Origin of the sequence: Sedimenticola hydrogenitrophicus (assembly GCF_029017505.1) — a bacterium.
Classification (GTDB): Bacteria; Pseudomonadota; Gammaproteobacteria; order Chromatiales; family Chromatiaceae; genus Sedimenticola; species Sedimenticola hydrogenitrophicus_A.
Window position 1 is genome coordinate 1 of record NZ_JAQGEI010000037.1, and the last position, 57671, is coordinate 57671.

The window sequence follows — 57671 nt, forward strand, 5'->3', positions numbered from 1 at the left end:
AACTAGACAGGCGCACCGTCACCTGCAATGTGGCGGGTAAAAATCGGTGTGTTACGCGGCGCCCGGGCGTTATCGCGGACTGGAAGCGAAGTGCCTGTGCGCCGCTAACCCACCCTACAAAGCCAATCCTTAGGGATGCGGCAAACAAAGCAGATCCACCGATTGTTACCGAACGAGGCCATTATGGAATTTGAAAACATTATCCTGGAGCAGGTCGAACCGGGCATCTACAAGCTGACCGTGAACCGCCCGCGCAGCTTCAATGCCCTGAACAGCGCCACCCTGGACGAGATATACGCCGCCGGTGAACAGTTGGCCAACACCCCGGATGCCCGGGTGCTGCTGGTCACCGGTGCCGGTGACAAGGCCTTTGTGGCCGGTGCCGATATCTCGGAGATGAAGGAGAAGAGCGCCATCGAGGGGCAGCGCTTTTCGCAGAAAGGGATGCGTACCTTCCGCCGTCTGGAGACCCTGGACATCCCGGTCATCGCCGTGGTCAACGGCTACTGCCTGGGTGGCGGCTGCGAACTGGCCATGAGCTGTGACTGGATTCTCGCCTCGGAGCGGGCCCAGTTCGGCCAGCCGGAGGTGAACCTGGGCGTCACCCCCGGTTTCGGCGGCAGCCAGCGCCTGCCGCGGCTGATCGGCCGCGCCAGGGCGATGGAACTGCTGGTCAGCGGACGCCAGGTCAAGGCCGACGAGGCACTGGCCTGGGGCCTGGTCAACCATGTCCATGCCGCCGATGAGCTGCTGGACAAGGCGCTGGAGATGGCGCGCCTGATCAGCCAGAAGGGCCCCGTGGCGGTGCGCCTGGCCAAGCAGGCGGTGCAGCGCGGCCAGGATATCGACCTGGACAACGCCTGCCTGCTGGAGAGCGAGGTGTTCGGCCTCTGCTTCTCCACCGAGGACCAGAAGGAGGGCATGGGGGCCTTCCTGGAGAAGCGCGCGGCGGAGTTCAAGGGGCGCTGAGGCATTAACCGAAGGGGTCGGAGTCAAACCGGAGCAAGTACGATCGCCCTGCCCACCACTCCGTTTCAAATTGACTCCGACCCCAGCGCTCTGTGTTCCGCTCTCGTTCCCATGCTCTGAGACTGTGAAAGAATTGCCAAATGACGCAAAAAGGGGGGTACCCAAACCCTTCCCGAGATGGCGATCGCCTCTCTACGGGCTTCTCAGGCGGTCAATTTTTTTGCCGCGTTGATCAGCCTGAATACTTTCACTGTCTCGGAGCGAGGGAACGAGGAATTGACTCCGACCCCAGCGTTCTGCAACCCCCGCCCTTGCCACCTCCGGTCGACTCCTGTCTAATCTGACGTTCAACCTCCCACAATAAGAACGCCGTGCCTTTTTAACCATGCCTCGAACCACTTCACGCTGGAAACTGGTCTCCATACTGGGTGTTATCCTGGTGTCAGGATTCGTGGTAGTGAATCTCGCCAGCTATCTGGTATCCAGCAACTCCATCCGCTCGGCGTTGATCAACAATGAACTGCCGCTGACCAGCAACAATATCTACTCGGAGATCCAGACCAGCCTGTTGCGACCGATCTACATCTCCTCGCTGATGGCCAACGACACCTTCCTCAAGGACTGGGTGATAGAGGGTGAGGCCGACCTGGACAAGATCACCCGCTACCTGACCGAGATACAGCAAAAATACCAGGTTGCCTCCACCTTCCTGGTTTCGGCCAAGACCCGGCACTACTACCACGCCAAGGGTATCCTGAAGACCGTTTCCCCCAACGTGCCGAAGGACGGCTGGTTCTTCAGCATGGAGTCCCATCCGAGCAATTACCGCGTGGACGTGGATGCCAACGAAGCCAACCGCAATCACCTGACCATCTTCGTCAACCACAAACTGCATGACTTCGAGGGCAATTTTATCGGCGTGACCGGGCTGGGCCTGGACGTGGTGAACGTGGCCGAGATGATCAACCGGTATACCGAGAGCTATCAACGCGACATCTATTTTGTCGACCGCAAGGGGTTCATCAAAAGCCATCACGATGAGTCGATGATCGACACCGTCAATATCCTGAAGACGCCGGGTATCGCCTCCGTGGCGCAGGAACTGCTGGACGGAGAGGACGGTTTCCTGATCTACGAGCGGGCGAACGACACGATCCTGCTCTCCTACCGCTATATCCCGGAACTGGACTGGTTTCTGCTGGTGGAGCAGCCGGAGGACGTGGCCCTGGAACCGTTACGCCGTGCCCTCTACTTCAACCTGCTGTTCAGCGCGATCATCACCCTGGTGGTGCTGCTGATCAGCGGCTTCACCGTGCACCGTTTCCAGGGGCGCCTGGAGACCCTGGCCCGGACCGACAAGCTCACCGGCCTGTTCAACCGCCAGTACTTCGATGCCCTGTTTGCCCATGTGCTGAACAATGTCGGCCGCCACACCACTCGCCTCTCCCTGGCGCTGTTTGATGTGGATAACCTGAAAGCGGTCAATGATCGGGAGGGTCACCTGGCCGGTGATCAGTACCTGCAATCGGTGTCGCTGCTGGCCCGGGAACACATACGCAAAAATGATGTGATTGCCCGCTGGGGCGGCGATGAATTCGTCATCCTGCTGCAGGAGTGCGATGGCGAAAGCGCCATGCGCCTGATGAACAATATTCGCCAGATTGTCGAGTCCACCCTGAACCAGGAGGGGGATGAGATCCAGTTGTCGATCAGTGTCGGCGTGGCGGAATTCGAGGCCAACGACACCTGTGAAACCCTGCTCACCCGGGCCGATGCCCAGTTATATGAAGCCAAGCGCAAGGGCCGTAACCGGGTCGAGGGTTGACCGCGGCAGTTCGACCAGAGGATCGGTGTCAAATTGGTTCCTGCTTCCCCACCAGACTCCGCCAAGGTCGGATACCGTTTAAAAAGCCGCGAGGAGTGGTACAAGGATGTACCTATAACGGAGCCGAGGATGCAATGCACCGTTTACGGACCTAAGGATGGAATGCACACGAAGAAGCACCGTAACCCGTAGGTTGGGGTGAGCTTGCGAACCCCAACGGAGTTTCATGCATGTGCGCCCTGATGTTGGGGTTCGTTCCTCACCCCAACCTACGGCCTGGCCATCAAGTCCACCTGTGCATTCCAGCTTGGTAGGGTGGGCACGCTTTTTGTGCCCACGCGGAAGGTGCGGCACGGGGCAAAAAGGTGGGCACAGACTACGTGCCCTACGCGACTAAGCACCGAGATAGTTTCACGACCCCGATAACGCATTCACCATCACCCTGCCCAGTCTACACTCTCTATACTTCACGGCAGCACCGGAGAAAAAACAGAAAATCCGGCGGCGAAGATGATTCCGGGCGATTCACTTGTTGACCACCCGTGATTTTTTAATTAGTGTTCGCTACAGAGTTACGTTTACGTAAACGTAATTCTCTTTTCAGATTATTTTCGTTACCGCGAATATATTTACAATCAATCGCGGTGACCGGCGACCGGCCTGGCCATCCGCATGAGGGGGAGAGAGCTCCATGGCACTGAGAGACATACTGGTTCATATCGACAATACGCCCTACTGCGACAAGCGGGTCAAGATTGCCATCCAGCTTGCCAGGCAGAGCGAGGCGGGGCTGACCGCACTGTTCGCCCAGGTCGATCCCGCCCTGAAGGGTTTTGAGCCGAACATGGCCAAGCGCCACCAGGGCCACGAGGCGCTGAGTGAACAGCTCCAGGGCAAATACGCCAAGCTGGCCGAGAAGGCCGGTGTCGAGCTGACCTGGTTGACGGCAAAGCTGCCGAGCAACCTGGATCAGCTGCTCAATCAGGTGATCCAGCAGGCCCAGCAGGCCGACATGATCATCGTCGGCCAGTATGATGAAAAGGGCGCCCCAGGCACAGTACCGGGCGATATGCCGGAGCATCTGGTGCTGGAGACCGGGCGCCCGGTGCTGATCATCCCCTACGCCGGTGATTTCAAGACCGTGGGTAAGAAGGTGGTCGTGGCCTGGACCCCCGGACGTGAATCCGTGCGTGCGCTCAATGACGCTATCCCATTGATGCGGGAGGCAAAAAAGGTCAAGGTCGTGGCCATCAATCCAAACAAAAAAAACAAGCAACCGTCCAGCGTCTCGGTGGAACAGGCGGCCGCCCACCTGGCCCGCCACGGCATCAAGGTGGAGAGCGATCAGTTCACCACCCGGGGCGTGGATGAGGGCAATCTGATCCTCAACTGCCTCTCCGACGAGCGTGCCGACCTCCTGGTGATGGGCGCCTACGGTCATCACCGTTTTCGGGAGCTGATCCTGGGCGGCGTCACCCAGAAGATATTCGACCACATGACCACACCGGTACTGATGTCGCACTAAACTGATGCCTAGGCTTGGCAATGACAGCTGAAGGTTTGGCACCTGCCCGGCTCCCGTAGGGTGGGTTAGGCGCGCCCCGCACAGGGGGCGGCCGTTTGCATTGCACCGTATGCGCGCCGTAACCCACCCTACGATTACGGGCAATGCGGCCAGCTGCGGCGATAAAAAACAGCGGAACCGTATTGACCATTCAAACGTTTTTATTTAGGGTGGGATAACGTTTACGTTTACGTAAACGGAAAATAATTATAAATTGACGTCCACGTAAACTGTGTTAAATAAAAATAACGAATTACAGCAAGATCCGATGCCCATTTAACGCCCGAGTTGGGCGTTGCAGATAACGAATCTACCGGCGCGAGAGTCGCCGGACTATTGACCGTGAGAGGAGTTGAGGGAATGTTATTACCCCCAAACCAAGCGGAAGGGCAACAGAGCGTAGCGCTCGATACCTTTCCGAAGCTGCTGCTGAACCACGCCCGGGTTCGCGGCAACAAGGTGGCAATGCGTGAAAAGGATCTCGGCATCTGGCAGTCATGGAGCTGGTCGCAAGTGGCCGAGGAAGTCCGGGCGCTGGCCTGCGGACTGGCCGCCCTGGGTTTCCAGCCCGGCGATAAGCTGGCGATCGTGGGCGACAACCGCCCCCGCCTCTACTGGTCGATGGCGGCGGCCCAGTGCCTGGGCGGCATCCCGATTCCGCTGTATCAGGATGCGGTTGCCGAGGAGATGGTCTTCGTGCTGGACAACGCCGATGTCCGTTTCGCCGTGGTCGAGGACCAGGAGCAGGTGGACAAGCTGCTGGAGGCCCGGGAGCAGTCCCCGAAGATCGAGCATATCCTGTTTGACGACCCGCGCGGCCTGCGCCACTACGACTACCCCTTCCTCACCAGCATCGACAAGGCCCAGGAGATGGGACGCGCCTATGACCGGGAGCACCCCGGCTTCTTTGAGAAGATGGCCGGCTCCACCAGCGGCAGCGACATCTGCATCATGCTCTACACCTCCGGCACCACCGGCAATCCCAAGGGCGTGGTGCTGACCAACGACAATGTCATCATCACCGCGCGCAACGGCATCATCCGCGAGGGGTTGACCGAGAATGAAGAGGTGCTGGCCTATCTGCCGATGGCCTGGGTGGGTGACAACCTGTTCTCCTACGCCCAGTCCTACGTGGCCGGCTTCACCATCAACTGTCCCGAAAGCGGCGCCACGGTGATGACCGACCTGCGCGAGATCGGCCCCACCTACTATTTCGCCCCGCCGCGCGTCTACGAGAACATGCTGACCCAGGTGATGATCCGCATGGAGGACGCCAGCAAGATCAAACAGCGCCTGTTCCACTATTTCATGGAGCATGCGAAGGACACCGGCACCCGCATCCTGGACGGCAAGCCGGTCAGCTTCATGGACCGGCTGCTCTACAAGCTGGGCAACTTCTTCGTCTACGGCCCGTTGCGCGACGTGCTCGGGCTGGGCCGGATCAAGCTGGCCTACACCGCCGGCGAGGCGATCGGCCCGGAAATTTTCGACTTCTATCGCTCACTGGGCATCAACATCAAGCAGCTCTACGGCCAGACCGAGGGCATGGTGTTCATCTGCGTACAGCCGGATGGCGAGGTCTACGCCGATACGGTCGGCACCCCGGCCATCGATGTGGAGATCAGGATCGATGACAGCGGCGAGGTGCTCTACCGCAGCCCCGGGGTGTTCCACTCCTATTACAAGAATCCCGAGTCGACCGCCAAGACCAAGACCGAGGATGGCTGGGTCTACACCGGCGACGCCGGCTACTTCGCCGAGAACGGCCACCTGAAGATCATCGACCGCGCCAAGGATGTCGGCAAGCTCAACGACGGCACCCTGTTCGCGCCCAAGTATATCGAGAACAAACTGAAGTTCTTCTCCTTCATCAAGGAGGTGGTGGCCTTCGGCAATGCGCGTGACTACGCGGCGGTTTTCATCAATATCGACCTGGAGGCGGTGGGCAACTGGGCCGAGCGGCGCAACCTCGCCTACTCCGGTTATACCGACCTGGCCAATCAGGATGTGATCTACGACATGATCCAGGAGTGCGTGGAACAGGTGAACATGGATCTCTCCAAGGACCCGCTGCTGGCCAATTCCCAGATCAAACGTTTCCTCATCCTGCACAAGGAGCTGGACCCCGATGACGGCGAGCTGACCCGTACCCGCAAGGTACGCCGCAACTTCATCGCCGAGCGTTATGGCCCCCTGATGGACGCCCTCTACTCGGATGTTGACGTAAAGCATGTGGAGACCCAGGTGAAGTTCGAGGACGGGCGCAGCGGCATTCTGACCGCCGACGTCAAGGTCCGTAACACCAAAACCTTCACCCCAGTCAAAGCGGTCAGCTGAGGATCAGGAGTCTATTATGTATGAACGCAAGTTTGGGGAAGTGATCCTCGACCTCAAGGGCATCTCGCTCTCGTTCGGCGCCATGCGGGTACTGAACAATATCAGTTTCAATGTCCGCAAGGGCGAGATCCGCTCCATCATCGGGCCCAACGGCGCCGGCAAGAGCTCCATGCTCAATGTAATCAACGGCGTCTATCATCCGCAGGAGGGTGAAATCACCTTCCGGGGCGAGGTGCGCAAGGAGATGAAGGTACATGAGGCGGCGGGGTTCGGCATCGCCCGCACGTTCCAGAACATCGCCCTGTTCAAGGGCATGAGCACCCTGGACAACATCATGACCGGGCGCAACCTGAAGATGAAGTCCAACATGTTTTGGCAGGCCCTTTACTGGGGCAAGGCGCAAAAGGAAGAGATCGAACATCGCAAGAAGGTGGAAGAGATCATCGACTTCCTGGAGATTCAGGCGATCCGCAAGACCCCGGTCGGCCGCCTCCCCTACGGCATGCAGAAACGGGTGGAACTGGGGCGGGCGCTGGCGGCGGAACCGGAGATTCTGCTGCTGGACGAACCGATGGCCGGGATGAACGTGGAAGAGAAGGAGGACATGTCGCGTTTTGTTCTCGACATCAATGACGAGTTCGGCACCACCATCGTATTGATCGAACATGATATGGGCGTGGTGATGGATATCTCCGATCGCGTGGTGGTGCTCGACTATGGTCGCCAGCTTGCCGATGGCACACCCGATGTGGTGCGCAACAACCAGGACGTGATCGATGCCTATCTTGGCGTTCCACACTAACTCGGGAGAGAAATAATGCGCCTCGAACGTGATGTCTTCTACATCATCCTTGCTTCACTCCTGCTGATGGTGGCCATCCCCTGGACGGCCGGCTTGCTGTCGGAGGAGATTTTCTTTGAGTGGCCCTTCTTCTTTGAAGTTGCCATCGGCGGTCTGTTGTCCGGTGTCATGTATTCACTGGTTGCGCTGGGCTTCGTACTGATTTTCAAGGCCTCCGGCGTGTTCAACTTCGCCCAGGGCGCCATGGTGCTGTTCGCCGCCCTGACCCTGGTTGGCCTGAACGAGATGGGGCTACCGATGTGGCTGGCCATCATCGCCACCCTCATCGTGATGCTGGTACTGGCCATGGCCATCGAGCGGGTTGTGCTGCGTTCCCTGGTCAATCAGGAACACATCATCCTGTTCATGGCCACCATCGGTATCGCCTACTTCCTCGACGGCTTCGGCCAGACCATCTGGGGCTCCGAGGTGAAAAACCTGGACCTCGGCTTTTCCCAAGCCCCGGATTTCTACTTCGGCGGCCTGATTCTGATCAATGATTTCGATCTGATCGCCGCCGTCATCGCCGGCATACTGGTGATAGTGCTGGCCCTGTTCTTTCAGTACACCCGCATCGGCCGCGCCCTGCGTGCCGTCGCCGATGACCACCAGGCGGCCCTCAGCGTCGGCATCCCGCTGAAACATATCTGGGTCATCGTCTGGGCCGTGGCAGGCATTGTGGCGCTGGTCGCCGGCATCATGTGGGGCAGCAAACTGGGGGTGCAGTTCTCCCTCGCACTGATCGCCCTGAAGGCCCTGCCGGTGCTGATCCTGGGCGGATTCACCTCGATCCCGGGTGCCATTATCGGCGGCCTGCTGATCGGCGCGGGTGAGAAGCTGGCGGAGGTATTCATCGCGCCGATGATAGGCGGCGGCATCGAGGACTGGTTTGCCTACATGCTGGCGCTGGCCTTCCTGGTATTCCGTCCGCAAGGGCTGTTCGGCGAAAAGATCATCGAGAGGGTGTAACGCATGTTTTACCGTGAAGCTGGAGAATTCAAGGCATCCTACAAGGCGGATCAGGCGATCCTGCCCATCCGTCAGGATCGCTGGTTCATATGGGCCATATTGGCCGTCGCCTTCCTGGTAATCCCTGCCGTTTCGAGCGATTACTGGCTGGGCACCATCATGTTGCCGTTCCTGATCCTGGCGCTGGCCGCGATCGGCCTCAACGTACTGACCGGTTATGCCGGACAGCTTAGTCTGGGTACCGGCGGCTTCATGGCCACCGGCGCCTTTGCCGCCTACAAACTGGCTACCATGTTCCCGGGCATGCACATCCTGTTGGTGCTGCTGTTCTCCGGCACCATCACCGCCGGCGTCGGCATCCTGTTCGGCATCCCGTCGCTGCGCATCAAGGGCTTCTATCTGGCGGTGGCCACCCTGGCGTCCCAGTTCTTCCTGATCTGGATGTTCAACAAGTTCGGCTGGTTCACCAACTACAGCTCCTCCGGCGTGATCAGCGCGCCGCCCATGACCGCCATCGGCGACGTGCTGGTGACCGGGGCGCATGCCACTGTGACGGCCAAGTACCTGTTTGCCCTGAGCATCGTCACCCTGCTCGCCCTGATCACCAAGAATCTGGTGCGTTCCAACATCGGTCGCGAATGGATGGCGGTGCGCGACATGGATATCGCCGCGGAGATCATCGGCATCAAGATGCTGCCCACCAAGCTGAAGGCCTTCGCCTATAGTTCCTTCCTGTGCGGGATTGCCGGCGCACTCTGGGCCTTTGTCCATACCGGATCGGTGGAACCGCTGGCGTTCGATGTGAACCGCTCGTTCCAGATCCTGTTCATGATCATCATTGGTGGTCTCGGCTCCATCATGGGCGCCTTTCTGGGTTCGGCCTTTATCGTGCTGTTGCCGATCTTCCTCTCCAATGCACCCCACTGGTTCGGGCTCGATATCCCGGTGGATCTCATTTCACACATCGAAGCGATGGTATTCGGTGCGTTGATTATCTTTTTCCTGATTGTCGAGCCGCATGGTCTCGCCCGGCTCTGGCAGATTACCAAGGAAAAACTGCGGCTCTGGCCGTTCCCTTACTAGGCTTTAGACATGCAAGTTCAACAGTCCGGTCAGGATAACTTGTGATTGTTCAGATGGAGGAAACAACGAGTGAATATTAAAAAAGTTAAAACCGGTATTATCGCCGCCGCCGTAGGCATGGCCTGCCTGGTATCCACGCCGGCTGTCATGGCCGCGGAGAGCCAGTACATCGGCTCTCTGGTCTACCGCACCGGCCCCTACGCGCCGGGTGGTATCCCCTGGGCCGATGGCTTTGCCGATTACATCAACCTGCTCAACGAGCGTGATGGTGGTATCAACGGCGTCAAGCTCAATCTGGAAGAGTGCGACACCGCCTACAACACCGACAAGGGCGTGGAGTGTTATGAACGGCTGAAGGGCAACGGACCCACCGGGATGCCGGCGGTGATGCCCCTCTCCACCGGTATCACCTATGCCCTGCTGGACCGCGTGGTGGCCGACAAGATCCCGCTCATCACTTCCGGTTACGGCCGTGCTGACGGTTCCGATGGGACCATCTTCCCTTACGTCTTCGTACCGCCGGCAACCTACTGGGGTGGCGCCGATATCGCCATCAACTACATCTCCCAGCAGGAAGGCGGGTACGGCAACCTGAAGGGCAAGAAGATCGCCCTGGTCTACCATGACTCCGCCTATGGCAAGGAGCCGATCAAGACCCTCGAAGCGTTGGCTGCCCAGCACGGCTTTAACCTCACCCTGTTCCCGGTGCCGCACCCCGGACTGGAACAGAAATCGACCTGGCTGAAGATCGGTCGGCAGCTGCGTCCGGACTATGTCCTGATGTGGGGCTGGGGCGTGATGAACGCCACGGCTATCAAGGAGGCTGCGGCGGTCAACTTTCCGCGTGAGAAATTCATCGGTGTCTGGTGGTCAGGCAACGATGCCGACATGGTGCCGGCCGGCGACGCGGCGGTGGGTTACAAATCCCTGCAGTTCAACGGTGTAGGCGCAGACTTCGAAGTGCACAAGATGATCAAGCAGGTGCTCTACGCCAACGGCAAGGGTTCCGCCAAGTCCGAGGCGGGTATCGGCGAGGTGGCCTACAACCGGGGCGTACAGAGCGCGGTCATCCTGACCGAGGCCCTGCAGGGCGCCATGAACGAGTTTGGCAACAAACCGGTCACCGGTGAACAGGTACAGTGGGCCCTGGATCGTCTCGACATCGACGAGGCACGCCTGAAAGCGATCGGTGCCGAGGGTCTGTTCGACCCGATCAAGCTGAGCTGTGCCGACCATCTCGGCAAGGGACGCGCCAAGATGACCCAGTGGGATGGTAGCCAGTGGAAGTCGATCAGCGACTGGATCGAGCCCAACAACGAGATGCTTGGCGCCATGTACAAGGAATCCGCGGCGGCCTACGCCAAGGAGAAAGGCATCACCCCGCGTGCGTGTAACTGATCGCGGTTAGCGGTGGAGCGCATCCACCGCACGAGGTCCCCGCGGCCGTCACGGCTGCGGGGACATCTCCCCACACACAGAGATTGAACAGGCACAGCATGACTGACAACGCACATGCCTTTTTAGAGGTCAACAACATCGAGGTGATCTACGATCACGTCATCCTGGTGCTGAAGGGGGTCTCCCTGGAGGTGCCGAAAGGCGGCATCGTCGCCCTGCTCGGTGCCAACGGTGCGGGCAAGTCCACCACCCTCAAGGCGATCTCCAACCTGCTTGGCGCGGAACGCGGAGATGTCACCAAGGGCAACATCCTCTACAAGGGTGAGGCGGTCGAGAGCCTGAATCCATCGGACCTGGTAAAACGCGGCGTCATTCAGGTGATGGAGGGGCGTCACTGCTTCGAACACCTGACCATCGAAGAGAATCTGCTCACCGGCGCCTATACCCGCCGCGACGGGCGCAAGGCGATCGCCCAGAGCCTGGAACTGATCTACGACTATTTTCCCCGACTGCGCGAACGCCGCAGCAGTCAGGCCGGTTACACCTCCGGCGGCGAGCAACAGATGTGCGCCATCGGCCGCGCCATGCTGGCGCAACCGGAGATGATTCTGCTGGACGAACCCTCCATGGGGCTGGCGCCCCAGCTGGTGGAAGAGATCTTCGAGATCGTCAAGAAACTGAATCAGAACGAAGGGGTCAGCTTCCTGCTGGCCGAACAGAATACCAATGTCGCCCTGCGCTATTCCGACTATGGCTACATCATGGAAAACGGGCGCGTGGTCATGGAAGGCAACGCCAAAGAGCTCGGCGAGAATGAGGATGTCAAGGAGTTCTATCTGGGCCTCTCCACCGAGGGTCGCAAGAGCTTCCGCGACGTCAAGAACTACCGCCGCCGCAAGCGCTGGCTGGCATAGCGATATCAGCGTGGCGGCGCGTGATCGCCACGGATTCCATCGGAGACAATTGTAGGGTTCGCGCAAGAATAATTCCGTAGTACCGAGGGCGTTCCTGGACCCCGCTGGCAAGGCACGCTTTGCAGGCAATGGCTGTTCCCTTGGCAAAAAGCGTAACGCCGCCAGCGGGGTCCAGGGGCGATCGAATACAGGAACTTATTCTTGCGCGAGCCCTTAGCGGTATGTGGCATGGATACCCGCCACAGCGCCCAAGGCATCCCGAGGCAAATGCAACGGTCGTTTGCCCTGATCGGTAAATCACACCAGGCAGGCAGTACCATGACAAACTATTACGATGAACTGGAAACCCGGGATCCCCGGACACGGCAGCAGGCACTGATCAAGTCGGTCGCCGCGCAGGTCGGCCATGCCAAGGCCGAGGCCCCGGCCTATGGCCGGATCCTGGCCGAATTTGATCCAACCGAGATTACCTCCGCGGAAGCGGTGGCCCGGTTGCCGCTTACCCGCAAGTCATCGCTGATTGAGCTGCAGCAGGACGCAAGGCCTTTTGGCGGCATGGCGGCGATCAAGTCACCCAACCTGGCCTATCTGTTCGCCTCTCCGGGTCCGATTTACGAACCGGGCTCGAAACGGCACGACGCCTGGCGTTTTGCGCGGGCCCTGTTTGCCGCCGGTTTCCGCACCGGCGAGTTGGTGCATAACTGTTTCTCCTACCATTTCGTTCCGGCTGGCGCCATGCTCGACAGTGGCGCCCACGCCCTGGGTTGCACGGTAATCCCCGCCGGGGTCGGCCAGACCGAGCTGCAGGTGCAGACCATTGCCGACCTGCGGCCGGACGGCTACGTGGGTACCCCCTCGTTTCTCAAGATCATCCTGGAAAAAGCGGATGAGATGGGAGTGGACGTCAGCAGCCTGAAGAAGGCGCTGGTCTCGGGCGAGGCGCTGCCGGCGCCGCTACGCGAGGGCTTCAACAAGCGGGGCATCCAGGTCCTGCAGTGCTACGCTACCGCCGATCTCGGCGTCATCGCCTATGAGACCGAGTCCATGGAGGGGCTGGTGATCGATGAGGGGGTCTATGTGGAGATCGTCCGCCCCGGCACCGGTGAACCGGTGGCCGATGGCGATGTGGGCGAGGTGGTGGTCACCAGCCTCAACCCGGACTATCCACTGATCCGCTTCGCCACCGGCGATCTCTCGGCCATCCTGCCCGGAATCAGCCCCTGTGGCCGCACCAACCGGCGCATCAAGGGCTGGCTGGGGCGCGCAGACCAGACCGCCAAGGTGCGGGGCATGTTCATCCATCCGGAGCAGGTGGATCGGGTGATCAAGCGCCACCCGCAGATCCGCAAGGCGTGCCTGCTGGTCGACTGGGTCAATGAGAGCGACCAGATCACCCTGCAGTACGAAGCGGAGAGCCCATCACCGGAACTCGACCAGGCGATCGCCGAGAGCATCCGGGATATTTGCAAAGTCCGCGGCGAAACCCGCTGCATGCCCCTCAACACCCTGCCGAACGACGGCAAGGTGATAGACGACATCCGGAAATACGACTGAGCGGAATGGTTCTCGCGGAGACATCCAGTAATATTTGTAGCCTGGATGGAGCCCACTCCCTGGACGCTTAACAAGCGCACAGTCCCCGACGGGCGAAATCCGGGACGGCGTTGTGCCGAACCCCCCCGGATTCCGCCGCCATGATCGCATGCGGTTTAGCCTGTTGGGGAATAGCGGCTTCATCCAGGCTACGCTGCTGGAATGGTTCTCGCGGGACAGCGACGGGATGCCATGGCTCCCCATGGGGATTGATGCGGTTCGTGCCTCGCCGGAATCCTGCGCTGAATCCAGGGTTGATGAACGCATTGCACTGCAATAAAAGTACAGGCTGACTATTTTTCTGGCAAAATGGCGCAATGAAAAACCAAAGCTTTCTCGCCGGCTATCGGGTGCTGGATCTGTCCCAGTATATCCCCGGCCCGTTCGCCACCAGGATGCTCTCCGACCTGGGTGCCGACGTGATCAAGGTGGAACCGCCACGCGGCGATCCGATGCGCAACTTCATGCTCTCGGACAACGCCACCCCTTCGGCGCTCTATCGACATCTGAATCGCGGCAAGCGGGTGGTCCGGCTGGATCTGAAATCGGATCAGGGCAAGGCCGAACTGAGCCGGTTACTGAAACAGGCCGATGTATTGCTGGAGTCGTTCCGTCCCGGGGTAATGGAGCGTCTCGGTTTTGACCGCAACCGGCTGGAACTGCTCAATCCGCAGCTGATCCATTGCGCCCTCTCCGGGTTCGGACAGAACGGTCCCTACCGCGACCACGCCGGGCACGATCTGACTTACTGCGCGGCCAGCGGTGCGCTGAGCGCCACCGGCACCCTCGACCAGCCGATGATCATCTTCCCGCCGCTGGCGGACCATGCCGGGGCCATGCAGGCGGTGACGGCGATCCAGTCGGCCCTGTTGGGGCGGGCAAAGAGCGGCAAGGGGGCGTTTATCGACATCAGCCTGTTCGATTCGGCCATGGCCTGGCAGTACCTGGGATTGAGCGAAGCGGAAGAGAAGGCCGGCACGCAACGGGAACGGCTGCTGCTGAACGGCGGTGCCGCCTGTTACAACATCTACCGGACAGCGGACAACCAGTTCCTCGCCCTGGCGCCGTTGGAGGCCAAGTTCTGGCGCGCCTTCTGCGAGGCGGTGGATCGTTCGGCCTGGATCCCCCGGCAGTTGGAGACCATGCCCCAGACCGCGCTGATCGGCGAACTGAGCGAGCTGTTCCTCTCCCAGCCGCTGGAACACTGGCAACATCTGCTGGGTGACGTCGACTGCTGCTTTGAGACCATTCCCACCCTGGATCAGGCAAAGAACCACCCGCAGGTGGAGGCCCGGGGGCTGCTGAACGATTGGGAACCGGCCTATCCGGCCTGGATCAACGGCGCCCCCTGCCGCCTGCCCCATCGGCTGCTGGAGATCGGGGATGGGGAGAGTGTGGAGTGGTTGCCTGACGCGCCATGACGGAACCCCAACGGGCCTGAAATTCGTTATTGAACCGCGAAAGACACGAAAAACACGAAAGTTACCTATAGCCGATGCCCCAGCTTGCGCAGATGCTGTCGCACATTCTGCTCGGCCAAGGGTATCAGTTTCCGGTTGATGCCATGGTAGAGAGTCTTGACGATCCGATCCAGGTCATCTCCCTGCTCCACCAGCGCCTGGATCTGCGCCTCCCGCTCCCGGCGATGCTGCAGGGTCTTCTCCAGCAGATGGGTACCGCCGATCGGGATGCCGTGGGATGAGACGATCGCCCGGGGCTGCAGATCGATTATCCGCTGCAGGGTATCGAAGTAGTCCTGCATATTGCCTTCCGGTTCGGGGATCACCACCGTGGCCAGCGGTTGCACCAGGTCCGCCACGAAGAACCAGGACATGTCCACCGGGGCCAGCCCGATCATGCCGTCATCGTGTCCGGGCAGTTCATAACAGTGCACGTCGCGCCCCAGCCAGCGGGTCAGCCGGGTCCCCTCCTCCACGGGCACGAACTCGATGCCGTCCAGGTAGTCGGCACCGTTATGCTGCAGCAGGTACTCGCGGGTTTTGACCGAGCTAAGCATCGGCAGCCCCAACCGCCGGGCAATCTCCGGGGAGCGTTCATGATGATCCCGGTGGTGGTGGGTGATCAGGATGCCATCCACCGGATAGCGCTCCAGGGTATTGAACAGCAGTCCCAGCACCTCGTCCGAGGCCGGGGCCGGGTCCACCAGATAGCGCGGCGCCCCGCCGTCACCGACGATCAGGGCATAGGTATACTCGGCCGGCGGCAGGGTGTTGGAGCGGGTGGGGATATACCCGAGCCCGCGAATCATCTCCAGATAGGCGAGCTCGCGCTGTTCATCGTAGTCGAGGCTGAACGGCTCGATCACGCTGGTGGTGATGTCCTCGGCCAGCGCCCGGGCGGTGCGCATGATCGGCACCACCATCATCCCCTGGCCGGACTCGTAGCGCTCCAGGAACGCCTCCCGGTGCAGCCAGTCCGACCAGGCGATCTCGTCGCTGGCCGGGGTAAACGTCGGCTTGGAGCGGAGCACAATCTTGTAGTAGTGGGCGTGGAAGCGTACCGGCTCGAAAGTTGGAGTGGCGGCGACCCCAATCAACTCGATCCGCTCCACTTGATCCTGTTCGAGAGCCTGTTCCAAGTCGAAAGCCAATTCCTCGTCCAGTTCCCGTATCAGGGCGCGGATCCGTTCCGGTCGAAACCCGGCAAGGTGCGGGTGACTGTAACTGAAACCGGCATCCTCCTCGTCCACCTTGCCGCCGGGAAAGGCGTAATAGCCGGGAAAGGCGCGCAGATAGTCCTGGCGTCTGATTACAAACACCTCATCCCCATGTACAAGTACGGCAGTTACGGCATCACGCATGACAACATCCCAATCCAGGTTTGTTGCAGATGATACCATAGGCACCTGCCGGCGGGCTCAATCACCCACTAACCCGATGGTTTATGCAAGTACTTGTAGGGTGGATAAGCTTGCGCATCCACCGCCCCCGGGCCGATATCGCGGCGAGGCGCCGCTCCTACAGGTCGATTTTTACCATGACCGGGGTAATAACAAACCAACCGATAGTTTCTGTGGACCCAGGACGGTCGGGCAGCGTTGTCGGCCGCGAATGAACGGGAATACTCTCCTGCCCGAATGCCCCCTCCCCTGGCGTGGCATGGTCTCCTACCGCCCCGGGCTCTTCGGCAGCCAGCCACCGGCGGCCTGGATCGGGCGTTGGCTGTCCGGTTCGCTGACCCAGGCCACCAGGGCATGGCGGGTGGCCCCGGTCGGCCGGATCTCCGGCAGTTGCGCCTGCCAGTTGAGTTCCGTGGCGTCGCTCGCATTCAGCCCGACCACGACAAACTCATGGGCCAGTTCACGGCCCCGGTTCTCACCGGCCGCCACCTCGCTGGTCAGGCCGAAGGCCAGGACCGCCAGGTGCAGGCGCAAGGTCCCGGGCGGTTGTCCCACCGCTTCGAAGCGGGCCCTGATCTGATCCCCGTCGAGTTCCAGTGACAGCGAGCCCACCCGCTCATCCGCCTCCGCCGGCCGTTGGTTCAGCCAACGCCGCCACTCCTTGCCGTTCAGCAGCATCCCCGGTGTATAGACGGTGCGGATGCCGCCCTCCCGCTGGTAGCGGTACTGGCGATCGGAAAAACGCGCCTGGGCGAAACGATCCTTCCAGCCGATGTAGTCCCAGTAGTCCACATGAAAGGCCAGCGGGATCACCCGACTCCACAGCCCCTCCTCCTGGAGAAACCCGTTCAGCCAAGCCTCCGCCGGCGGACAACTGCTGCAGCCTTCGGAGGTGTAGAGCTCCACCAAGTTGACCCGTCGCTCACCACTGGCGATCCGCAGGGTGTCGGCCGCCAGTGCCGTACCCGCGAGCGCCGTACCCGCGAGCGCCGTACCCGCGAGCGCCGTACCCGCGAGCGCCGTACCCGCGAGCGCCGTACCCGCGAACAGGATCGCCACCAGCAGCCAGGCTCCGGTCCACGCCTTTATCTTCATCATCGGTAACTACTCCCCCGGTCTGTAAGTGATTGGCCTGCCTTGTTGGCCGATCTTGACCCAGCCATCACGTGAGGCCGGCAAGGTAGGCCAATCACCCCGTGAGTAGTTACCATCAGCGCTCCTCCTTCAGCAGCCGCTGCGCGCGCTCGTTCGGCCCGAGTCGCCGCAGCAGGTCTCCCAGTTTCGCCCGGGTCCGGGGCGGAATCCTGAACAACATCAGGCCCAGGAACAGCGCCAGATAGAGCAGCGGCGACAGGGTGTCCGCCTTCACCAGCCAGAGATAGTGCAACACCCCGCCCAGGGCGCAGAGGTAGACCAGCCGGTGCAGGCGTTTCCAGCGCTTGCCGCCGAGCAGCCGGATGATCCGGTTGTGCGAGGTGACCGCCAGGGGAATCAGCAGCACGAAGGCGCTGAAGCCGACCGTCACATAGGGGCGCTTGACCACGTCCGCCAGGATCGCGGCCAAATCAAGACCATGGTCCAGCACGGCATAGGTGGAGAAATGCAGCAGCGCATAGAAAAAGCTGTAGAGGCCGGTCATGCGCCGCAGACGCACCAACTCGTTGATCCCGGTCAGCCGGCAGAGCGGCGTGATGGCCAGGGTCAGCAGCAGCAGGCGCAACGCCCAGAGGCCGGTCTGGTAGGTGATGGTCTCCACCGGGTTGGCCCCCAGCGTATCGGTAACGCCCCGCCCTACCAGCAGTGCCAGGGGCACCAGCAGCAGGACGAACAGGGCTGGTTTGAGCAGCCGGGTGATGATCTGGGCGCGGGTCATGGGCTCGGGTCTCCGGTCAAAAGTACTTTTTCAGATCCATGCCATTGTAGAGCGACGCCACCTGATCGGCGTAGCCGTTGAACATCAGGGTCTCCTGCTTCAGCCAGTTGCCGATGCGCCGCTCCTTCTTCTGGCTCCAGCGCAGGTGATCCACGTTGGGATTCACATTGGAGTAGAAACCGTACTCGTTCGGCTGCACCTGGTTCCAGGTACAGACCGGCTGCTCCTCGGTGAAGCTGATACGCACGATCGACTTGATGCTCTTGAAGCCGTACTTCCAGGGTACCACCAGGCGCAGCGGCGCACCGTTTTGATTTGGCAGTTCGGCGCCGTACATGCCGACCGCCAGCATCGCCAGTGGATGCATCGCCTCGTCCATGCGCAGCCCCTCGCGATAGGGCCACTGCAGTACCCGGCGCTTCTGTCCGGGCATCCGCTCAGGATCGTGCAGGGTATAAAAGGCCACGTACTTCGCCCTGGAGGTGGGCTGGAGGCGCTTCAGGGCGTCGCCCAGGGAAAATCCCACCCAGGGGATCACCATCGACCAGGCCTCGACACAGCGCAGCCGGTAGATGCGCTCCTCCAGGGGATGGGGGCGCAGAAAGTCCTCCAGGTCATAGCGGCCGGGCTTTTCACAGGCCCCGTCCACCACCACCGACCAGGGCCGGGGCACGAAGTCCCGGGAATTCGCCTTCGGATCGCTCTTGTCGGTGCCGAACTCGTAAAAGTTGTTGTAGCTGGTGGCGTCCTCGTATTCGGTCAGTTTCTCATCGCTGCTGAAGGGGCTCTGGCGCAGGTCGGTATACGACGGCAGGCCCGGCGCCTCGGCCCAGGAGTTTTTCGCCCAGGGCAGACCGGCCAGTGCCGAGGCCACCCCCACCCCCAGTAACCCGCTGTCACGGATGAACTGGCGGCGGTTCAGGTAAGTGGCCTGGTCGGTGATCTCGGAGGGTTTGATGGCCTCGGGTCTTTTGATCAGCATATTATCGTTCCCATATCGGTTAGCCGGTGTTTAATCAAGTATGGGGGAGACTATGCGGAAAACGAATGACGCGGGCATCACCCAATGATCACAATTTGATAACATCGACGTTTGGCGGGCCGTGCCCGCCGACGGTACCCATGGGGCCTGCTGTGCAGGATGGCCCCGGGGGCTATACTGATTTCATCATAAAACTCGATCCCGGGATGTACATGAACACGATGAAGGCACTGGTCAAGGCAGAGGCAAAACCTGGCCTCTGGCTGCAGGAGGTCCCCCGGCCCACGCTCGGTATCAACGACGTGCTGATCAGGATCAAACGCACCGCCATCTGCGGCACCGATATCCACATCTACAATTGGGACAGCTGGGCACAAAAAACCATCCCGGTGCCGATGGTGGTGGGGCATGAGTTTGTCGGCGAGATCGTCGAGGTGGGGAGCAATGTCAATGACTTCAAGCCGGGCCAGATCGTCTCCGGCGAGGGCCATGTGGTGTGCGGACGCTGCCGCAACTGCATGGCCGGCCGCCGGCATCTGTGCGCCCACACCAGCGGCGTGGGGGTCAACCGCACCGGCGCCTTCGCCGAGTACCTGGCACTGCCCATGTCCAACGTCTGGGAACACCGCCCCGGCATAGATCTGGATGTGGCGGCCATCTTCGACCCCTTCGGCAACGCGGTGCATACCGCCCTGCAGTTCGATTTGCTGGGCGAGGATGTGTTGATCACCGGCGCCGGCCCGATCGGTGCCATGGCCGCCGCCGTCTGCAAACATGCCGGCGCCCGCCACGTGGTGATCACCGACGTCAATCCCTGGCGCCTGGAGCTGGCGAAACGGCTGGGGGCGGACCGCACGATGGATGTACGCCACGAGAGCCTGGAGCAGGTGAAGCAGGAACTCAACATGAGCGAGGGCTTCGACGTGGGGCTGGAGATGTCCGGCAATGCCGACGCCTTCAACCAGATGATCGGGCACATGTGCCACGGCGGCAAGATCGCCCTGCTGGGGATCGTCGGCGAGGAGACCAGGATCGACTGGAACACGGTGATCTTCAACATGCTCACCATCAAGGGGGTGTATGGCCGGGAGATGTACGAGACCTGGTACAAGATGTCTGTTTTCATCGAGGCGGGGCTGGATATCTCTCCGGTGATCACCCACCACTACCCCTACACGGATTTCCAGGCCGGCTTCGACGCCATGCTGTCGGGCCAGTCGGGCAAGGTGATACTGAACTGGGAAGACTAGGAAACACCATGTACGGAAAATTTCAGCAACATCTGCAGCAGCAGCTCGACGCGATCCGCACCGCCGGACTCTACAAGGACGAACGGATCATCTCCTCGCCCCAGGGGGCCCATGTCTCGGTCAACCGGGGCGCCGAGATACTCAATCTGTGCGCCAACAACTACCTGGGCCTGGCCCAACACCCGGCTATCCGCGAGGCCGCCGTCCAGGGTCTGGAGACCTGGGGCTACGGGCTCGCCTCGGTGCGCTTTATCTGCGGCACCCAGACCATCCACAAGACCCTGGAGGCACGCCTGAGCCGCTTCCTCGGCATGCAGGAGACCATTCTCTACCCCTCCTGCTTCGATGCCAACGGCGGCCTGTTCGAGACCCTGCTGGGCGAGGAGGACGCGGTGATCTCCGACGAACTGAACCACGCCTCCATTATCGACGGCATCCGACTCTGCCGCGCCCGGCGCTACCGTTACAAGAACAACGACATGGAAGAGCTGGAACGACAGTTGCGGCAGGCGGATGCCGACGGTGCCCGCTTCAAACTGATCACCACCGACGGCGTCTTCTCCATGGACGGCTATTACGCCCAGCTGGACAAAATCTGCGACCTGGCGGAGCGCCATGACGCCCTGGTCCATTTCGATGACAGCCACGCGGTCGGCTTCGTCGGCGCGCGCGGGCGCGGCAGCCACGAGCATTGCCGCTGCATGGAGCGGGTGGATATCACCACCGGCACCCTGGGCAAGGCCCTGGGGGGTGCCAGCGGCGGCTACACCAGCGGCCGCCGCGAGATCGTGGAACTGCTGCGCCAGCGTTCCCGCCCCTACCTCTTCTCCAACACCGTGGCCCCACCGGTGGTGGCAGGGGCCATCGCCGCCCTGGACCTGCTGGAGGGGTCCAGTGAACTGCGAGACCGCTTGGAACAGAACACCCGGCTGTTCCGCGGTGGTCTGGAAAACGCCGGATTTGACCTGTTGCCAGGCAGCCACCCGATCGTCCCGATCATGCTCTACGACGCTCCGAAGGCGGTGGAGTTTGCCCACCGCATGCTGGACCAGGGGATCTATGTGGTGGCCTTCTCCTACCCGGTGGTCCCGCAAGGCCGGGCGCGCATCCGCACCCAGATCTCGGCGGCCCATACCACGGAAGACCTGGAGTTCGCCATCGCGGCGTTCAGCCGGGTCAAGGTGGAGATGGGGATATAGGAAAAAGTACGTCCGGGTGGGTTAGGCGCGCCCTGCTCAGGGGTGGCCGGTTGCATTGCACTGTGTGCGCGCTGTAACCCACCGTTTGGCGGTTGCGGAGTCGGTGGGGTTGGCGCTTCGGCGAGTCTACTAATCGCGCGCATGAAGTCGCCTGAGCAGTTCATAGGCCTCGCGGATCTCGATGAAGCGCCCCGGCTCGCCCCCCTTGTCGGGGTGGTGCCGGGTAATCAGTTGCCGGTAACGGCGCTGGATGCTCGCCCAGGTGATCGCCTCGCACCCGGCCAGTCCGAGCAGGGCCAACGCCTCGGCCTGGCGGTCGACGGCGTGGTAGCGATCCCAGAACCCCTGTAGCAATGCCGCCACATCGGACGCCGAGGTCTGATGCAGATTGTCCCAGTCCAGGTAATAACGGCGTAGCGCCTCGCCGCCGGCGAGCTCCCCTCCACCGGGGCCGTTACACTCCTCACCGGAGACCAGCACAATCAACAGCGGATCGATCCGCAGGGCCAGGCCCTCTTCCCGCAGCAGCCCCTGCAGCTGGTAGAGGGCATTCATCACCAGGAAGTGCTTGCGGAACAGCGCCAGATCAGCCCCCGGTGCCGTCCCCTTCCCGGCAAAGGCCGCATCCCGCTGCTGCAGCCGTTTGATTAGTTCAAGCTCGCTCAAACCCGCAGGCGAGGCCCGCAGCAGTGACAGGATGGGGCAAATCAGCGGGTTGTTATGCATGGTGCTATTATCCATACTTTCAACTTAGGGCTCGCGCAAGAATAATTCCGTAGTACCGAGGACGTTCCTGGACCCCGCTGGCAAGGCACGCTTTGCAGGCAATGGCCGCTCCCTTGCCAAAAAGCGTAACGCCGCCAGCGGGGTCCAGGGGCGACCGAATACCGGAACTTATTCTTGCGCGGGTCCTTAGTTCCATACCCGATGGGAATGACCACATGTGCACCCTGGTGATCCTGTTTCGCCCCGAACAGCGCTGGCCGCTGCTGCTCGCCGGCAATCGCGACGAGATGCGCGATCGCCCCTCTGCCCCGCCCGGCCGTCACTGGCCGGCACAGCCGGGGGTGGTAGCCGGCCTGGACCATCTGGGCGGCGGCACCTGGTTGGGGATCAACCGGGAGGGGGTGGTGGCCACGGTGATGAACCGGGAGGGCACCCTCGGGCCGGCAGACGGCAAGCGGAGCCGTGGCGACTTGGTACTGCAGGCACTGCGGCATGCCACGGCGAAAAAGGCGTTTCGGGCGCTGCAGTCGATCGACCCCGGGGAGTATCGCGCCTTCAACCTGTTTGTTGGCGACCGGCGGCGCTGTTACTGGCTGCGTAATCGGGACGCCGCGGAGAGCGATCGGCTGGAGGCCTTCCCCATCGAACCGGGACTGCACATGCTCTGCTCCAGGGAGCTGGATGACACCAGCCATCCGCGCATCCAGTTCTGGTTGCCCCTGTTCCGCTCGGCCACGCCGCCGGTGCCGGAACAGCAGGCGTGGGGCGAATGGATAAAGCTGCTCGCCGGCCGCCTGAATACCCCGCTGGCCCATCCCCATGCTGCCATGAACATGGACCTACCCACCGGTTTCGCCACCGTCTCCTGCTCTCTGTTGGCCCTGCCCCGGTCGGCGGGTCGGAAGCGCCCGATCTGGCTCTATGCCGATGGCGCGCCGGATCGGGCGGAGTTTTCGCCGGTGCGGATGACGGAGTGAGCGTGCCGGCCAGCTCGCCCCGGCGACATCCAGAGCAGTTTCATGCTTCCGGAACCCGATGGACGCTTTGCTGTTGATCTAGAGCAACCACCTGTCGATCGATCACCATCCGCGCCCAACCCGGATAAATCGCAACTATAGTTAAAAAAAGAGACGAAGATCGATCCCCGAGGACGTGGATGTGGACCCGACAGACAGCTCGCTGATACAGGTTATCGCCCGATACTATTCGCCCTTTGCGCTGCCGCGCCAGGTTCCCGGAAGGCACGCCAGCCGGGTGGAGCGGGTGCGCATTCGTCACGTCAACCTGCTGCAGGTCCGCCCCTTTATGCGGCGTTATATCTTCCGATCCGGCCAACTGGTCGTGGGCTGCTTCGTCGCCTCGCTGCTGTTCGCCAGCCTGCTACCGTTCCCACCCCTGGCCATCGCCGCCAGCATCGGTGTCATTGTCGCGGTCCTGCACACGGTCCTGCTGATCTTCCTGCAGCAATGGGCCAATGATATCGCCGCCCGGGAGGGGCAGAAAACCGACAAGACCGAGCATTAGGAGACATTCCTCACATCATCCTCGTGTCCGACATCGGGTTCAGGCCGCCAGCGGTTAGAACGGCGCGTGTTTGGGTGTCCGGGGAAACGGGATGGCATCGCGGATGTTCTCCATGCCGGTCACATAGTTGACCACCCGTTCAAAGCCCATGCCGAAACCGGCATGGGGCACCGTGCCGTAGCGGCGCAGATCCCGGTACCACTCCATATCCCCCTGGATACCGAGCTGGGCAATCCGCCGGTCCAGCACCTCCAGGCGCTCCTCGCGCTGACTGCCGCCGATGATCTCGCCGATGCCCGGGACCAGCACATCCATGGCCGCCACCGTCTTCTCGTCGTCATTGAGGCGCATGTAGAACGCCTTGATGGCAACCGGGTAGTTCATCAGGATCACCGGCCGGCCGACATGCCGCTCCGCCAGGTACTGCTCATGTTCCGACTGCAGATCCAGTCCCCATTCGAGGGGGAACTCGAATGCCTGTCCGCTGTTGCACAGGATGTCGATGGCGTCGCTATACTCCATGTACTCAAAATCGCTCTGCACCACCGACTCAAGCCGTTCTATGGCCTGCGGATCGATGCGTTGGGCGAAGAAGGTCATGTCATCCTGGCGCTCATCCAGCACCGACTGGAAGATGTATTTGAGGAAATCCTCAGCCAGTCGGGCGTTGTCGTGCAGATCGGCGAAGGCGACCTCCGGCTCCACCATCCAGAACTCCGCCAGGTGCCGGCTGGTATTGGAATTCTCCGCGCGGAAGGTGGGGCCGAAGGTGTAGACCTTGCTCAGCGCCAGGGCATAGGCCTCGGCATTGAGCTGACCGGAGACGGTCAGAAACGCCTCGCGGCCGAAGAAATCCCGCTCGAAATCGACCGCACCGCCCGCGCCTCTCGGCAGATTGTTCAGATCCAGGGTGCTGACCCGAAACAGCTCGCCCGCCCCCTCACAGTCACTGGCGGTGATAATGGGGGTGTTGACCCAGTGGTATCCCCGTTCATGGAAGTAGCGATGGATGGCGTTGGCCAGCGTCGTGCGCACCCGGGAGATGGCGCCGAAGGCGTTGGTGCGGGGCCGCAGATGGGCCACCTGGCGCAGGTATTCGAAGGTGTGGCGCTTCTTGGCCACGGGGTAGGTATCGGGGTCGTCCACCCAACCGACGACGGACAGGGCGGTGGCCTGGATCTCCAGGGCCTGTCCCTTGCCGGCCGACTCGCTGAGCACGCCGCTGATCTCGACGGCGCAGCCGGTGGTGATCTTCAGGACCTCGCCGGTGTAATTCGGCAAGCTGCTGGGCACCACCGCCTGGATGGCATCGAAACAGGAGCCGTCGTAGACATTGACGAAGGAGATGCCGGCCTTGGAGTCACGCCGCGAGCGCACCCAGCCGCGCACGGTCACGTCGCTGCCGATGGCTGTGCTACCGGCAAGCAGGGATTTGATATTGCGATTATCCATTGTCATCATCCGCATGATCTGGGTGAAGTCGTGTTGAGTTTTTACGCATCCCGCAGATGGGGATTTCAGGATTATACACGGAGGGTTGGCGAGGGTCAGCGAGGGGCGTCCATGGAACATCCGGGGCGTCGCGGGGCGGCGCAGCGGCGCTCAGGCATCCTGCCGCGCAGCCGAAGCTGCCGGTTGCCCGCCCGGCAGACGCTGCTCGTCGATCGCCAGAAGCAGCGCCTTGGACTCATTGCGCAACTGCGTGGCCAACGGGGTACCTCTTGGTCGGGTGACAAGAAAGGAGTCCAACGCACGCGCCGCCCGGGTGGCATTCGGCCACTCCCCCTTGCGGGCATATTCCAACGCCACCCCGGTGAAATAACGACTGGCGGCCGAGAGCTGAAAATCTATGATTTTCTGTTGCAATGCGGTTCGCTCCGCGGCCGATACGCGCCCCAGGGTCCGGCCATTGAGCAGGCCGTAAATCTCGTTCAGGCCTACCACATAGCGGTTAAACGAATCAACCGAGGTGATGGCGGCGCTATTGACCGAGGTGGCGCCCTCCGGCTCGCTCCGGGCCCGCTCTTCCGCCTGCATGACCTGCCGGCTGATTCCGGGTTGGCGGGGAAAAATCTGCCGAATCGTGATGTAGCGGGCGAGCAGTTCGTTACGCAGCAGCTTCCCCAGGCCGCTGGGCAGACCACCGCCCCGGGCCTTGTCCAGTGCCTCCTCGATCTGTTGTATACCGATCATCAGGCGTTGTACCGCAAGACGCTTGGCGGCCATATACTGTTCATACTTCTGTGCCAGACTGCCGACCAGTAACAGCACAAACAGCAGTCCACCAATCGCTATGAACAGGCGCAGATGATCGGGAAGCAAATCCAACATCGGCGTAACGCCCACTGAGTCGTATCGATCAAAAACAGTAACGATGCGCGGGCGGATATCCGGCCGTCATCATCCTGTTAAGACTTGTTGAGAATTTCCTGCAGCTTGGCCGCCAGCTCGGCCGGCTCGAATTTCGGCACATAGGCGTCGGCACCCACGCCCCGCCCCAACTCCTGATTGGCATCGGCGGAAAGCGAGGAGTGCATGATGACCGGTATGTCCGCCATTCGAGGATCCTGCTTGATGTTCTTGGTCAGGACATAGCCGTCCATTTCCGGCATCTCCACGTCGGTGAGAATCACCTGTATGTAGTCACTGACCTTGCGGCCCGCGGCCTCGGCCCGGTCGGCCAGGTCTTTGATCTTCTCCCACGCCTCGGCGCCGTTGGATGCGCTCAGGTGCTTGACACCGATATGGTTCAGGGTCCTGACGATCTGATCCCGGGCCACCGCGGAATCATCCGCAAACAGCACCGTCACGTCATCCCGGGCGATCTTCTCGATGCCTTCAAACAGCTCCTCGCCCTCGCCGAAGCCCGAGGTCTTGGCCAATACCATCTCCACATCCATGATCATGACGATGCGCTTGTCGGCCAGCTCGGTCACCGCCGTGACCAGTCCGCCATGCCGCTGGGCCATCATATTGGGCGGGACCTTCACGTCCTCCCAGGCGAGCCGCACGATATTGTCCACCGAGTGCACCAGAAAGCCCTGCACGTTCTTGTTGTATTCGGTCACGATCAGGATACTGGGTTTCTCCTCGGAATTGACACCGCAGAATTTCGGCAGGTTGATAATCGGGATCATGTTGCCGCGCAGGCTCACCATGCCCTCCACCGAGGCTGGCATATCCGGTGCCCGGGTGATCTCCGGGATGTGCATCACTTCCCGCACCTTGAAGACATTGACTCCGAAAGTCTCCTCTCTTCCAGTGACCGTGTCGCGCCCCAGGCTGAACAACAGCACCTCCAGCCGATTGGTGCCTGCCAGTTGTGTGCGACTGTCTACAGAATCAATGAAATTTGCCATTACTTACCGCCGATCAATGGGTTGAAGTGCTTTGCTTAGTCGTGCCTAAAAGGCCCCTGGTTTTAAATCCAGATGGTTAACATAGCGGCCGCACGGCGGATTGCTTTAGTTGAATCTATTTCACCCCAACTGTATTGCTTAACTCGTTGTTTTTACTCATAAATAACCAAGGTAATCCCCCGATTTTGCAGCTGACCCACCGGGCCGGCCGTGCCCGCCAGCGGCGCCCACGAGGCGCCCGATAACTGACACGGCAGGGGGATTTTGCGAACCAATGCGTTAAATTTTAACCTTGAATTGCCGCTATCTGGTTATCCTATGTATAAAGGAGACCACCGTAGGCGATTAGCCGGTCAGGACAACCATGGAACTATCTGCGCAGCAAGCAGCACTGCTGGAGAAATACGACCGTCAGGACGTGTTGGGGCTGATCCGTCTGGTCGATCAGCTCAAGAGCGCCCCTGACTATATGGCGACCTATCGGCGGCTGCTCGCGAAGGGCAAATTGTCATCCTCCTCGGTCAAGCAGGAGCAGCTGGCGGCCGCTCTGATCAGCGAACTGGAGGGTATCCTCAGGTCTAGCCCCGAGCGATCCATCCAGGCCAACTATTTCGAGATCGGCGAACAGCTCAAGAAAAAATTTGGCGAAGAGACCGCCAATATCTACCTGGCGTCGAAAATGCCGGACGATTTCCTCACCGCCATCCGCCAGAATCCGGAACATGGCGACAGCAAGAAACTCTCCGACGATCTGGTGGATGAGTACAAGAACGCCCTCATCCGCATCGAGAAAGGTCGTCGAACCATCTCTGAACTGCTACAACCCTACAGCAATTTTCCGCTGAAAAACGCTACTATCCTCAATACCCAGTTCAACACCCTGCACAACCAGCTGCGGTCGAATTACAAGTATCTTTCGGTCAAACCCTACCTGATGAAGGTCGTCCAGCTGATGCTGGGGGAAGTGCATAGCCCGGAGAACAGCCCGGCGGTGGAACCGGAACCGACGGAATTCAACCTGTTCCGGCACTACAAGTCGAGCGGCATCGAACCCACGCTGGCCACCCAGGTCTCGCTGCATCTGGCGTTCATGAACCTGATGAAGTACATCAAAAAGCACCAACTGCTGGCGGATGAGGAGTACACGAAAATCGCCAGCCAGGTCACTTATGTGCTGCAATACAAGGGTTCCGAGAGCCTGTCGCCAAAGGCCCGCAAGGTATTCGACGAGCTGCTGGAACAGATCAACAGGGATGAACCGGCCATTCTCCGGAAACTGGCCGCCACCTTTGTCGATGAATACCTCTGCGCCGAGGAGCAGATGCGCATCCGCCATCGGATGATCGAATCCGAACTGGCCTTCACCAACGAATTCCTGAAACAGGTTGCCCCCACCGCCGACAAGCTCTCGGAGGAGCATGGGGCCAAGGTCAAGATCGCCCTGGAGAAGCTGGTCTGCCTGAAGGAGGTGTTCGAACTCTCCACCCGGCAGATGCAGAATGCGGCCACCAAGCCGTTCGCCGAACTGGAGCGTGCCGCCCTCAGCATCTCCACCGCCCTGAGCCCGACCCAGCTGGCCAGCTGGATCAAGATCTATTCCATCCTCTTTTCCAATGCCACCCTGTTGTCACACAGCCGGGCCATCATGACCAAGGAGCGTGAAATCGAACTGGAAAAGATGCGCGGCCTGATTTCCGATCTCACCACCTACCACCTGATCCAGAATATCGCCCAACTGAAGGTGGTGGTGGATCGCTCCATCCTGGTTCCCGATGACGAGAAAGTCTCCCAATTCAAACAGTTCAGTGACGTCCTGAAAATAAAACTGCAGGGTCTGATGGACCATGACAAACAGAAGGAGAAGTCGCTGCGGGAGATGATCGATGAACTGGTGTTCCTGAAGAACGAGTCGACCCAGTTCGTCATTGCCGAGACCTTTGCCGGATTCCAGGATATCGTCGACGCCTTCAACTCCGGCGTCAGCGACTACTTCGTACGCGACAAAGAGGCGCTGCTGAAGGAGTCGCGCGCCCTGTATAACGAAATCTGCAATCAGTGTCTCAAGGGGGTCATCAAGCGCCCGATGCAGTTGCGACCTCATAAAGGTCACACGCCCGCGGTGGAGCGGAAACGCTCCTGGCTCGGCCGCCTCTTCTCCTAGCGATGCGCCGATGCCTGTGATCAGCGACAGCATTCCTCGCACCGGGCCGGCGACGGTTGCACGCCAGCCCGCGTGCCGCGCACTACCGGCCGCTTCTTCATCAACCGCCCTGCGAACGTGCCGCCATGTATATCTATGCCGGTGAAGCACTTGCGCGCTATGGCTTCGGTGAGGGCCACCCGCTGGGGCCCGATCGCTTCAATGCCTTCTGGCAGGCCTTCCAGCGCTCGGACCTGGTCAAGCGCTCCACCATAAAGATGCCGGTGCAGGGAACCGCCGAAGATGCACAGCTGTTCCATAGCGCCGAATATGTACGCCGCGTACGCCTGCTGTCCGAGCTGGGCGTGGGCATGCTGGACCTGGATACCCCCGTATTCCCCGGGATATATGAAACCGCCCTGGTGGTGGTCGGCACGGTACTGGATGCGGTGAACGAAATCGTGCAGGGTCATACGACGGAGGCGTTCGTGCCCATTGCCGGGCTGCATCATGCCAGCCGCACCGCCTCGGCCGGGTTCTGCGTATTCAACGACTGTGGGGTTGCCATCGAGGCGCTGCGCAGGCGGCACCGGATCCACCGGATACTCTATATCGATATCGACGCCCACCATGCCGACGGTGTCTTTTATGCCTTTGAGCAGGACCCCGACCTGCTGTTCATCGATGTGCATGAGGATGGCCGCTACCTCTATCCGGGTACCGGCAGTGCGAACGAATGCGGCAGCGGCGCGGCGCGCGGCTCCAAACTGAACATCCCCCTGCCGCCCGGTGCGACGGACGAGCTGTTTTTCAGCTACTGGCCGAAAATCGCCGGGTTCATGGAACGCCAGCGACCCGAATTCATCCTTCTGCAGTGTGGTGCCGACAGTCTGGCCGGTGATCCGATCACCCATCTGCAGTTCAGTGACCAGGTGCATTACCAGACGGCGAAACGCATCCACGACTACGCCCAAGCCACCTGCGGCGGACGGGTCCTGGCCCTGGGTGGCGGCGGCTACAACCGGGCGAATATCGCCAGCGCCTGGCTGCAGACCATTCGCGGCCTGCTACCGGGACAGGGCGCAAATTCGCCCGGCAGTTGAATAATGTATATACTCCGGTACGTTATGATTTTGACCCGGGCACACGATCCGGTCGATAGCCATATTGATACACCATGACTCAGCGGAATGACCATCACATGGGAACCATCCAGAGACGCCCTGCGCGGGTGAGCGGAATGCCGCCGCGTTGAATGTCATGAGTAGCGACCCGTCACTTACCCCCCACCGGATTCTCTTCGCATCGGGCGAGGCAGCAACACTGGCCGGCTGCAGTGATCTGGCCGAGTTCACCACCACCCTGACCACGACACTCGGCACCCTGGGGCATGATATCCGTCTGGTCATGCCGGGTTATGCCGCTGTTCTTTCCCGGGCGGAAAGGCTTGTTCAGGTCTCCAGAATCCGCCTGCCGGGGAGTGGCCGGGAAGCGCGCATACTACAGGGCCGGCTGGACCGGAACGTCCCCCTCTATCTGGTGGATATCCCGGGCCAGTTCGATCAACTGCACCGCCCCGGTCGAGATGAAGCGGACCCGGATGGCCTCGCGCCCGCCCTGAGCGGCGGGCTGTTCAGTCGCGTGGTTTCACTGATGGCGATCAATCAGGCGGGGCTCAGCTGGCAGCCGGAACTGCTGCACTGTAACGGTTGGCAGTCGGCGCTGGCCATTCCCCTGCTGGCGGGTGAATGGAGTCGCCCGGCAACCCTCTATACGCTGCATGACGCCGACCACCAGAGCTTCCCGGGAGAACGGATCAGTGCCCTCTCGCTCCCGGTCGAACTGCTGAAATCCGGTGCCCTGGAGCTCGCGGGCCGCCTCTCGTTCGAAAAGGGGGCGGTACTGATGGCCGACGAGCTGGCACTGCCCAGCCCGGGATATGGCGCCGACCTCCTGGATGATCAATCGACCCATCCGTTGGCGGAGCCGTTGAAAAAACGCGCCGAGCGCCTGAGCGGCATCCCGTCGGGCATCGATTACCGGCGCTGGAATTCGACCACCGATCCCCATATCCAACAACACTATGACAGCTCGTCGTTCGAGCTGAAACGTTTCAACCGCCTGCACCTGCAGGCCGAACGGGAACTCCCGCTGGATGAGCACGGCCTGCTGATCGGCTATCACGCGACCAATCACGGAGCCGCCGAGCATCAGCAGATCGCCGCGCTGCTGGCCGCCATCGATCCCGACCTGCCCCTGCACCTGCTGATTGCCGCCGGAGCAGCAGAACCGCCGCTCGAAGCGCTGCTCGAACTGGCCCGGCAGCGGCCGCATCAGCTCAGCCTGCAGCTGGCGACAGATGAGCCAGGTTGGCACCGGATCCTCGCCGCCAGCGACTGCCTGCTGTTGCCCGCCCGGCACTACCCCTCGGCATACCAGGCGCAGTGTGGCCTGGCCTACGGGACGGTGCCCATTGCCCACGCCACAGCCTCGATGCGGGAGACCGTGACAGATGCCACGCCGGCCAATCTGCTGCATGGCGCCGCCAGCGGTTTTCTCTACCAACCGGCCACCGCCGAACAGTTGGCCGAGGTTATCGCCCGGGTCAGCGCATTCCATGCCAAGCCACCCATCTGGTGGCAGAAGCTGGCCCTGCAGGGCATGTCCCGCAGTTTTCCCGCAAGCGAAACCGCGCAGCACTATCTGCAGCGCTACCGTGCGGCAATTGATCATCCCGCCGCCAGTCTGCTCGCCTGAGCAGCACGCCCCCGCCCACATCGCTGTAGCTTAGGTTGGGGTGAGGGACGAACCCCAACAGACTTATCCGCGTTCATTCGCGGCGCCTATTTTTCCTGAGTACTGTTAAGTTGGATGGGTAATCAGGTAAATTTAAGTTGAACCCACTATCACAACGGAATCAGGGCGGTAATAGCAGATGACAAGCTCCAATCTTCTGAAGAATCAAGCCTATATCAACGGCGAATGGGTGGCGGCCGACAACGGGCGCACCTTTGCCGTAACCAATCCCGCGGACAACAGTGAAATCACCCGGGTACCCGCGCTCGGCGGGGACGAGACCCGGCGCGCCATCGAGCTGGCGGAACATGCCTTCCGCGGCTGGCGCCAGCGCGCCGCCCAGGAGCGCAGCAACCTGCTGCGGCGCTGGTTCGAACTGATCATGGAGAATCAGGAGGCACTGGCCCAACTGCTGAGTCTGGAACAGGGCAAGCCGCTGGCGGAAAGTCGCGGCGAGATCGCCTATGGAGCCAGTTTTATCGAGTGGTTTGCCGAAGAGGCCAAACGGGTCTATGGTGATGTGATCCCCGCCCCCGCCGCCGACCGGCGCTTCGTGGTGATCAAACAGCCGATCGGCGTGGTGGCCGCGATCACCCCGTGGAATTTCCCCAACGCCATGATCACCCGCAAATGCGCCCCGGCCATGGCGGCCGGCTGCACGGTGGTGATCAAACCGGCACCGGACACGCCGCTCTCCGCCCTGGCATTGGCGGCACTGGCCGACGAGGCCGGGATACCGCCGGGGGTGTTCAACGTCCTGCCCACCGATGATGCGGCAGCCGTGGGCGCCGAGCTGACCGGAAACCCTCTGGTACGCAAGCTCTCGTTCACCGGCTCCACCGCGGTCGGCAAGCTGCTCATGGCCCAGTGTGCCGGTACGGTTAAAAAGGTATCACTCGAATTGGGCGGCAACGCGCCCTTCCTGGTATTCGATGACGCTGATATCGATGCCGCCGTGGCCGGTGCGCTGGCCTCCAAATACCGCAATAGCGGCCAGACCTGCGTCTGTACCAATCGCTTCCTGATCCAGGACAGCATCTATGATGAGTTCGCGGAAAAGCTGGCCAAGGCGGTCGAGGCACTGCAGGTTGGACCGGCACTGACCAGCGATACCCAGCAGGGCCCGCTGATCAATCAGGCGGCGGTGGACAAGGTGCAGCGGCATGTGGACGACGCCATGGCCAAGGGCGCCAGACTGATTACCGGCGGACAACCCCATGCCCTTGGCGGTACCTTCTATCAGCCGACCATCCTGGCCGACATCACCCGCAACATGCGCATCGCCAGCGAAGAGACCTTTGGACCGGTCGCCCCGCTGTTCAGATTCAAAACCGAGCAGGAGGCGATCGAACTGGCCAACGACACGCCGTTCGGACTGGCCGCCTACTTCTATGCCCGCGACATCGGCCGCGTCTGGCGGGTGGCGGAGGCCCTGGAGAGCGGCATGATCGGTATCAACGAGGGTATCATCTCCACCGCGGTGGCGCCGTTCGGCGGCGTCAAGGAGTCCGGCATCGGCCGCGAGGGCTCGCACTACGGCATGGAGGAGTTCATCGAGGTGAAGTACCTCTGCATGGGTGGCCTGGGGTAAATCCGCGAACCGATGCAGCTGGGAGTCAGACCGGCGGAAATGTGACTGGCGGCGGCTTGACACCGATCCCGGTGGACTCGGCAACCACGGCAACCGCCTCCTGGCGGCCCAGGTCGAAGGCGCAGGTCTGCGCCAGCGGCTGCCCGGTTTGGGGCGCGGTCTCTTCCGAACGCATATACAGTGTCTGGGTGGGAAACGCGAACTCGACACCCAGCCGTTTCGCCAGGCGCAGGATATCCAACATAAAGCGATGGCGTTCGCGCAACTCAGTGTTCCATTCCGGGGTCTCCCAGAACACATAGAGCAGCACATTCAGCGACGAGGCGGCGAACTCGTTAAGATAGACCTGGTAGTAGTCCTTGCGCATATAGGGGTGCTGGCGAATCAGCTCACGCACCCCTTCACAGAAGGCCTCGATCCGGTCCGGCGGCGTATCGTAGGTAAGCGAGAGTTTGCAGGAGAGGCGGCGATAGCGCCGTTCCCCCATATTGTCGACATCGGCGGTGATGAATTTTGAATTGGGCACCGTCACCAGCGAGTTGTAGAAGGTGCGGATCCGGGTACTCCTGAAACCGATGCGCTCCACCGATCCCTCCACCCCACCGATGATAATCCAGTCCCCCACGCTGAAGGTGCGGTCCATCAGCACGGTGACGGAACCGAACAGGTTCTGCACCATGTCTTTGGCCGCCAGTGCAAAGGCCAGACCGCCCAGTCCCAGGCCGGCCAGCAGGCTCGATACATCCACATTGACGTTGTCGGCAATGAACACGAAGCCGATCACCGTGACAAAGATCTTCAGGCTGCGCGGAATCAGCGGGACCAGGGCGTCGTCCAGTTTGCTTTCGGTGAGGGACGCCCGGCGCAGCAGATAGATCGCGACGATATCGACCAGCCGGTAGGCGGCCCAGACACCCGACAGGCTGGCGAGAAACTTGACCGCCAGCAGCAGCACCAGCAGGGACTCCTCACCCAATCCGAGCAGAGTGATACCGATCCACCAGATGACCGCCATCAGCATCAGGCCGAGCGGGCGCAGCACCTGATCCGACAGCGCCCTGAACTCACTGCTGCCGCTGCGCCTCTTCCAATGGCGCACCAGGCTTCGCAACACCAGGGAGAGCAGTTTATCGGCGACCACACCCAGCAGGATGATGATGAAGATCCCGAGCCACTGCCAGTTTTCCAGCAGAAAATCCTTCTGCTTGAAACGCTCGGGGATCTGCTGCCGCAGGCGCAGATTCCAGGGCAGATACTCGGTATCGGTCCCGTTGATCCGCTTCGCCTGCGACAGTTCATCCAGTATCAGCGGCAGCCGTTGGATACCCTCACGTGCGAACAGCCAGCGTCCGTCTTCCATGCGGCCAATGCGGATGCTACCGTTTTCGTAGCGGGCAAACAGGTAGGGGTCACCGGTACGGGCGGCCGGGATCTTGCGGGTGTCGACCAACCGGGTCCGGTCCATCACCTCCAGCAGCATCCAGGCGAGGTCGCGGCCTCGCTCACGACGAACCAGCGGACTGATGGCGGACAGGTCGAGGGTGGTGACCGCATCGTCGATGCGCTGCGGCTCTCCCCGCTTGATATCGTTCATGGCATGGAGAAAGGTCTCCATGGTGGCGCGTGGGGAGATGAGGGTCTCTGGCGGTGGCTCCGTCCTGGTTTCCGTGTCGCCCTGAACCGGGCCGTTTTCCTGACCCAGGACCGCAGGGGAAAGGCTCGACAACAGCAATAGCATTGGCAACAACAGACGCCACATGATAAACCGGCTCCTTTAATTCCGCTCACACAAACAGGGGTGAAGTCTACCTGTCCGGACCGAGGGTGTCTAAAAAACGGCAGCGGGGTGAGTGAGGTGATCGGGCAGAACGTCTAGGAGCCTGTCGGATTTAACACTGACCTACTGCGGAAAAGCCGAATTTGGCCATATTTTCCGATCTTTCCCGTTAAATAGGTCCACTATTCCATCCTTAGGTCCGTAAACGGTGCATCCCTGCACCACTGCTCGCCTCGAAAGATCAAAAAATCTGGCTCATTCAATCGCCGGGAGCGATTGAAGTGCAAACCCGAAGGGGTGAAGCACAGGGATGTGCGGAACAAATCGGCTTTCCCTCGCTACGGTCGGTCAAACCCGACAAGCTCCTAGTCAAGGGTCAACTGGATGTTGTCGATCAGCCGCGCCTTGCCCAGGTGGGCGGCCGCCAGGATCACCAGGGATTTGTCACCGGGCCCGGGTTCGGCCAGGTCGGTGGCGCGGCGAATGGCATAGTAGTCGGGCTTGAAGCCTTCCGCCTCCAACCGGCTCAGCGCCTGGCGCTCCAGCGCGGCAAAATCGAGCTTGCCCTGTTTGATGCCGGCCACGGTCTGTTGCAGTTGCCGGTAGAGCGCGGGGGCAATACTGCGCTCCGTGTCGCTCAGATAACCGTTTCGGGAGCTGCGTGCCAGGCCGTCCACCTCGCGCACCGTCGGCAGGCCATGGATGGTCACCGGGATCACCAGATCCTCGACCATCCGGCGGATCACCAGCAGCTGCTGATAATCCTTTTCACCGAACAGTGCCAGGTCGGGCTGGACCATGTTGAACAGCTTGCAGACCACGGTGGCGACGCCGACAAAGTGTCCCGGACGCGAAGCACCGCAGAACAGCCCGGACAAGTCGGGCACCTCGATCCGGGTCTGCTCCGACCGGGGCCGCTTGTACACCTCGTCCACCGGCGGGGTGAACAGCAGGTCCGTCGCCACCGCACTGAGCTTGTCGGAGTCATCGATCAAGGTACGCGGATAGGCGGCGAAATCCTCACCCTCGCCAAACTGCAGCGGATTGACGAAGATGGAGACCACCACCCGGTCCGCCAGCGAGCGCGCCTTCCTTACCAGATCCAGATGACCTTCATGCAGGTTGCCCATGGTGGGCACCAACGCCACCCGTTCGCCGGCCGCCCGCCAACGGGAGATGGTGTGGCGGAGATCGGCAACCGTTTCAACGGTAATCATTTAAAGCTGTGCTCCTCACCGGGGAAGCTACCGTCCTTGACCGCCTTGACATAACCACCGATCGCCTCGGCAATCGAGTGCGCATCCTGCAGGAAATTTTTCACGAAACGGGGCGCCTGACGCGGCGTAATACCGAGCATGTCATACAGCACCAGCACCTGACCATCGCAGTCCGGACCGGCACCAATGCCGATCACCGGGATCACCAGCGCCTCACTGATCTCCCGCGCCAGCCCGCTGGGAATACACTCCAGCACCAGCATCTGGGCACCGGCCGCCTCCAGCGCCAGGGCGTCCTCTTTCATGATGCGCGCGGACTCGTCGTCCCGTCCCTGCACCCGGTAACCGCCCAGTTTATGCACCGACTGCGGCAGCAGGCCCAGATGGGCGCAGACCGGAATACCATTGGCGGTCAACTGCCGCACCGTCTCCAGTTGAGTGGCACCGCCTTCCAGCTTGACCATGTGGGCGCCGCCATCCTTCATCAGCCGCCCGGCGGTCCCCAATGCCTGCTCGGCCGAGCTGTAGCTCATGAACGGCATATCGGCGATCAACAGCGCCTTGCGGCGGCCGCGGGCTACGCACTGGGTATGATAGACCATCTCTTCCACATCCACCGGCAGCGTGCTCTCCTGCCCCTGAATCACCATCCCGAGCGAATCACCGACCAGGATCACCTCCACGCCCGCGTCTTCGATCAGGCTGGTGAAACTGGCATCATAACTGGTCAAAACAGCAATCTTTTCATGCTGTTGTTTCATCTGTATCAGTGTTGCGGTTGTCACATGGGACATGATTGTTTTACCCCGTTTTCTCTCTTTCCACTGTTTCCAGGAGTCTGTCGGACTTAACGCCAATCTACTGCGGGAATGCCCGACAGACTCCCAGGAATCGGATAACCCGCATTGTGCGGCGCAATATTACAACAAGAGTGGTGCCGGATTGAAATAATGTTTACCGCTGCGCACGCTGCAGATCTGTTGCAGCAGCAACTGATAATCGCGCTCCCGCTCGATGGGATTGATCTCGGCCGCATTAATAATCAGCAAGGGGGACTTATCATAATGGTAGAAGAAATCGGTATAGGCGTCGCTCAGCCGCTTCAGATAAGCGGCCTCCATGCGCCGCTCCTGGGGGCGGCCGCGCTTCTGAATCCGCGCCAGCAGCACCTCGACCGGCGCCTGGAGATAGACCACCAGATCCGGCGCGGGCGCCTCCATCGAGAGTCGCTCGTAAACCTGTTCATACAGGTCCAGTTCCTGCGCATCCAGGTTGATCCCGGCAAACAGCCGGTCTTTTTCCAGCATATAGTCCGCCACCAGGGCGCGCCGGAACAGATCCTGCTGACGCAGCCCGGTCAGTTGCCGGCTGCGTTGAAACAGGAAAAACAGCTGGGTCGGAAAGGCGGCCTCCCTGCCATCATTGTAGAAACGCTCCAGAAACGGGTTCTCCTCCACCGCTTCCAGCAGGGTTTCGGCGGCAAAGCTCTGCGCCAGACGCTTCACCAGGCTGGTCTTGCCGACGCCGATGGGTCCCTCCACCACGATGTAGCCAGGCGGTGTGGCGACTGTGTCAGGCATAACGTTTCAGACCATCCTTCGGGCAATTGGCCACCAGTATCGCCAGCGGGCCCAGCCCCGGTAACTCCAGCTCAGGCGCGATCTCCTGCAGTGGATAGAGTACGAACGCCCGTTCAGGCAAACCGGGATGGGGCACGCTCAGCGCCTCGTCGCTAATGATCCGATCACCATAAACCAGCAGATCCAGATCCAGTGTACGGGCACCCCAGCGCACCCCGCGGGTACGCCCCTGAGCCCGCTCGATGCGCTGCAGTTCGGCCAGCAGATCATGGGGTGCGAGCGTGGTATCGAGGGCCGCCACGGCATTGATATAGTCAGGCTGATCTGCCGGCCCCAGGGGGGGACTGAGATAGAGGCTGGAGCATTGCCGCAGCACGCTTTCCGGCAGCCGCTTCAGTGCGGCGCAGGCGTTGCGGATCTGCACCACCGGCTCCGCCAGGTTACTGCCCAGCCCGATATAGGCCGTGACCACGGGCTTGTCTGCATGTGCCTGCATCGTACGTAGCTCTGGATAGTCCCGGGGCTAGCCCTGGCCGGCCGGCTTGGAGGGGCGTCTGCGCCGGCGCCGGCGCCGCTGGGGTTTCTCACCACCGCCGTTCGCCTGGCGGACCATCTGGTTGCGCTCCTCGCCATCCTGCTCCTGGAAACCGGTCCACCAGTCTGCCAGCTCCTGATCGACCTCGCCCGCTTCCGCGCGCAGCAGGAGAAAATCGTAGGCGGCGCGAAAACGGGGATGGGTCAGCAGGCGATGGGGGCGCTTGCCCGCGCGTTGTTCGAAGCGGTGCTGAAGATTCCAGATTTCCCGCATCGGGATACTGAACCGTTTGGGTATCGACACCCGCTCCAGTTGGGTCATGAGGACATCATTGCCCGCCTCCTGGATCGCCGGCAGGGGTGCTTCGCCGGCCTCCTGGAGGTGTTCCGCCAGCCGCCGCACCGGTTCCCACAGCAGCACCGCAAACAGGAAGGCGGGGGTTACCGGCTTGCCCTCGCGGATCCGGCTGTCGGTATTCTGCATCCCCCGGGTGACAAAGGTGATGGGGAATTCATGGTCTTCATGCGCCAGGCACTCCTCGGTCTCCGGGAACAGTTCACCAAACAGGCCGTAGTGGCGCAGCTTTTCAAAGCTGTGCAGCGCAACGCCCGCCATGAACAGCTTCAGTACCTCCTCAAACAGGCGTGCCGCCGGCACACTCTGGAGCAGGGATCCCAGTTCAAGCAGGGGCTTTTCACAGGCCGGATTGATGATGAAACCGAGCTTGGCGGCAAACCGCACGGCCCGCAGCATGCGCACCGGATCCTCGCGGTAACGGGTCTCGGGGTCACCCAGCAGCCGCAGCACACCCGCGCGCAAATCCTCCATGCCACCGGCATAATCCACCACCGAGAAGTCTTCTATATTGTAATAGAGGGCATTGATGGTGAAATCACGCCGCACGGCGTCCTCTTCGATGGTGCCGTAGATGTTGTCCCGCACCAGCATCCCGTTTTCGGTCTCCCGGTCTCCCGGTTCGGCGGCATCCTGCATGCTGCGGAAGGTGGCGACCTCGATGATCTCCCGGCCGAAGTGAACATGGGCCAGGCGGAACCGGCGCCCGATCAGGCGGCAGTTACGAAACACCTCCTTGACCTGTTCCGGCGTGGCATCGGTGGCGACGTCGAAATCCTTGGGCTCACGGCCCAACAGCAGATCACGCACGCCACCGCCCACCAGGTAGGATTGAAACCCGGCCGCCTTCAGGCGATAGAGCACCTTGGTGGCATGGTCGCTGATATTCGCCCTGGAGATATTGTGTTCGGGGCGGGGAATGATTTGCAGGGTAGCTATGTTAATTATTCCTTATGCACTTCAAAAAGATTGCGGCGCCCAGAGTGTACAGAATCACGCAACTAAAAAAAATGGTCATTACGACTTGAGCCAAAACAAACTGTGGGTATAATACGCCACGCCCGAGTGCACTGCTCCCTTCGTCTAGTGGCCTAGGACTCCGCCCTCTCACGGCGGCAACAGGGGTTCGAGTCCCCTAGGGAGTACCAAATACGTGAGAAAACAAAGGGTTGACAGGAAACTGCCAACCCTTTGTTTTGTCCAGGGGTAACTACTCACGCGGTCTGTAAGTGATTGGCCTGCCTTGCCGGCCTCGCACGATGGCTTGTTTCCCCGAATCCGGCCCCCTTTTCAGCGCCTGCCCAAACTCGCTTCGCTCAAACAAGGGCAGGCTTTAATCTGAAAAAGGGGCCGGATTCGAGGCGCCATCAAGATCGGCCAACAAGGCAGGCCAATCACCCCCCGAGTAGGTACGTCCAGGGATGGCCGGTAGCGGCTTTGCCCCCACTCACTCTCCGCGCCGCCAGGCGTGGAATCGTTCGACCCAACGCAGCACCCGCTCCGGGGCATGGGCCCGCTTCCAGTTGCCCGCGGCGTACTTGTTGGCCTCGGTCCAGGTGGGATAGATGTGGATGGTGCCGAGGATCTTGTTCAGTCCCAGGCGGTAGCGCATGGCGGTGACAAACTCGGCGATCAGGTCGCCGGCATGTTCACCAGCAATAGTGGCGCCCAGGATCTGGTCCTTGCCCGGCACGGTCAGCACCTTGACGAAACCGTGCGCCTCGCCGTCGGCGATGGCCCGGTCCAGGTCATCCAGGCCGTAGGTGGTCACCTCATAAGCGACCCCCTGCTCTTTCGCTTCCAGCTCATTCAGCCCCACCCGCGCCACTTCCGGATCGGTAAAGGTGGCAAAGGGGATCACCGAGTAATCCACCTTGAACTTGCGAAACAGGCCGAACAGGGCATTGACCGCGGCATACCACGCCTGATGGGCCGCAACATGGGTGAACTGATAGGGCCCGGTCACATCACCGCAGACATAGATGTTGGGGAAATTGGTTTGCAGGAACTCGTTGGCCTCCACCGTGCGGCGTTCGCTGATGCGCACCCCCAGCTCCTCCAGGCCGAAGCCGCCGGTATTGGCCAGTCGGCCCACCGCCACCAGCACCCGGTCGAAGGGGACCGGGACGGCCTCGCCCCGGTACTCGGCCGTCAGGACCCCCTGGCCATCCACGATTTCAAACGATTTGGCGGTATGGCCTGCCAGGACATCGATCCCTTCCGCCTGGAATTGTGCCGTCACCCGCGCCGCCACATCTTCATCCTCACGGATCAACAGCCGCGGCGCCATCTCCACAATGGTCACTCGGGAACCAAAACGGGCAAAGCACTGGGCCAGTTCACAGCCGATCGGACCGCCCCCCAGCACCAGCAACCGGCCAGGCAGTTCACGCAACTCCCAGAGGTTATCCGAGGTGAGATAATCGATCCGCTCCAGACCGGGGATCGGTGGCACAAACGGGCGTGCCCCGGTGGCGACGATAATATTCCGCGTGGTCAGGGTCTGTCCGTTCACCTCGACCTCATAAGGGGAGCGGATCATCGCCTCCCCCTCGATCACCTCCACACCCAATCCGCTGTAGCGCTCCACCGAGTCATGGGGCTCCACCGTTTCGATCACCCGCCGCACCCGCTCCATGATCTGCGAAAAATCGAACTCCGCGCTGGCCGATTTGAACCCGAACTCCGCCGCGCGTCGCGTCTGTGCCAGAAAACGGGCCGAGCGGATCAGCGCCTTGGAGGGGACACAGCCGGTATTCAGGCAATCGCCACCCATCTTGTGCTTTTCGATCAGGGTCACCTTGGCCTTGACCGCCGCCGCGATATAGGCCGACACCAGGCCGCCGGAGCCGGCGCCGATGACCACCAGGTTGCGGTCAAACCGGGCGGGTTTCGGGTAGGCCTTGAGCGCCTTGCGCGCCTTGAGGGCGTCGAGCGTCTTGTGGGCGATGAGGGGAAACAGCCCCAGCAAGACAAAAGAGGAGATCAGGCCCGGTGACAAAATGCCGGAGAGCGACTCGAGCTGGCCCAACTGGGTGCCGGCATTGACATAGACCAGGGTCCCCAGCAGCATGCCCAGCTGGCTGACCCAGGCGAAGGTGAGGGTCTTAAGGGTGGTGAGCCCCATCGCCAGGTTGATGACGAAAAAGGGGAACAGCGGCACCAGGCGCAGTCCGAACAGATAGAAGGCCCCGTCCTTCTCGATGCCCGCGTTGATCGCCTTCAACTTGTCGCCGAAGCGGTTCTGCACCAGGTCACGCAACAGGAAGCGCGAGATTAGGAAAGCCAGGGTGGCGCCCAGGGTGGAGGCGAAGGAGACCAACACGGTGCCCCAGAACAACCCGAAGATGGCCCCCACCCCCAGGGTCATCACCGTGGCGCCCGGCAGGGAGAGCGCCGTCACCAGCACATAGATCACGAACATGACCGCTGCGGTCTGTAAAGGATGGGCCTGGCGGTAGTCCTGCAGCGCCGCCTGCTGCGATTTCAGATAATCGAGACTGAGGTACTGCCCCAGATCAAAAATAAAAAACAGGCTGATCGCCAGCGCCAGCACGATCAGTGTCACTATCCGTTTGCGGTTCATCTTACTCCCCTGGGTCATTAACGTTTCTTATGGCTATTGACCGCACTACGACTCTTTTTCTTTCGGTCCGCCCAATCTTAACCGATATTCTTACGGCGCTGCCTTATGAAAATCAGCCGCGAGGAGTGGTACAGGGATGTACCGTTTACGGACCTAAGGATGGAATGAACGCGAATAAACCCAAATACCGATTAATCTTCATTATTTGGGGCTCTTCCGCGGAATTCGTGAGTACGGAGAGAAGACATTTTCTCTCGCCAAGAACGCCAAGAGCGCAAAGACTGCACGTATCGGGATGTAACTCAAGTTTCGGAGTTCTCAAGGCGTCGTCCAGGGCGGGCTACCCCCTTGCCGGGATCGTCGGAGGCAGGAGGAGTGGTACAGGGATGTACCGTTTACGGAGCCGAGGATGCCATGCCGACGCCGAGCGTACAGGGATGTATTCACAGCGTGTCCCGGCAAGGGGGTGGTCCGCCCGGCGTCTGGGACCGAACTCCGAAACTTAAAATGTAAGCAATGAGGTCAGTTTTCCTTGACGTTCCTGGCGTCTTGGCGAGAGTCCATTTGCCATCTGCCAGCCGGAGGCGCTCGACCCGCGCATAGGTCAAACCTGACAAGTCCCGGTTGGGCCGGGGGATTGCCCCGGGGGTCCACCCTACGCCTCGAAAATCCACTATTCGCGTTTAGTCGCATTCATTCGCGGCCAGCACACCGCCCAGCCCAAGATTGTCAGCAAGAAGAAAGTTAACTACTCACGGGGTGATTGGCCTGCCTTGTTGGCCGATCTTGATGGCGCCTCGAATCCGGTCCCTTTTTCAGATTCAAGCCTGCCCTTGTTTGAGCGAAGCGAGTTTGGGCAGGCGCTGAAAATGGGGCCGGATTCGAGGAGACAAGCCATCGTGTGAGGCCGGCAAGGCAGGCCAATCACTCACAGATCGTGTGAATAGTTACGGAGCAAGAATAATTCTCCCGGAACGGGGGGATAAATATGCAATTCAACCGCTTCGCTTGCGTTATAATGCCCCGCTTTATCCCCGACGATTAACCCGAACCAAGACAGCCTGACGATCCATGGAAAAGACCTACGACCCCCACAGCCTGGAAAAGCGTTGGTATCAGACCTGGGAGGAGCGCGGTTATTTCGCCCCTTCCGCTGCCGCCGACAGCCAGCAACCCTACTGCATCATGATCCCACCGCCCAATGTCACCGGCAGCCTGCACATGGGTCACGCCTTCCAGGACACCATCATGGACGCCCTGACCCGTTATCACCGCATGAAGGGTGACAAGACCTTGTGGCAGGCCGGGTCCGACCATGCCGGTATCGCCACCCAGATGGTGGTGGAGCGGCTGATCAATGCTGAGGGGAAGACGCGGCACGACTATGGTCGCGAGCGGTTCCTGGAGAAGGTGTGGGAGTGGAAGGCCCAGTCCGGCGGCACCATCACCAACCAGCTGCGGCGCATGGGCGCCTCGCTGGATTGGGAGAACGAGCGCTTCACCATGGACGAGGGCCTCTCGGATGCGGTCAAGGAGGTGTTCGTTCGGCTGTTCGAGGAGGGATTGATCTATCGCGGCAAGCGGCTGGTCAACTGGGACCCGAAGCTGCACACCGCGGTCTCCGACCTGGAGGTGCTGTCGGAGGAGGAGAACGGCTTCCTCTGGCACATGCGCTACCCGCTGAGTAACGGCCAGGGTCACCTGGTGGTGGCCACCACCCGCCCCGAGACCATGCTGGGCGACTGCGCGGTGGCGGTGCATCCGGGTGACGAGCGCTACAAGCACCTGCTGGGCGAGTTCGTGGAGCTGCCCCTGACCGGCCGGCGCATCCCCATCATCGCCGACGACTATGTCGACCCGGAGTTCGGTACCGGCTGCGTCAAGATCACCCCGGCCCACGACTTCAACGACTACCAGGTGTGGCTGAGGCACCGGGACGAGAAGGCGATTGCCGAGCAGCTCCACGGCGGCCTGATAAATATATTCACGCCTGACGCGGCAATTAAGGACAACCCCTTAGACGACTTTACCTTTGGTCACAAAGCAATAGACGAGGGTGGCTCACAGCTTGCGGATGAGGAAAAAGTAGGTCCTGCAACTGTCACAGTTATACCTAAAGATTACCAAGGGTTAGATCGCTACGAAGCCCGCAAGAAGATCGTAGCCGATCTGGAGTCCCAGGGACTGCTGGAGAAGATTGACGACCACAAGCTGATGGTGCCGCGCGGCGACCGCTCCGGCGCGGTGATCGAACCGTTTTTGACCGACCAGTGGTACGTCAAGGTGGCGCCGCTGGCCAAGCCGGCCATCGAGGCGGTGGAGAACGGCAGCATCCGCTTTGTGCCGGACAACTGGAAGAACACCTATTTCGAGTGGATGCGCAACATCGAGGACTGGTGTATCAGCCGCCAGATCTGGTGGGGTCACCGCATCCCCGCCTGGTACGATGACGAGGGCAATGTCTACGTCGGCCGCTCCGAGGCCGAGGTGCGCGCCAAGCACCAGTTGGCGGAGGAGTACCCCCTGACCCAGGACGAGGATGTGCTGGACACCTGGTTCAGCTCCGCCCTGTGGCCCTTCTCCACCCTGGGCTGGCCGGAGCAGACCGAGCGGGTCCAGACCTTCTACCCCACCAGCGTGCTGGTGACCGGCTTCGACATCATCTTCTTCTGGGTCGCCCGCATGATCATGATGGGCATCAAGTTCATGGGTGATGTGCCGTTCAAGGAGGTCTACGTGCACGGCCTGGTACGCGACAGCCACGGCGACAAGATGTCCAAGTCCAAGGGTAACGTGCTGGACCCGATCGACCTGATCGACGGCATCGACCTGGAGTCCCTGGTCGGCAAGCGCACCAGCGGCATGATGCAGCCACAGCTGGCGAGGAAGATCGAACAGGCCACGCGCAAGGAGTTCCCCGACGGAATCCCCAGCTTCGGCACCGACGCCCTGCGCTTCACCTTCGCCTCCCAGGCCACCACCGGCCGCGATATCAAGTTCGACATGGGCCGTATCGAGGGTTACCGCAACTTCTGCAACAAGCTGTGGAACGCCGCCCGCTATGTGCTGATGAACACCGAGGGGCAGGACTGCGGCCAGTCCGGGGGCGAGCTGGAGCTGAGCATGGCGGACCGCTGGATCCTCGCCCGCCTGGACTCCACCATCGGCACGGTCATCGAGGCGACCGATGGCTACCGTTTTGATCACGCCGCCAAGGCGATCTACGAGTTCACCTGGAACGAATACTGCGACTGGTATCTGGAGCTCTCCAAACCAGTGCTGACCGGTGACGGTAGCAGCAAGGCCGCCCGACGCGGCACCCGTCGCACCCTGGTCACCGTGTTGGAAACCCTGTTACGCCTGGCCCATCCGATCATGCCCTACATCACCGAGGAGATCTGGCAGCGGGTCGCCCCACTGGCGGGCCGTAGCGGTGAGACGATCATGACCCAGCCGTACCCGGTGCGCGACGATGCCCTGACAGACCCGGCGGCGGTAGCGGAGATGGAGTGGGTGATGCAGTTCATCCTCGGCATCCGCAAGATCAAGGGCGAGATGAACATCGCCCCCAGCAAGCCGCTGCCGGTGCTGCTGCAGAATGCCGGCGCGGAGGATCAGGCGCGCCTGACGCGCAACCGCCACTACCTGGACTTCCTGGCGCGGCTCGAATCGGCCACCCTGCTGGGCAGTGACGAAGAGGCCCCGGAATCGGCCATGGCCCTGGTGGGTGGCATGAAACTGCTGATCCCGATGGCCGGCCTGATCGACAAGGCGGCCGAACTGGGTCGCCTGCACAAGGAGATCGGCAAACTGAAGGAGAATATTACCCGTATCGAAGGCAAGCTGAACAATCCGAAGTTTGTTGATAAGGCACCCGACGCCGTGGTACAGAAGGAGCGCGACAAGCTGGCTGACGAGATCGCCGCGCTGGAAAAGCTGGAGCACCAACTGGCCAGGATCCAGGCGCTGTAATTAACCAGGCAGGTGTGCCGATAGAATTGCACATCAGCCGGCGACCACTACAATTTATACACCGTATGAGCCTTTAAGAAGCGGCCTATGATCTCCATTGACGAGCAACACGAAGAGTTGAGAAACCGACTGTTCGAAATCCGGCAACAGCACCGGGACCTGGATGTTGCCATCGCCGCCCTGTCGGAGGGCGGTTACAAAAATGAGCTACAACTGAAACGCCTGAAAAAGCGCAAGCTGCTGTTGAAAGACGCCATTGCCAAGCTCGAGGATGAGTTGATCCCCGATCTGGACGCCTGATTATCAAAGCCAACCGCAGGATCCGAGCCATGAAAATCACCCGACTGAACGCGTGCGAAACAACCCCGGTCAACATGGAGGGCATCAAGGGGGTGGTCAAACAGGTGCCGATCGGCAAGGCGGACGGCGCCCCCAACTTCTCCATCCGCGTATTCACCCTGGAACCGGGTGGGCATACCCCGCACCACGCCCATGAAAGCGAGCACCTGAACTACATCCTCGAGGGCAGCGGGGTGGCCCTGGAGGGGGACACCCCCCACCCGATCCGCCAGGGCGACTACCTGCTGGTCAAACCCCATGAGGTGCACCAGTATCGCAACACCGGCGATAGCCCGCTGGTATTCATGTGCATGGTGCCCAGCGCCTACGAATGATCTCCGGACTCGGCTGCGGGGAATCCCGGTCGCCCGACACCGCCTCCCGCGACATCGCCGACCCAGAATTGTTGCAACAAACTGTTAAGACAACTTTACAAATAGTTACAGCCTTCCGCCCCACACCACCGGGGCAAAATTTTATCTGACTGTTTTCATTGGTTATTTATTTTATTGGCATGAGTTATGCCTCATTTCTGGCAAGAAGGAATGGAGCAGTGACAATGAAACAGATAATCGGACGAATGACAGAACTGCCGGCCCCGGGAAAGCGGGCCCAAGAGCGGACGGGTCAACAGCAGGGCGTGCTGAACCAACGGACACTGGCACAACAAAACCGGGTGTACGCCGAAACCACCGGGGTGAGCGTAAACTGCCGCAGCGCCGGTTTTGTCCCGGCCTTTCACGACACCCTGTCGGGGCGTAACGAGATCTCCCGTTATGCCGACGGCAGCCCGGCCCCCCTCCACCTGCTGGATAGTCTGCCGGTTGAGTGGGTGAGCGAGTATGATGCCAAGGGCCATGTGATCGCGGTTCGCCCCGGTGTTATCGCCGGTTTCCTGCGGGCAGGTCGCTTCTACACCCGGGAGCAGGCGGCCAAAGCAGCCTGATCCGTCAGCCCAACGCACCTGCAACACCGCTGGATAGCCGGGGCACAGGTTAGCTACCGGCAAACCCGGGAGCTTGTTGAGCGCCTTAAAAGCCGGACCACCCAAGGCGGCCGAACAAATTTCCGTACCCACGGCGCCTTCCCGGTCCCGGACCGGTAAAGGATCATTACTCTCGCCAGGACGCCAAGCGCGCAAAGATTAAAGCTAAGAGTAACTACTCAAGGGGTGATTGGCCTGCCTTGCCTGCCTCACACGATGGCTGGACCAAGATCGGCCAACAAGGCAGACCAATCACTTACAGACGGGTGAGTAGTTACAGGTAGGAATTGGTTTTCCTTGGCGTGCTTGGCGTCTTGGCGAGAGCCCATTTGCCATCTCCCATCCAGAGGCGCTCGCCCCATGCATAGGTCACGCATGACTCGCCTCCCCGGCTGAGCCGGGGGATTATCCCGGAATTTACCGTAGAGATTTATCGAGGAAACGTAACGGAGGTTGCCCCGGGAAGCTGTCGCCGACCGGCAACAGGAAAAATCGCTGCGGATCAATATGCTGGAATCCAACCAGACTCTATGTTGCCAGATGGCAACAGACTCCGCCGGCGCCTTGCCGGCGTGACCCGGTAACGCCCTCGGTACTGCGAGATTATTCTTGCGTGGGCCCTTAATCAGCCCGGTCACTCCACCTCTTCGCTGGCTTCGGCTGCGGGGACCTCATGCCCACCACGGAGTGACCGCCGCCCCACCGACAGTTTTTTCAGCACATGGGCGGTAGCCACCATGGCGAAGGTCGCCGTCACCGTCATGGCCGAGCCAAAGCCGCCGCAGTGCAGGCCGTGACCGGGGCTACCCGCTTCCGGCTTCACGCTGCACACCGCGCCCTGGCCGTCCGGGTAAACCTGCTGCTCATCCGAGTAGACGCAGGAGATGTCGAAACGCCGTTGTGGGTTTTTCGGAAAGCGATAGCTCTTGCGCAACAGCTTCCGGGTCTTGGCCAGCAGCGGATCATGCTGGGTCTTGGAAAGATCGGCCAGGCGGATCTTCAACGGATCGCTCTGGCCGCCGGCACCGCCCACGGTGATGATGCGGATCTTGTGCCGGCGGCAGTGGGCAATCAGGGCCGCCTTGGTCTTGTAGGCGTCGATACAGTCCACCAGGTAATCGAACTGGCCGCCGATCAGGCGTTCCAGGTTGTCCGGCTCGACAAACTCCTCGCGGGTAATGAGGGTACACTGCGGATTGATCTCGCGGATGCGCCCGGCCATGGCATCCACCTTGGGGCGGCCGAACTGGCTCTCCAGGGCGTGGATCTGGCGGTTGACGTTAGATTCCGCCACGTTGTCCAGGTCGATCAGGGTGAGGGTTCCGACCCCGCTACGCGCCAGCGCCTCCGCCACCCAGGAACCGACCCCGCCGATCCCCACGACGCAGACGTGGGCCTGCGCAAACCTGTCGAGCCCCACCTCGCCGTAGAGCCGGGCAATGCCGCCAAATCGTCTTGTATAATCCATCGTGCCTGTTCATTTCCACAGCTGCGCCGTAAGGGGCATTCTAAGTGTCCCGGGAGAATATCCCAACAACTGATTGACCCGGTTTCTTAGGGCTCGCGCGAGAATAATTTCGCAGTACCGAGGGCGTCGCCGGGTTACTCTGGGCGCCACGCGCGCAAGGCACGCTTTGCAGGCAATGGCCGCTCCCGGCCATTGCATCCTCGGCTCCGTAAACGGTACATCCCTGTACCACTCCTCATGGCCTCCGCAGCATAAGTCCATCCTTGGACAAAGCCGTTCCCTTGGCAAAAAGTGTAACGCCGCCAGCGGGGTCCAGTGTCGACCGAATACCGAAATTTATTTTTGCGCGAGCCCTTACTCTGGGCTATGGTAAATATACCGATCGGTATATTTTTTCGTGGACATGGAAACCAAGGGCGCACGCACACACCAGCTCATTATTGAGAAATCACTGCAGCTTTTTTCGCTAAAGGGTTATCACAGCACCTCCATCAACAATATCCTGGAGGCGACCCGCCTGACCAAGGGGGGGCTGTATGGCCACTTCCAGAGCAAGGAGGCGGTCTGGTATGCCGTGTATGACGAGGCGGTGCGGCGCTGGCACCGGGTGGTGTTCGCCGGGGTGAGCGGCATCGCCGACCCGCTCAGGCGCATCGAGAAGGTGGTCGAAAACGACCTGATGAACTACCTGGGCGGGGATATCTTCGAGGGCGGCTGCTTCTTCCTCAACGCCCTGGTGGAGCTCTCCGGCCAGTCGCCGGAGATGAGCCGGCACATGCTGCGCGGCTTCATCCGCTTCTCCAAACTGCTTCAGCAGTGGCTGGTGGAGGCGGAGTCGGGCGGACTGATCCGGGCCGGGCTGCAGCATCGCGAGATCGCCAACTTCATCTTCATCTCCCTGAACGGCGCCGCCGCCCTCTATGCCGTTACCCGGGACCAGAGTGTGCTCGAGCAGACCAAATCCCAGCTGCACCACTATCTACGACAGTTGCAGGCCTGACCGATGAAAGGCACTACGGGATGGGCGACAGCCAAAAACATACCGATCGGTCTATTCATTACCAGACCATCGGCGGCGCAGCCAGCGACGCCGCGACCTACAGAGACATTCGCCGACAGGAGATTGCCATGAGCCGACATCTGGAGCGCCTCAAGATCTTCCAGCGCGAGCTGGTCAACCAGGGGCTGGGAGGCGCCCTGCTCTTCTACTCACGAGATATCTTCTACTATACCGGTATCGCCCAGCCGGCCTTTCTGGCCGTGTTTCCCGACGATTACCGGCTGTTCGTGCGCAGCGGCTACCCCTACGCCGTGCAGACCGCCGGTATCGAGGCCTCCCATATCAGCGAGGAGCGGCGTCTCGACTTCATCTACCAGGAGTACTTCTCCTACCTCTGGAACAAACGCCTGGGGATCGAACTGGACCTGCTGCCCGCCAACAACTACCTGGTCTATCAGAAGCTGTTCCAGGGCTTTGAGCTGCAGGACGTCTCGCCGCTGATCCTGCAGCAGCGGACGGTCAAGAGTGCCTACGAGATCGAGCAGATCCGCCGCGCCTGCCGGGTGGTGGAGGCGGGACAGCTGGCGATCCAGCAAGGGTTGAGGCCCGGCATCTCCGAACTGGAGCTCTCGGCCATTATCGAGAACAGCCACCGCCTGGCCGGGCACGAGGGGGGCATCTTCCTGCGCCATCCCGACCTGCCGCTGGGCATGGGCCCGATCAGCTCCGGTGCCAACCTGGGTGACTTTACCGGTATCGTCTACTCCGTGACCGGTGTGGGACTCAGCGCCGCCCTGCCCATCGGCCCCTCCAAGCGGATCATTGACGACGGCGACGCCGTGGTGGTGGACATCCCCAGCATGGTCAACGGCTACCACGCCGACCAGTCCCGCACCTATGTGGCCGGCAAGGCGAGTCCGCGCCTGAAGGGGCTGTACGCCGATCTGCGGGAGATAGCCGATTACGTGATCGATGCGATCCGCCCGGGTATGGGCTGTGACCAGGTGTATAACCTGGCGCTGGAGAAGGCGGCCGAGATGCGGGTGCAGGAGCAGTTCCTGCGCTTCACCGGTGACAGCCGCTGCCGGCTGATCGGCCACGGCGTCGGTATCGAAGTGAACGAGCCGCCGGTGCTTATCGCCAACAACCGCGCCACCATCCCCGACAGCTCGGTACTGGCGATCGAGATGCATATGCTGGACAAGCGCGCCGGGGTGGTCAAAATAGAGGATACCGTGCTGATCGGCAGCGCGGGCAACGAGATTTTGACCAAGGCGTCGCGGGAGCTGATCGAGACCGCCGCCAGCGGCTGACTCTACTTTGTCAGATTCTGGCGCTGTTTCCGATATTGGGCGAATAGCTTCCGGGTGAGTAACTACTCACGGGGTGATTGGCCTGCCTTGCCGGCCTCACACGATGGCTTATCTCCTCGAATCCGGCCCCATTTTCAGCGCCTGCCCAAACTCGCTTCGCTCAAACAAGGGCAGGCTTGAATCTGAAAACGGGGCCGGATTCGAGGCGCCATCAAGATCGGCCAACAAGGCAGGCCAATCGCTCACAGACCGGGAGAGTAGTTACCCGGGCAGAAGCCAATCCGGGTCAATCCGACAAAGTAGAACCAGGGGGAAATAGATGACAAAAGAACGGATTGCACTGGTCGGTGCCGGTGCGGCGGGTGGCGCACTGGTGCTGGCGCTGCACCGGGCCGGTTACCCGATTGCCGGGGTGGCCAGCCGCTCCCTCGAATCGGCGCGGCGCTGCGCGGCATTGATCGACAACCCGCCCGCCACCTGCGACCCGGCGCCGGCGGTGGTCAGCGCCGACATCATCATCCTCGCCACCCCGGACGGACAGATCGAACCGGCCTGTCGCGCCATTGCCGAGCAGGGCGTGATCCGCCCCAGCCAGCTGTTTCTCCATCTCAGCGGCGCCCTCACCTCCGACGTCCTCGCTCCGGCGCGGCGCAAGGGTGCCGAGGTACTCTCACTGCACCCGATCCAGGCCCTGGCCGATCCGGTGAAGGGGGCGGAACTGCTGCGCGGCACCTGGTTCTGCCTGGAGGGCAGCGCCGCGGCCATCGGCCGCGGAGAAGCCCTGGTCAAGGCCATGCAGGGGGAGACCCTGATTATCCCGGCCGAGCACAAGGCGCTCTACCACGCCGCCCTCTCGGTGGCCGCCAATTACCTGGTCACCATCGAGTCCATCGCCGTCAGCCTGCTGGAGCGGATCGGCATCGAACGCCAGGATGGCCTGCAGGCGATACTGCCGCTGATCGCCGGCAGCGTGCAGAACCTGGCCCATTCCGGCCTGCCCAACGCCCTGACCGGGCCGATCAGCCGCGGCGACAGCAGCACCGTGGCACGCCATATCGACAGCCTGCGGGAGGTACCGCCCGTCCACCAGGCGATCTATCGCATGCTCGGCAAGGAGACCGTGGAGCTGGCCCTGGAGAAGGGTGGACTGGATGCGGAGCAGGCCGAGGAGATCCGCCGGCTGCTCACCCCGCAGCCGCCGGACACCTGTCTGATCAGTTGAAGTTCAGCTCCAGGCACGGCCAACATCCCAGGCCAACAATCGCGGCGGGGGCGCCGCTCCTACCGGTGAACCGCCCACTGGAATGAAGCCTGTACTGTAGGAGGCCCGCCCCCGGGCCGAACGGTCGCGGCACCACCTTGGAATCGGTAAAGCCCGGGACCAAACGGTCAAAACCCCTCGAACACGCTCTGGCTGCCGTTTTTCCGTGCTTCATCGATGTTGCCTTCCATGATGAATGAGAGGAACTCCGGCTCTGTCAACGGCTGGCACAACATGTAACCCTGGAAGCAGTGACAGCCCCGTTTGCGCAGAAAATCGAATTCGCGGCTGTTCTCGACCCCCTCGGCCACCACGCTCAAACCGAGCTTGGAGGCCATGGTGATGATCGCCTCGACAATACTCACCGTCTCCGGGTCGCTGATGATGTCGTTGACGAACGAGCGGTCGATCTTGATCTCGTCCAGCGGCAGCCGCTTCAGATAGGCCATCGAGGAGTAACCGGTACCGAAGTCATCGATCGAGAAACGCACTCCCAGACGTTTCAGGTCAACCATTTTCGCCATCACCTCATCCAGGTTGGTCACCAGCATGTTCTCGGTCAGCTCCAGGGTCAGGCGCGCCGGATTGGCGCCGCTGGTCTTCAGGAAGTGGGCCACCTGCATGGCGAAATCGGCCTGCTGGAACTGCTGGGGACTGATATTGACCGAGAGATGGATCGGCCCCGCCTCGGCATACTCATCCGCCAGCCTGCGCAACAGGTTACAGGAGATCTCCAGTACCTGATTGCCGAGCGAGGTGATGATACCGATATCCTCCGCCACCGGAATGAACTCCCCCGGCATGATCAGGCCGCGCGTCGGGTGCTCCCAGCGCAGCAGCGCCTCGGCCCCCAGGGTGTTGCCGGAAAAATCATGCTTCGGCTGCCACAGGACCTTCAGTTCATTGCGCTCCAGGGCCTGGCGCAGATCATTCTGCATCTGCAGCTGTTCCTCGGAAGACTGGTGCATGCTGGGCAGGAAGAACCGCACCGTGTTGCGCCCCGCCTCCTTGGCGCGGTACATGGCGGTATCCGCCTGCATCAGCACATCATCCGCGCTCTCGCCGTTGCGGGGAAACAGCGCCACGCCGATACTGGTGGTGGCGTAGAGGCGGTGACCCTGCACCTCGTAATGTTCGGAGAGTGCCGTGATCACCTTGTTGGCGATGATATCCACCTGATGGGTGAATTCGTCCAGCATGGCGCGTTCCTCCGCCAGCAGCAGGACGAATTCGTCCCCACCGAGCCGGGCGGCGGTGTCCTCGCGGCGCAGACAGGCGGAGAGACGCTGCGCCACCTGCTGCAGCAGGGCATCGCCGATGGGGTGGCCGAGGGTATCGTTGATGGTCTTGAAATTATCCAGATCCAGAAACAGCAACGCACCGATGCGGTCATGGCGGCGGCAGCGTGCCAGCATCTGGTTCAGCCGATCCAGCAGCAGACGCCGGTTGGGCAGATCGGTCAGGGGATCGTAGGTGGCCTGATACTCCACCAGCTCCTGGGCCTGGCGTTGCTTGGTCACATCGCGAAAGCTCCAGACCCGGCCGACGATCTCCCCCTCGATCAGCTGCGGGTGGGAATGGCTCTCGAAGATCCGCCCGTCGGTGAAGCGCAGGATGTCCCGGGTGGCCTCGTCGGTATGGGTCAGCTGTTCGCGGATACGGCGGATGAAATACTCGCCCTGCTCCATCAATGGCGCAGTAAAGGCACGCAGCCATCCCTTCTTGTCATCCCGGTCAAGCGCTGCCGGTATATTCCACAGGGTGACGAACTTGGTGTTGTAGATCACCACGCGCAGGTCGTTGTCCAGCACCAGGATACCGTCGGTGGTGGAATTGAGGGTCGCCTTCAGCAGGGAGATGGTCTCGCGTAACTGATGCTCATCGGCCTGCCCGGTGGCGGACGGTGGCCACAGCCCCTCGGCACGGCTGGCCGTTCGGGCGTTCTCCGGGCTACCCGGAGCACGGGATTCCGACCTGGCAATCAGCGCATCCAGTTCGTCCATTCTGTCGCCCAGCGTCTCCAGTTCACTGCGCAGATCCGTCTCGACACTGCCGTCATCTGTCATATCCAATTCAGACACGCGCTTCCCTCATCCGCCAGGTGCGGTCAGATTCGCTGATCCCCGGATCTTCCGTCTTCCATAGAAACATGGAAACATGGCACACCGTTGACTTCATCCCGGGAAATCAACGGCTCACCATGCTGTCTCTGTTAAACCCCGGGGATTCGAATCGCTATTCCGCCCCTCTCTCTTGTTCGGTTATTGTTTGACCTTCATTAAAGGCCAATATTGTTGTCATGCCTGTTTTGCCGGAGCAACAAACCACATAAACTCTATGTCCGGCCCAGCGCTACTTAAATACGGCGCCGCTTCAATACGGGCTCCGCTGAATGGCAGCATCGCCCGGACAACCCTGGTGCTCCGTCAATGTGATAATTGCGAGTTCAGTGAGCTTGTCAGCGTTCATGGCAAGGCGCGCACTGCGCCTTGCTGCGAAACGCCACAGGGACGCTGAATCCGTAATTATCACATTGACGGAGCACTCTATTATGAGTTTCCCCGAACCTCTGCAACAACTTATCGGCGACCGACTGGATCGGGAGCTGAACCGGAAGAGCCGCTGCCATCCCCTGAACGGGTATCTGCCGCAGTGCCCCTCCGCCCCGCTGTTCATCAAGCGTGAGGATGAACTCAACGCCAATGCGGTCGGCACCAAACAGCGAAAATACCTCAGCCTGATCCCGACTCTGGAGCATAGCGGCAATTGCCGGATAATCTTGATAGGCAGTGCACATTCGAATAATGTGCTCGGCCTCGCCCAGCTGCTCAGGAGCCGCGGCCTTGATGTATCGGCACTGATAAAAACCCCGGGAAACAAGGCGTTGACAGGTAACCACCTGCTCCTCAGCATGCTGTTGCCAGGCGACAGGATGGCCTACGTCAGCCCCCGGGAGTGGCCGGAGGTGGCGCAGATTGCCCAACGGGAAGCTGATCGCCTTAGCCAGCAGGGGGTGCGGGCGGTAATCATTCCCGAGGGTGGTGACAGCGAGGCGGTGTTGCCGGGCATCCTCACCCTGGCGGCCGATGTGCAGCGCAACAGCCGCGATCTGGGCCTGGAGTTTCGGGACATCTGGACCGACAGCGGCACCGGGATCAGCGCCATCGGCCTGCTGCTGGGGATGCGCCTGCTCGGCCTGACCCGGCCGCGGGTGCATATCACCCAGATCGCCGGTGATCCGGAAGAATTCCGCCAGCGCTACGCCCGGTTCGAGACCTGGCTGGAGCGGCTGATCGGGAGCCCGCTGCCGGATCCGCGCCCCGAGGTACGCTTTCTCAGACCAGCCAGCGCCGCCGCCTACGGCAGCATCAACAAGACCATCCTCGATGAAAGCTGGCGCATCGCCCGCGAGACCGGATTGCTGATGGACCCGGTCTACTCGGTCAAACACCTCTACACCGTGAAATGCGAAATGCGGCATCAGACCCCGGACGGTCCGCAACTGATCCTCTACAACGGCGGCACCCTGGGCCTGTGCGGATTTCAATCGGCACTTGCATCGCGCAAACTGATGGTGTAGAAATGACCATCAATCAAAAACCGGAAACGGAAAAGTAACAGACAACACATGAAAATTCGTTCGCTGATGGTAGTGGTATCTCTGGTAGTAGTAGTCGTACAGCGACTGCGCGGAGAGACTATCGGCTAGCATTTTTCACCCAAATCCGAAAAGACCTCCGCATCGAAAGATCCGGGGGTTTTTTTTTGCCTTTGAAGCGGGAGCCAACAGAGCGATGAATGGAGCGGAATATATTGTCAGAAAACTGATGTCCGAAGGGGTCGATACCCTGTTCGGCTATCCCGGCGGCTGTATCATGCCGCTGTATGATGCGCTGCTGGAGAGCCCGATCCGGCACATCCTCTGCCGTCATGAACAGGGCAGCGCCTTTGCCGCCAACGGCTATGCCCGTTCCAGCGGACGCACCGGCGTCTGTCTCGCCACCTCCGGGCCCGGCGCCACCAACCTGATCACCGGCCTGGCGGACGCCTACATGGATTCCGTGCCGATGGTGGCCATCACCGGTCAGGTGCCGACACCGCTGATCGGCAGCGACGCGTTCCAGGAGATCGACGTGCTCGGCATGAGTCTGCCGGTCACCAAGCAGAGCTTCCTGGTAGAGCAGATCGAACAGCTGCCGGAGATCCTCGACCAGGCGTTCCACGTCGCCCGGGAGGGACGCCCGGGCCCGGTGCTGGTGGACCTGCCCAAGGATATCCAGCTGGCCACGCTGCCGGCGCGGACCCTACCCCAGCCCGACCCGGCGCGGACCCGGCCCCAAGCGACCCAGGAGCAGTTGCGCCAGGCGATAGAACTGATCAAGGCAAGCTGCAGACCGATCATCTTTGGCGGGGGCGGCATCCTGCTCGGCGACGCCATCGTCCCGTTCCGCCACTTCGTCGACACCACCGGCATCCCCGCGGTATTCAGCC

At 61.2% G+C, this 57671-nt stretch carries 45 protein-coding genes and 1 tRNA gene (1 of these 46 running past the window's edge); 29 read left to right on the top strand and 17 right to left on the bottom strand.

All coding sequences use genetic code 11. From position 1 onward, the window contains the following. The first annotated feature begins 183 nt into the window (after positions 1–183). The 11 genes from O9K64_RS19200 (at position 184) to O9K64_RS19250 (ending at position 14914) form a co-directional block, all read left to right on the top strand. Entirely contained in the window at positions 184–969 is a 786-nt protein-coding gene (locus O9K64_RS19200) for an enoyl-CoA hydratase-related protein (RefSeq protein ID WP_275099721.1), read from the top strand. Between the two features lie 457 nt (positions 970–1426). Beyond that, positions 1427–2794: a sensor domain-containing diguanylate cyclase gene (locus tag O9K64_RS23690; RefSeq protein ID WP_275099722.1), complete on the top strand. Its 1368-nt coding sequence runs from the start codon at positions 1427–1429 to the stop codon at positions 2792–2794. Between the two features lie 691 nt (positions 2795–3485). Beyond that, positions 3486–4319, top strand: coding sequence for a universal stress protein (locus tag O9K64_RS19210; protein ID WP_275099723.1), 834 nt, complete (start codon positions 3486–3488; stop codon positions 4317–4319). 399 nt (positions 4320–4718) lie between these two features. After that, the gene (locus O9K64_RS19215; protein ID WP_275099724.1) at positions 4719–6695 is read left to right on the top strand and encodes an AMP-binding protein; all 1977 of its coding nucleotides are present in this window, start codon (positions 4719–4721) and stop codon (positions 6693–6695) included. 16 nt (positions 6696–6711) lie between these two features. Further along, positions 6712–7497, top strand: a complete 786-nt coding sequence (locus tag O9K64_RS19220; protein ID WP_275099725.1) for an ABC transporter ATP-binding protein — start codon at positions 6712–6714, stop codon at positions 7495–7497. A 15-nt stretch (positions 7498–7512) separates the two neighbouring features. Beyond that, positions 7513–8505: a branched-chain amino acid ABC transporter permease gene (locus O9K64_RS19225; protein WP_335342321.1), complete on the top strand. Its 993-nt coding sequence runs from the start codon at positions 7513–7515 to the stop codon at positions 8503–8505. A gap of 3 nt (positions 8506–8508) precedes the next feature. Further along, positions 8509–9588: a branched-chain amino acid ABC transporter permease gene (locus O9K64_RS19230; RefSeq protein WP_260294714.1), complete on the top strand. Its 1080-nt coding sequence runs from the start codon at positions 8509–8511 to the stop codon at positions 9586–9588. Between the two features lie 69 nt (positions 9589–9657). Further along, the gene (locus O9K64_RS19235; protein WP_275099726.1) at positions 9658–10986 is read left to right on the top strand and encodes an ABC transporter substrate-binding protein; all 1329 of its coding nucleotides are present in this window, start codon (positions 9658–9660) and stop codon (positions 10984–10986) included. Positions 10987–11084: 98 nt separating this feature from the next. Then, a complete protein-coding gene (locus O9K64_RS19240) occupies positions 11085–11900 on the top strand; it encodes an ABC transporter ATP-binding protein (RefSeq protein ID WP_275099727.1) in 816 nt (271 codons plus the stop codon). Between the two features lie 318 nt (positions 11901–12218). Further along, positions 12219–13454 (top strand): phenylacetate--CoA ligase family protein, encoded by a 1236-nt coding sequence (locus O9K64_RS19245; protein WP_275099728.1) that lies wholly within the window; start codon positions 12219–12221, stop codon positions 13452–13454. A 356-nt stretch (positions 13455–13810) separates the two neighbouring features. Further along, positions 13811–14914, top strand: a complete 1104-nt coding sequence (locus tag O9K64_RS19250) for a CaiB/BaiF CoA transferase family protein (RefSeq protein WP_275099729.1) — start codon at positions 13811–13813, stop codon at positions 14912–14914. 65 nt (positions 14915–14979) lie between these two features. On the opposite strand, the gene O9K64_RS19255 is transcribed toward O9K64_RS19250, so the two are convergent. The 4 genes from O9K64_RS19255 to msrP form a co-directional block, all read right to left on the bottom strand. After that, positions 14980–16314, bottom strand: coding sequence for an MBL fold metallo-hydrolase (locus O9K64_RS19255; protein ID WP_275099730.1), 1335 nt, complete (start codon positions 16312–16314; stop codon positions 14980–14982). Positions 16315–16620: 306 nt separating this feature from the next. Further along, positions 16621–17451 (bottom strand): DUF1223 domain-containing protein, encoded by an 831-nt coding sequence (locus O9K64_RS19260; RefSeq protein WP_275099731.1) that lies wholly within the window; start codon positions 17449–17451, stop codon positions 16621–16623. A gap of 112 nt (positions 17452–17563) precedes the next feature. Beyond that, a complete protein-coding gene (locus O9K64_RS19265) occupies positions 17564–18226 on the bottom strand; it encodes a sulfite oxidase heme-binding subunit YedZ (protein WP_275099732.1) in 663 nt (220 codons plus the stop codon). A gap of 16 nt (positions 18227–18242) precedes the next feature. Next, positions 18243–19208 (bottom strand): protein-methionine-sulfoxide reductase catalytic subunit MsrP, encoded by a 966-nt coding sequence (msrP, locus tag O9K64_RS19270; protein WP_275099733.1) that lies wholly within the window; start codon positions 19206–19208, stop codon positions 18243–18245. A gap of 221 nt (positions 19209–19429) precedes the next feature. Here msrP and tdh point away from each other — a divergent pair, with 221 nt between their 5' ends. Together tdh and kbl are read left to right on the top strand one after the other, a co-directional pair. Then, positions 19430–20458: an L-threonine 3-dehydrogenase gene (gene tdh / locus O9K64_RS19275; RefSeq protein WP_275099763.1), complete on the top strand. Its 1029-nt coding sequence runs from the start codon at positions 19430–19432 to the stop codon at positions 20456–20458. 8 nt (positions 20459–20466) lie between these two features. After that, complete coding sequence (gene kbl, locus O9K64_RS19280) at positions 20467–21657, top strand: glycine C-acetyltransferase (RefSeq protein WP_275099734.1); 1191 nt, start codon at positions 20467–20469, stop codon at positions 21655–21657. 129 nt (positions 21658–21786) lie between these two features. Here the strand turns inward: kbl and O9K64_RS19285 are convergent, their stop codons facing one another. Then, positions 21787–22383: a DNA-J related domain-containing protein gene (locus O9K64_RS19285; protein ID WP_275099735.1), complete on the bottom strand. Its 597-nt coding sequence runs from the start codon at positions 22381–22383 to the stop codon at positions 21787–21789. Between the two features lie 215 nt (positions 22384–22598). Here O9K64_RS19285 and O9K64_RS19290 point away from each other — a divergent pair, with 215 nt between their 5' ends. Together O9K64_RS19290 and O9K64_RS19295 are read left to right on the top strand one after the other, a co-directional pair. Next, positions 22599–23360 (top strand): NRDE family protein, encoded by a 762-nt coding sequence (locus O9K64_RS19290; protein WP_275099736.1) that lies wholly within the window; start codon positions 22599–22601, stop codon positions 23358–23360. A 181-nt stretch (positions 23361–23541) separates the two neighbouring features. Next, a complete protein-coding gene (locus O9K64_RS19295) occupies positions 23542–23907 on the top strand; it encodes a hypothetical protein (RefSeq protein ID WP_275099737.1) in 366 nt (121 codons plus the stop codon). A 54-nt stretch (positions 23908–23961) separates the two neighbouring features. Here O9K64_RS19295 and asnS read toward each other — a convergent pair whose 3' ends face one another. The 3 genes from asnS to O9K64_RS19310 all read right to left on the bottom strand — a co-directional run bounded on the left by asnS (position 23962) and on the right by O9K64_RS19310 (position 27266). After that, complete coding sequence (gene asnS / locus O9K64_RS19300; RefSeq protein ID WP_275099739.1) at positions 23962–25359, bottom strand: asparagine--tRNA ligase; 1398 nt, start codon at positions 25357–25359, stop codon at positions 23962–23964. Positions 25360–25509: 150 nt separating this feature from the next. Next, positions 25510–26238, bottom strand: coding sequence for a hypothetical protein (locus O9K64_RS19305; protein ID WP_275099740.1), 729 nt, complete (start codon positions 26236–26238; stop codon positions 25510–25512). Between the two features lie 77 nt (positions 26239–26315). Further along, on the bottom strand, positions 26316–27266 hold the full coding sequence (locus O9K64_RS19310) for a chemotaxis protein (protein ID WP_275099741.1): 951 nt from the start codon (positions 27264–27266) through the stop codon (positions 26316–26318). A 364-nt stretch (positions 27267–27630) separates the two neighbouring features. On the opposite strand from O9K64_RS19310, the gene O9K64_RS19315 reads away from it, so the two are divergent. The 4 genes from O9K64_RS19315 to O9K64_RS19330 all read left to right on the top strand — a co-directional run bounded on the left by O9K64_RS19315 (position 27631) and on the right by O9K64_RS19330 (position 33793). Further along, entirely contained in the window at positions 27631–29427 is a 1797-nt protein-coding gene (locus O9K64_RS19315) for a hypothetical protein (RefSeq protein WP_275099742.1), read from the top strand. A 125-nt stretch (positions 29428–29552) separates the two neighbouring features. Then, positions 29553–30509: an acetoin utilization protein AcuC gene (locus tag O9K64_RS19320; protein WP_275099743.1), complete on the top strand. Its 957-nt coding sequence runs from the start codon at positions 29553–29555 to the stop codon at positions 30507–30509. A 157-nt stretch (positions 30510–30666) separates the two neighbouring features. Beyond that, positions 30667–32163, top strand: coding sequence for a glycogen synthase (locus O9K64_RS19325; RefSeq protein ID WP_275099744.1), 1497 nt, complete (start codon positions 30667–30669; stop codon positions 32161–32163). A 178-nt stretch (positions 32164–32341) separates the two neighbouring features. Continuing rightward, positions 32342–33793 carry an NAD-dependent succinate-semialdehyde dehydrogenase gene (locus tag O9K64_RS19330; protein WP_275099745.1) on the top strand — a complete coding sequence of 484 codons (1452 nt, stop codon included), beginning with the start codon at positions 32342–32344 and terminating at the stop codon, positions 33791–33793. 25 nt (positions 33794–33818) lie between these two features. On the opposite strand, the gene O9K64_RS19335 is transcribed toward O9K64_RS19330, so the two are convergent. The 6 genes from O9K64_RS19335 to pcnB form a co-directional block, all read right to left on the bottom strand. After that, entirely contained in the window at positions 33819–35552 is a 1734-nt protein-coding gene (locus O9K64_RS19335) for a mechanosensitive ion channel family protein (RefSeq protein ID WP_275099746.1), read from the bottom strand. A 383-nt stretch (positions 35553–35935) separates the two neighbouring features. Further along, entirely contained in the window at positions 35936–36787 is an 852-nt protein-coding gene (gene panC, locus O9K64_RS19340; RefSeq protein WP_275099747.1) for a pantoate--beta-alanine ligase, read from the bottom strand. Further along, entirely contained in the window at positions 36784–37581 is a 798-nt protein-coding gene (gene panB / locus O9K64_RS19345) for a 3-methyl-2-oxobutanoate hydroxymethyltransferase (RefSeq protein ID WP_275099748.1), read from the bottom strand. The genes panC and panB overlap by 4 nt, the downstream gene beginning before the upstream one ends. A 126-nt stretch (positions 37582–37707) precedes the next feature. After that, a complete protein-coding gene (locus O9K64_RS19350; protein ID WP_275099749.1) occupies positions 37708–38367 on the bottom strand; it encodes a deoxynucleoside kinase in 660 nt (219 codons plus the stop codon). Continuing rightward, a complete protein-coding gene (gene folK, locus O9K64_RS19355) occupies positions 38360–38863 on the bottom strand; it encodes a 2-amino-4-hydroxy-6-hydroxymethyldihydropteridine diphosphokinase (RefSeq protein ID WP_305793202.1) in 504 nt (167 codons plus the stop codon). Before folK ends, O9K64_RS19350 begins: the two co-directional genes overlap by 8 nt. Before the next feature lie 27 nt (positions 38864–38890). Continuing rightward, entirely contained in the window at positions 38891–40204 is a 1314-nt protein-coding gene (gene pcnB / locus O9K64_RS19360; RefSeq protein ID WP_420493184.1) for a polynucleotide adenylyltransferase PcnB, read from the bottom strand. 124 nt (positions 40205–40328) lie between these two features. Here pcnB and O9K64_RS19365 point away from each other — a divergent pair. Continuing rightward, positions 40329–40404 (top strand) — tRNA-Glu (locus tag O9K64_RS19365). Between the two features lie 299 nt (positions 40405–40703). Here O9K64_RS19365 and O9K64_RS19370 read toward each other — a convergent pair. Further along, on the bottom strand, positions 40704–42842 hold the full coding sequence (locus O9K64_RS19370) for an FAD-dependent oxidoreductase (RefSeq protein ID WP_275099767.1): 2139 nt from the start codon (positions 42840–42842) through the stop codon (positions 40704–40706). Positions 42843–43913: 1071 nt separating this feature from the next. On the opposite strand from O9K64_RS19370, the gene O9K64_RS19375 reads away from it, so the two are divergent. The 4 genes from O9K64_RS19375 to O9K64_RS19390 all read left to right on the top strand — a co-directional run bounded on the left by O9K64_RS19375 (position 43914) and on the right by O9K64_RS19390 (position 48099). Then, entirely contained in the window at positions 43914–46814 is a 2901-nt protein-coding gene (locus tag O9K64_RS19375) for a valine--tRNA ligase (RefSeq protein ID WP_275099750.1), read from the top strand. Positions 46815–46901: 87 nt separating this feature from the next. Next, a complete protein-coding gene (locus O9K64_RS19380) occupies positions 46902–47114 on the top strand; it encodes a YdcH family protein (RefSeq protein ID WP_275099751.1) in 213 nt (70 codons plus the stop codon). A gap of 29 nt (positions 47115–47143) precedes the next feature. Further along, positions 47144–47488: a cupin domain-containing protein gene (locus O9K64_RS19385; protein ID WP_275099752.1), complete on the top strand. Its 345-nt coding sequence runs from the start codon at positions 47144–47146 to the stop codon at positions 47486–47488. A 224-nt stretch (positions 47489–47712) separates the two neighbouring features. After that, positions 47713–48099 carry a hypothetical protein gene (locus O9K64_RS19390; RefSeq protein WP_275099753.1) on the top strand — a complete coding sequence of 129 codons (387 nt, stop codon included), beginning with the start codon at positions 47713–47715 and terminating at the stop codon, positions 48097–48099. A 673-nt stretch (positions 48100–48772) separates the two neighbouring features. On the opposite strand, the gene tcdA is transcribed toward O9K64_RS19390, so the two are convergent. Further along, entirely contained in the window at positions 48773–49606 is an 834-nt protein-coding gene (gene tcdA / locus O9K64_RS19395; protein WP_275099754.1) for a tRNA cyclic N6-threonylcarbamoyladenosine(37) synthase TcdA, read from the bottom strand. Positions 49607–50009: 403 nt separating this feature from the next. Here tcdA and O9K64_RS19400 point away from each other — a divergent pair, with 403 nt between their 5' ends. The 3 genes from O9K64_RS19400 (at position 50010) to O9K64_RS19410 (ending at position 53141) form a co-directional block, all read left to right on the top strand. Beyond that, entirely contained in the window at positions 50010–50606 is a 597-nt protein-coding gene (locus O9K64_RS19400) for a TetR/AcrR family transcriptional regulator (RefSeq protein ID WP_275099768.1), read from the top strand. Between the two features lie 128 nt (positions 50607–50734). Continuing rightward, complete coding sequence (locus tag O9K64_RS19405) at positions 50735–51919, top strand: M24 family metallopeptidase (protein ID WP_275099755.1); 1185 nt, start codon at positions 50735–50737, stop codon at positions 51917–51919. 319 nt (positions 51920–52238) lie between these two features. Then, positions 52239–53141 (top strand): Rossmann-like and DUF2520 domain-containing protein, encoded by a 903-nt coding sequence (locus tag O9K64_RS19410; protein WP_275099756.1) that lies wholly within the window; start codon positions 52239–52241, stop codon positions 53139–53141. 167 nt (positions 53142–53308) lie between these two features. Here the strand turns inward: O9K64_RS19410 and O9K64_RS19415 are convergent, their stop codons facing one another. Then, positions 53309–55261, bottom strand: coding sequence for a putative bifunctional diguanylate cyclase/phosphodiesterase (locus O9K64_RS19415; protein ID WP_275099757.1), 1953 nt, complete (start codon positions 55259–55261; stop codon positions 53309–53311). Between the two features lie 470 nt (positions 55262–55731). On the opposite strand from O9K64_RS19415, the gene O9K64_RS19420 reads away from it, so the two are divergent. Continuing rightward, positions 55732–56760, top strand: a complete 1029-nt coding sequence (locus O9K64_RS19420; protein WP_275099758.1) for a hypothetical protein — start codon at positions 55732–55734, stop codon at positions 56758–56760. A gap of 214 nt (positions 56761–56974) precedes the next feature. Next, positions 56975–57671, top strand: partial view of an acetolactate synthase 2 catalytic subunit gene (ilvG, locus tag O9K64_RS19425; protein ID WP_275099759.1) — the start only. 956 nt of this gene lie beyond the right edge of the window; the window shows 697 of its 1653 coding nt (coding positions 1–697); it begins with the start codon at positions 56975–56977; its stop codon lies off the right edge, out of view.

Excerpts from the sequence above, each read along its gene's own strand:
- O9K64_RS19225 (WP_335342321.1), top strand. The coding sequence starts at position 7,513 with ATGCGCCTCGAACGTGATGTCTTCTACATCATCCTTGCTTCACTCCTG.
- folK (WP_305793202.1), bottom strand. The coding sequence starts at position 38,863 with ATGCAGGCACATGCAGACAAGCCCGTGGTCACGGCCTATATCGGGCTG.
- O9K64_RS19380 (WP_275099751.1), top strand. The coding sequence starts at position 46,902 with ATGATCTCCATTGACGAGCAACACGAAGAGTTGAGAAACCGACTGTTC.
- O9K64_RS19375 (WP_275099750.1), top strand. The coding sequence starts at position 43,914 with ATGGAAAAGACCTACGACCCCCACAGCCTGGAAAAGCGTTGGTATCAG.
- O9K64_RS19200 (WP_275099721.1), top strand. The coding sequence starts at position 184 with ATGGAATTTGAAAACATTATCCTGGAGCAGGTCGAACCGGGCATCTAC.
- kbl (WP_275099734.1), top strand. The coding sequence starts at position 20,467 with ATGTACGGAAAATTTCAGCAACATCTGCAGCAGCAGCTCGACGCGATC.
- O9K64_RS19250 (WP_275099729.1), top strand. The coding sequence starts at position 13,811 with ATGAAAAACCAAAGCTTTCTCGCCGGCTATCGGGTGCTGGATCTGTCC.
- O9K64_RS19310 (WP_275099741.1), bottom strand. The coding sequence starts at position 27,266 with ATGGCAAATTTCATTGATTCTGTAGACAGTCGCACACAACTGGCAGGC.
- O9K64_RS19390 (WP_275099753.1), top strand. The coding sequence starts at position 47,713 with ATGAAACAGATAATCGGACGAATGACAGAACTGCCGGCCCCGGGAAAG.
- O9K64_RS19285 (WP_275099735.1), bottom strand. The coding sequence starts at position 22,383 with ATGCATAACAACCCGCTGATTTGCCCCATCCTGTCACTGCTGCGGGCC.
- panC (WP_275099747.1), bottom strand. The coding sequence starts at position 36,787 with ATGATTACCGTTGAAACGGTTGCCGATCTCCGCCACACCATCTCCCGT.
- O9K64_RS19350 (WP_275099749.1), bottom strand. The coding sequence starts at position 38,367 with ATGCCTGACACAGTCGCCACACCGCCTGGCTACATCGTGGTGGAGGGA.
- asnS (WP_275099739.1), bottom strand. The coding sequence starts at position 25,359 with ATGGATAATCGCAATATCAAATCCCTGCTTGCCGGTAGCACAGCCATC.
- O9K64_RS19405 (WP_275099755.1), top strand. The coding sequence starts at position 50,735 with ATGAGCCGACATCTGGAGCGCCTCAAGATCTTCCAGCGCGAGCTGGTC.
- O9K64_RS19400 (WP_275099768.1), top strand. The coding sequence starts at position 50,010 with ATGGAAACCAAGGGCGCACGCACACACCAGCTCATTATTGAGAAATCA.
- O9K64_RS19325 (WP_275099744.1), top strand. The coding sequence starts at position 30,667 with ATGAGTAGCGACCCGTCACTTACCCCCCACCGGATTCTCTTCGCATCG.
- O9K64_RS19420 (WP_275099758.1), top strand. The coding sequence starts at position 55,732 with ATGAGTTTCCCCGAACCTCTGCAACAACTTATCGGCGACCGACTGGAT.
- O9K64_RS19335 (WP_275099746.1), bottom strand. The coding sequence starts at position 35,552 with ATGTGGCGTCTGTTGTTGCCAATGCTATTGCTGTTGTCGAGCCTTTCC.
- O9K64_RS19255 (WP_275099730.1), bottom strand. The coding sequence starts at position 16,314 with ATGCGTGATGCCGTAACTGCCGTACTTGTACATGGGGATGAGGTGTTT.
- O9K64_RS19240 (WP_275099727.1), top strand. The coding sequence starts at position 11,085 with ATGACTGACAACGCACATGCCTTTTTAGAGGTCAACAACATCGAGGTG.
- O9K64_RS19220 (WP_275099725.1), top strand. The coding sequence starts at position 6,712 with ATGTATGAACGCAAGTTTGGGGAAGTGATCCTCGACCTCAAGGGCATC.
- O9K64_RS19265 (WP_275099732.1), bottom strand. The coding sequence starts at position 18,226 with ATGACCCGCGCCCAGATCATCACCCGGCTGCTCAAACCAGCCCTGTTC.
- O9K64_RS19215 (WP_275099724.1), top strand. The coding sequence starts at position 4,719 with ATGTTATTACCCCCAAACCAAGCGGAAGGGCAACAGAGCGTAGCGCTC.
- msrP (WP_275099733.1), bottom strand. The coding sequence starts at position 19,208 with ATGCTGATCAAAAGACCCGAGGCCATCAAACCCTCCGAGATCACCGAC.
- O9K64_RS19305 (WP_275099740.1), bottom strand. The coding sequence starts at position 26,238 with ATGTTGGATTTGCTTCCCGATCATCTGCGCCTGTTCATAGCGATTGGT.
- tdh (WP_275099763.1), top strand. The coding sequence starts at position 19,430 with ATGAAGGCACTGGTCAAGGCAGAGGCAAAACCTGGCCTCTGGCTGCAG.
- O9K64_RS19330 (WP_275099745.1), top strand. The coding sequence starts at position 32,342 with ATGACAAGCTCCAATCTTCTGAAGAATCAAGCCTATATCAACGGCGAA.
- O9K64_RS19315 (WP_275099742.1), top strand. The coding sequence starts at position 27,631 with ATGGAACTATCTGCGCAGCAAGCAGCACTGCTGGAGAAATACGACCGT.
- O9K64_RS19245 (WP_275099728.1), top strand. The coding sequence starts at position 12,219 with ATGACAAACTATTACGATGAACTGGAAACCCGGGATCCCCGGACACGG.
- O9K64_RS19410 (WP_275099756.1), top strand. The coding sequence starts at position 52,239 with ATGACAAAAGAACGGATTGCACTGGTCGGTGCCGGTGCGGCGGGTGGC.
- O9K64_RS19230 (WP_260294714.1), top strand. The coding sequence starts at position 8,509 with ATGTTTTACCGTGAAGCTGGAGAATTCAAGGCATCCTACAAGGCGGAT.
- O9K64_RS19385 (WP_275099752.1), top strand. The coding sequence starts at position 47,144 with ATGAAAATCACCCGACTGAACGCGTGCGAAACAACCCCGGTCAACATG.
- O9K64_RS19260 (WP_275099731.1), bottom strand. The coding sequence starts at position 17,451 with ATGATGAAGATAAAGGCGTGGACCGGAGCCTGGCTGCTGGTGGCGATC.
- O9K64_RS19320 (WP_275099743.1), top strand. The coding sequence starts at position 29,553 with ATGTATATCTATGCCGGTGAAGCACTTGCGCGCTATGGCTTCGGTGAG.
- O9K64_RS19290 (WP_275099736.1), top strand. The coding sequence starts at position 22,599 with ATGTGCACCCTGGTGATCCTGTTTCGCCCCGAACAGCGCTGGCCGCTG.
- tcdA (WP_275099754.1), bottom strand. The coding sequence starts at position 49,606 with ATGGATTATACAAGACGATTTGGCGGCATTGCCCGGCTCTACGGCGAG.
- O9K64_RS19370 (WP_275099767.1), bottom strand. The coding sequence starts at position 42,842 with ATGAACCGCAAACGGATAGTGACACTGATCGTGCTGGCGCTGGCGATC.
- panB (WP_275099748.1), bottom strand. The coding sequence starts at position 37,581 with ATGTCCCATGTGACAACCGCAACACTGATACAGATGAAACAACAGCAT.
- O9K64_RS19210 (WP_275099723.1), top strand. The coding sequence starts at position 3,486 with ATGGCACTGAGAGACATACTGGTTCATATCGACAATACGCCCTACTGC.